Source organism: Sphingosinithalassobacter sp. CS137, assembly GCF_014334115.1.
Lineage (GTDB): Bacteria > Pseudomonadota > Alphaproteobacteria > Sphingomonadales > Sphingomonadaceae > Sphingomonas.
On the sequence record NZ_CP060494.1, the window covers coordinates 1,332,501 to 1,386,429 of the forward strand.

At 67.8% G+C, this 53,929-nt stretch carries 53 protein-coding genes and 1 tRNA gene (1 of these 54 running past the window's edge); 31 read left to right on the plus strand and 23 right to left on the minus strand.

The window, feature by feature from the left end:
• Window positions 1–78: 78 nt before the first annotated feature.
• On the plus strand, window positions 79–1,446 hold the full coding sequence (locus H7V21_RS06580) for an oligosaccharide flippase family protein (RefSeq protein ID WP_262504071.1): 1,368 nt from the start codon (window positions 79–81) through the stop codon (window positions 1,444–1,446).
• Window positions 1,447–1,449: 3 nt separating this feature from the next.
• Here the strand turns inward: H7V21_RS06580 and H7V21_RS06585 are convergent, their stop codons facing one another.
• A complete protein-coding gene (locus H7V21_RS06585) occupies window positions 1,450–1,878 on the minus strand; it encodes a CBS domain-containing protein (RefSeq protein ID WP_188056035.1) in 429 nt (142 codons plus the stop codon).
• 66 nt (window positions 1,879–1,944) lie between these two features.
• Here H7V21_RS06585 and H7V21_RS06590 point away from each other — a divergent pair, with 66 nt between their 5' ends.
• Window positions 1,945–2,244: a hypothetical protein gene (locus H7V21_RS06590; protein ID WP_188056036.1), complete on the plus strand. Its 300-nt coding sequence runs from the start codon at window positions 1,945–1,947 to the stop codon at window positions 2,242–2,244.
• 66 nt (window positions 2,245–2,310) lie between these two features.
• On the opposite strand, the gene H7V21_RS06595 is transcribed toward H7V21_RS06590, so the two are convergent.
• From H7V21_RS06595 to hisS, 5 genes are all read right to left on the minus strand, one after another.
• Window positions 2,311–3,039 (minus strand): DUF4167 domain-containing protein, encoded by a 729-nt coding sequence (locus tag H7V21_RS06595; RefSeq protein WP_188056037.1) that lies wholly within the window; start codon window positions 3,037–3,039, stop codon window positions 2,311–2,313.
• Window positions 3,040–3,295: 256 nt separating this feature from the next.
• Window positions 3,296–4,111 carry a peptide chain release factor N(5)-glutamine methyltransferase gene (prmC, locus tag H7V21_RS06600; RefSeq protein ID WP_188056038.1) on the minus strand — a complete coding sequence of 272 codons (816 nt, stop codon included), beginning with the start codon at window positions 4,109–4,111 and terminating at the stop codon, window positions 3,296–3,298.
• The gene (locus H7V21_RS06605) at window positions 4,108–4,419 is read right to left on the minus strand and encodes a hypothetical protein (protein WP_188056039.1); all 312 of its coding nucleotides are present in this window, start codon (window positions 4,417–4,419) and stop codon (window positions 4,108–4,110) included. Before H7V21_RS06605 ends, prmC begins: the two co-directional genes overlap by 4 nt.
• Window positions 4,416–5,492 (minus strand): peptide chain release factor 1, encoded by a 1,077-nt coding sequence (gene prfA, locus H7V21_RS06610; RefSeq protein ID WP_188056040.1) that lies wholly within the window; start codon window positions 5,490–5,492, stop codon window positions 4,416–4,418. The genes H7V21_RS06605 and prfA overlap by 4 nt, the downstream gene beginning before the upstream one ends.
• Complete coding sequence (hisS, locus tag H7V21_RS06615; protein WP_188056041.1) at window positions 5,489–6,835, minus strand: histidine--tRNA ligase; 1,347 nt, start codon at window positions 6,833–6,835, stop codon at window positions 5,489–5,491. The genes prfA and hisS overlap by 4 nt, the downstream gene beginning before the upstream one ends.
• A gap of 102 nt (window positions 6,836–6,937) precedes the next feature.
• Between hisS and H7V21_RS06620 the strand changes: the two genes are divergently transcribed.
• A tRNA-Gly gene (locus H7V21_RS06620) sits at window positions 6,938–7,011 on the plus strand.
• Window positions 7,012–7,030: 19 nt separating this feature from the next.
• The gene (gene hemW / locus H7V21_RS06625) at window positions 7,031–8,188 is read left to right on the plus strand and encodes a radical SAM family heme chaperone HemW (protein WP_188056042.1); all 1,158 of its coding nucleotides are present in this window, start codon (window positions 7,031–7,033) and stop codon (window positions 8,186–8,188) included.
• Between the two features lie 258 nt (window positions 8,189–8,446).
• Here hemW and H7V21_RS06630 read toward each other — a convergent pair whose 3' ends face one another.
• On the minus strand, window positions 8,447–9,652 hold the full coding sequence (locus H7V21_RS06630; protein WP_188056043.1) for a penicillin-binding protein activator: 1,206 nt from the start codon (window positions 9,650–9,652) through the stop codon (window positions 8,447–8,449).
• Between the two features lie 11 nt (window positions 9,653–9,663).
• On the opposite strand from H7V21_RS06630, the gene rsmI reads away from it, so the two are divergent.
• The 4 genes from rsmI to H7V21_RS06650 all read left to right on the plus strand — a co-directional run bounded on the left by rsmI (window position 9,664) and on the right by H7V21_RS06650 (window position 12,487).
• Window positions 9,664–10,494, plus strand: a complete 831-nt coding sequence (gene rsmI, locus H7V21_RS06635; RefSeq protein WP_188056044.1) for a 16S rRNA (cytidine(1402)-2'-O)-methyltransferase — start codon at window positions 9,664–9,666, stop codon at window positions 10,492–10,494.
• Complete coding sequence (locus H7V21_RS06640) at window positions 10,491–10,844, plus strand: YraN family protein (RefSeq protein WP_188056045.1); 354 nt, start codon at window positions 10,491–10,493, stop codon at window positions 10,842–10,844. Before rsmI ends, H7V21_RS06640 begins: the two co-directional genes overlap by 4 nt.
• Before the next feature lie 62 nt (window positions 10,845–10,906).
• Entirely contained in the window at window positions 10,907–11,863 is a 957-nt protein-coding gene (gene gshB, locus H7V21_RS06645; protein ID WP_188056046.1) for a glutathione synthase, read from the plus strand.
• A 6-nt stretch (window positions 11,864–11,869) separates the two neighbouring features.
• Complete coding sequence (locus H7V21_RS06650; RefSeq protein WP_188056047.1) at window positions 11,870–12,487, plus strand: DedA family protein; 618 nt, start codon at window positions 11,870–11,872, stop codon at window positions 12,485–12,487.
• Here H7V21_RS06650 and H7V21_RS06655 read toward each other — a convergent pair.
• On the minus strand, window positions 12,472–13,362 hold the full coding sequence (locus H7V21_RS06655; protein WP_188056048.1) for a tyrosine recombinase XerC: 891 nt from the start codon (window positions 13,360–13,362) through the stop codon (window positions 12,472–12,474). The two genes, H7V21_RS06650 and H7V21_RS06655, sit on opposite strands and share 16 nt — an antisense overlap.
• A 207-nt stretch (window positions 13,363–13,569) precedes the next feature.
• Window positions 13,570–14,223 (minus strand): fructose-6-phosphate aldolase, encoded by a 654-nt coding sequence (fsa, locus tag H7V21_RS06660; protein ID WP_188056049.1) that lies wholly within the window; start codon window positions 14,221–14,223, stop codon window positions 13,570–13,572.
• Window positions 14,224–14,334: 111 nt separating this feature from the next.
• On the opposite strand from fsa, the gene H7V21_RS06665 reads away from it, so the two are divergent.
• The 3 genes from H7V21_RS06665 (at window position 14,335) to H7V21_RS06675 (ending at window position 19,079) form a co-directional block, all read left to right on the plus strand.
• A complete protein-coding gene (locus H7V21_RS06665; protein WP_188056050.1) occupies window positions 14,335–14,988 on the plus strand; it encodes a DUF2490 domain-containing protein in 654 nt (217 codons plus the stop codon).
• A 310-nt stretch (window positions 14,989–15,298) separates the two neighbouring features.
• On the plus strand, window positions 15,299–17,470 hold the full coding sequence (locus H7V21_RS06670) for a primosomal protein N' (RefSeq protein ID WP_188056051.1): 2,172 nt from the start codon (window positions 15,299–15,301) through the stop codon (window positions 17,468–17,470).
• Window positions 17,471–17,531: 61 nt separating this feature from the next.
• Window positions 17,532–19,079, plus strand: coding sequence for a S1C family serine protease (locus H7V21_RS06675; RefSeq protein WP_262504041.1), 1,548 nt, complete (start codon window positions 17,532–17,534; stop codon window positions 19,077–19,079).
• A 3-nt stretch (window positions 19,080–19,082) separates the two neighbouring features.
• Here the strand turns inward: H7V21_RS06675 and ada are convergent, their stop codons facing one another.
• Together ada and H7V21_RS06685 are read right to left on the minus strand one after the other, a co-directional pair.
• Window positions 19,083–20,123, minus strand: coding sequence for a bifunctional DNA-binding transcriptional regulator/O6-methylguanine-DNA methyltransferase Ada (ada, locus tag H7V21_RS06680; protein WP_188056052.1), 1,041 nt, complete (start codon window positions 20,121–20,123; stop codon window positions 19,083–19,085).
• A gap of 87 nt (window positions 20,124–20,210) precedes the next feature.
• The gene (locus H7V21_RS06685) at window positions 20,211–20,645 is read right to left on the minus strand and encodes a PilZ domain-containing protein (protein WP_188056053.1); all 435 of its coding nucleotides are present in this window, start codon (window positions 20,643–20,645) and stop codon (window positions 20,211–20,213) included.
• Window positions 20,646–20,931: 286 nt separating this feature from the next.
• On the opposite strand from H7V21_RS06685, the gene H7V21_RS06690 reads away from it, so the two are divergent.
• On the plus strand, window positions 20,932–22,437 hold the full coding sequence (locus tag H7V21_RS06690; RefSeq protein WP_188056054.1) for a DEAD/DEAH box helicase: 1,506 nt from the start codon (window positions 20,932–20,934) through the stop codon (window positions 22,435–22,437).
• A 17-nt stretch (window positions 22,438–22,454) separates the two neighbouring features.
• Here the strand turns inward: H7V21_RS06690 and H7V21_RS06695 are convergent, their stop codons facing one another.
• Window positions 22,455–23,399, minus strand: coding sequence for a tetratricopeptide repeat protein (locus H7V21_RS06695; protein ID WP_188056055.1), 945 nt, complete (start codon window positions 23,397–23,399; stop codon window positions 22,455–22,457).
• A gap of 195 nt (window positions 23,400–23,594) precedes the next feature.
• Here H7V21_RS06695 and H7V21_RS06700 point away from each other — a divergent pair, with 195 nt between their 5' ends.
• The 7 genes from H7V21_RS06700 (at window position 23,595) to H7V21_RS06730 (ending at window position 29,369) form a co-directional block, all read left to right on the plus strand.
• Complete coding sequence (locus tag H7V21_RS06700) at window positions 23,595–24,164, plus strand: F0F1 ATP synthase subunit delta (protein WP_410482673.1); 570 nt, start codon at window positions 23,595–23,597, stop codon at window positions 24,162–24,164.
• 32 nt (window positions 24,165–24,196) lie between these two features.
• Window positions 24,197–25,726, plus strand: coding sequence for a F0F1 ATP synthase subunit alpha (gene atpA / locus H7V21_RS06705; protein ID WP_188056056.1), 1,530 nt, complete (start codon window positions 24,197–24,199; stop codon window positions 25,724–25,726).
• Window positions 25,727–25,733: 7 nt separating this feature from the next.
• Window positions 25,734–26,027: a putative quinol monooxygenase gene (locus tag H7V21_RS06710; protein WP_188056057.1), complete on the plus strand. Its 294-nt coding sequence runs from the start codon at window positions 25,734–25,736 to the stop codon at window positions 26,025–26,027.
• A 3-nt stretch (window positions 26,028–26,030) separates the two neighbouring features.
• Window positions 26,031–26,909, plus strand: a complete 879-nt coding sequence (locus H7V21_RS06715) for a F0F1 ATP synthase subunit gamma (RefSeq protein WP_188056058.1) — start codon at window positions 26,031–26,033, stop codon at window positions 26,907–26,909.
• Window positions 26,909–27,559 carry a DUF6030 family protein gene (locus H7V21_RS06720; RefSeq protein WP_188056059.1) on the plus strand — a complete coding sequence of 217 codons (651 nt, stop codon included), beginning with the start codon at window positions 26,909–26,911 and terminating at the stop codon, window positions 27,557–27,559. The genes H7V21_RS06715 and H7V21_RS06720 overlap by 1 nt, the downstream gene beginning before the upstream one ends.
• Window positions 27,543–29,018 (plus strand): F0F1 ATP synthase subunit beta, encoded by a 1,476-nt coding sequence (atpD, locus tag H7V21_RS06725; RefSeq protein WP_188056060.1) that lies wholly within the window; start codon window positions 27,543–27,545, stop codon window positions 29,016–29,018. The genes H7V21_RS06720 and atpD overlap by 17 nt, the downstream gene beginning before the upstream one ends.
• A 99-nt stretch (window positions 29,019–29,117) precedes the next feature.
• Complete coding sequence (locus H7V21_RS06730) at window positions 29,118–29,369, plus strand: ATP synthase F1 subunit epsilon (protein WP_188056061.1); 252 nt, start codon at window positions 29,118–29,120, stop codon at window positions 29,367–29,369.
• Between the two features lie 89 nt (window positions 29,370–29,458).
• Here the strand turns inward: H7V21_RS06730 and H7V21_RS06735 are convergent, their stop codons facing one another.
• The gene (locus tag H7V21_RS06735) at window positions 29,459–30,367 is read right to left on the minus strand and encodes a DMT family transporter (RefSeq protein WP_188056062.1); all 909 of its coding nucleotides are present in this window, start codon (window positions 30,365–30,367) and stop codon (window positions 29,459–29,461) included.
• A 110-nt stretch (window positions 30,368–30,477) separates the two neighbouring features.
• Between H7V21_RS06735 and H7V21_RS06740 the strand changes: the two genes are divergently transcribed.
• A complete protein-coding gene (locus H7V21_RS06740; RefSeq protein ID WP_188056400.1) occupies window positions 30,478–32,025 on the plus strand; it encodes a CpaF family protein in 1,548 nt (515 codons plus the stop codon).
• A 68-nt stretch (window positions 32,026–32,093) separates the two neighbouring features.
• Entirely contained in the window at window positions 32,094–33,272 is a 1,179-nt protein-coding gene (locus H7V21_RS06745) for an aspartyl protease family protein (protein WP_188056063.1), read from the plus strand.
• 11 nt (window positions 33,273–33,283) lie between these two features.
• Here the strand turns inward: H7V21_RS06745 and H7V21_RS06750 are convergent, their stop codons facing one another.
• Window positions 33,284–33,472 carry a hypothetical protein gene (locus H7V21_RS06750; RefSeq protein ID WP_188056064.1) on the minus strand — a complete coding sequence of 63 codons (189 nt, stop codon included), beginning with the start codon at window positions 33,470–33,472 and terminating at the stop codon, window positions 33,284–33,286.
• Window positions 33,473–33,524: 52 nt separating this feature from the next.
• On the opposite strand from H7V21_RS06750, the gene H7V21_RS06755 reads away from it, so the two are divergent.
• On the plus strand, window positions 33,525–34,346 hold the full coding sequence (locus H7V21_RS06755) for a class I SAM-dependent methyltransferase (protein ID WP_188056065.1): 822 nt from the start codon (window positions 33,525–33,527) through the stop codon (window positions 34,344–34,346).
• Between the two features lie 12 nt (window positions 34,347–34,358).
• Here the strand turns inward: H7V21_RS06755 and phaR are convergent, their stop codons facing one another.
• Complete coding sequence (gene phaR, locus H7V21_RS06760) at window positions 34,359–34,913, minus strand: polyhydroxyalkanoate synthesis repressor PhaR (protein ID WP_188056401.1); 555 nt, start codon at window positions 34,911–34,913, stop codon at window positions 34,359–34,361.
• Between the two features lie 108 nt (window positions 34,914–35,021).
• Here phaR and H7V21_RS06765 point away from each other — a divergent pair, with 108 nt between their 5' ends.
• Both H7V21_RS06765 and H7V21_RS06770 read left to right on the plus strand, forming a co-directional pair.
• Window positions 35,022–36,014, plus strand: coding sequence for an alpha/beta fold hydrolase (locus H7V21_RS06765; RefSeq protein WP_188056066.1), 993 nt, complete (start codon window positions 35,022–35,024; stop codon window positions 36,012–36,014).
• Between the two features lie 36 nt (window positions 36,015–36,050).
• Complete coding sequence (locus H7V21_RS06770) at window positions 36,051–37,223, plus strand: acetyl-CoA C-acetyltransferase (RefSeq protein ID WP_188056067.1); 1,173 nt, start codon at window positions 36,051–36,053, stop codon at window positions 37,221–37,223.
• Window positions 37,224–37,251: 28 nt separating this feature from the next.
• On the opposite strand, the gene H7V21_RS06775 is transcribed toward H7V21_RS06770, so the two are convergent.
• The gene (locus tag H7V21_RS06775; RefSeq protein ID WP_188056068.1) at window positions 37,252–38,280 is read right to left on the minus strand and encodes an alanine racemase; all 1,029 of its coding nucleotides are present in this window, start codon (window positions 38,278–38,280) and stop codon (window positions 37,252–37,254) included.
• Between the two features lie 59 nt (window positions 38,281–38,339).
• Window positions 38,340–39,941: an MFS transporter gene (locus H7V21_RS06780; RefSeq protein WP_188056069.1), complete on the minus strand. Its 1,602-nt coding sequence runs from the start codon at window positions 39,939–39,941 to the stop codon at window positions 38,340–38,342.
• A 492-nt stretch (window positions 39,942–40,433) separates the two neighbouring features.
• On the opposite strand from H7V21_RS06780, the gene H7V21_RS06785 reads away from it, so the two are divergent.
• The 3 genes from H7V21_RS06785 (at window position 40,434) to H7V21_RS06795 (ending at window position 43,710) form a co-directional block, all read left to right on the plus strand.
• On the plus strand, window positions 40,434–41,102 hold the full coding sequence (locus H7V21_RS06785) for a hypothetical protein (protein ID WP_188056070.1): 669 nt from the start codon (window positions 40,434–40,436) through the stop codon (window positions 41,100–41,102).
• A gap of 14 nt (window positions 41,103–41,116) precedes the next feature.
• Window positions 41,117–42,289 carry a helix-turn-helix domain-containing protein gene (locus H7V21_RS06790; RefSeq protein ID WP_188056071.1) on the plus strand — a complete coding sequence of 391 codons (1,173 nt, stop codon included), beginning with the start codon at window positions 41,117–41,119 and terminating at the stop codon, window positions 42,287–42,289.
• 239 nt (window positions 42,290–42,528) lie between these two features.
• Entirely contained in the window at window positions 42,529–43,710 is a 1,182-nt protein-coding gene (locus H7V21_RS06795) for an NAD(P)/FAD-dependent oxidoreductase (protein ID WP_188056072.1), read from the plus strand.
• 40 nt (window positions 43,711–43,750) lie between these two features.
• Here H7V21_RS06795 and metH read toward each other — a convergent pair whose 3' ends face one another.
• From metH to H7V21_RS06815, 4 genes are all read right to left on the minus strand, one after another.
• A complete protein-coding gene (gene metH / locus H7V21_RS06800) occupies window positions 43,751–46,435 on the minus strand; it encodes a methionine synthase (protein WP_188056073.1) in 2,685 nt (894 codons plus the stop codon).
• 132 nt (window positions 46,436–46,567) lie between these two features.
• Complete coding sequence (locus H7V21_RS06805) at window positions 46,568–47,614, minus strand: homocysteine S-methyltransferase family protein (protein ID WP_188056074.1); 1,047 nt, start codon at window positions 47,612–47,614, stop codon at window positions 46,568–46,570.
• A gap of 115 nt (window positions 47,615–47,729) precedes the next feature.
• Window positions 47,730–48,671, minus strand: a complete 942-nt coding sequence (gene metF / locus H7V21_RS06810) for a methylenetetrahydrofolate reductase [NAD(P)H] (protein ID WP_188056075.1) — start codon at window positions 48,669–48,671, stop codon at window positions 47,730–47,732.
• Window positions 48,668–49,657: an ArsR/SmtB family transcription factor gene (locus H7V21_RS06815; RefSeq protein ID WP_188056076.1), complete on the minus strand. Its 990-nt coding sequence runs from the start codon at window positions 49,655–49,657 to the stop codon at window positions 48,668–48,670. The genes metF and H7V21_RS06815 overlap by 4 nt, the downstream gene beginning before the upstream one ends.
• A gap of 125 nt (window positions 49,658–49,782) precedes the next feature.
• On the opposite strand from H7V21_RS06815, the gene H7V21_RS06820 reads away from it, so the two are divergent.
• The 4 genes from H7V21_RS06820 to H7V21_RS06835 are packed head-to-tail and all read left to right on the plus strand — an operon-like array spanning window position 49,783 to window position 52,007.
• Window positions 49,783–50,037 (plus strand): hypothetical protein, encoded by a 255-nt coding sequence (locus H7V21_RS06820; RefSeq protein WP_188056077.1) that lies wholly within the window; start codon window positions 49,783–49,785, stop codon window positions 50,035–50,037.
• 6 nt (window positions 50,038–50,043) lie between these two features.
• On the plus strand, window positions 50,044–50,220 hold the full coding sequence (locus tag H7V21_RS06825; RefSeq protein WP_188056078.1) for a hypothetical protein: 177 nt from the start codon (window positions 50,044–50,046) through the stop codon (window positions 50,218–50,220).
• Window positions 50,217–51,167, plus strand: a complete 951-nt coding sequence (locus H7V21_RS06830; RefSeq protein ID WP_188056079.1) for an aldo/keto reductase — start codon at window positions 50,217–50,219, stop codon at window positions 51,165–51,167. The genes H7V21_RS06825 and H7V21_RS06830 overlap by 4 nt, the downstream gene beginning before the upstream one ends.
• 12 nt (window positions 51,168–51,179) lie before the next feature.
• Window positions 51,180–52,007: a class I SAM-dependent methyltransferase gene (locus H7V21_RS06835; protein ID WP_188056080.1), complete on the plus strand. Its 828-nt coding sequence runs from the start codon at window positions 51,180–51,182 to the stop codon at window positions 52,005–52,007.
• 493 nt (window positions 52,008–52,500) lie between these two features.
• Here the strand turns inward: H7V21_RS06835 and H7V21_RS06840 are convergent, their stop codons facing one another.
• Entirely contained in the window at window positions 52,501–53,214 is a 714-nt protein-coding gene (locus H7V21_RS06840; protein ID WP_188056081.1) for an energy transducer TonB, read from the minus strand.
• Window positions 53,215–53,251: 37 nt separating this feature from the next.
• Window positions 53,252–53,929 carry the end of a short-chain fatty acyl-CoA regulator family protein gene (locus H7V21_RS06845; RefSeq protein WP_188056082.1) on the minus strand. It continues 705 nt past the right edge of the window, so 678 of the gene's 1,383 nt are visible here — the last part of the coding sequence; its start codon lies beyond the right edge, outside the window; the stop codon is at window positions 53,252–53,254.

Genomic DNA, 53,929 nt, shown 5'->3' on the forward strand with positions numbered 1-53,929 from the left:
AATCGCCCCCCCGAATCGCTGCGGAATCAGGTCCGCAGCGCCGTGATCTGGCGCTCGGGCACCCAGATTCTCGGTCAGATGATCACCTGGGCCTCCACGTTCCTCGTGATTCGAATCCTCTCGCCCAGCGATTACGGCCTCTTCGCCATGACTCAGGTCGTGCTGGTCCTGCTCAACATGCTGAACGGCTATGGCCTGGCCAGCGCGCTCATCCAGCGGCGCGAGGCGGGGCGGCACGCGCAGCGTCAGCTCTTCGGGCTGCTGCTGCTGCTCAATCTTGCGCTCGCGCTCGCCCAGGTCGCGCTCGCTCCCCTCGCCGCCGCTTATTATCGCCAGCCGATCGTCGCCGATCTGCTGCGCGTGCAGGCGCTGCTCTATCTGGCGACTCCGTTCATCGCCCTTCCCTATGCGCTGCTGGCGCGCGCGATGGACTTCAAGAAGCAGGCGCAGGTGAATCTCGTCTCGGCCGTCGCCGGCGCGGTCGCCGCGCTCGCGGGCGCGCTCGCGGGGCTGGGCGTCTGGACGCTCGTGCTCGCGCCGATCGTGCTGTTCGGGGTGCGGGCGCTGGGCATGACGATCGCGGCGCGCACGCTGATGTGGCCCAGCTTCGATTTCCGCGGCGCGGGCGACATGATTCGATTCGGCGGCATCATGGCGACCGGGCAGATCTTCTGGTTCCTCCAGAGCCAGGCCGATGTGTTCATCGCCGGGCGGGTGTTCGATCCGCACCTGCTGGGCATCTATACGACCAGCCTGTTCCTCGCGCAGATCTTCGTCGCCAAATTCGTGCCGCCGCTCAACGAAGTCGCCTTCTCGGCCTATTCCCGGATGCAGGAGGATCGCCGCGCCGCCGCCGGCGCCTTCACCACGGCGGCGCGGCTGGTGATGCTCGTCGGCATGCCCTTCTATCTCGGCCTCGCCGCCACCGCCGAGCCGCTGGTGCTCACGGTGCTGGGCGAAAAGTGGCGCGAGGCGATTCCCGTCGTCCATCTGCTGGCACTCGCGATGCCGTTCATGACGCTCCAGGTGCTGTTCGCGCCGGCCAGCGACGCCTGCGGCCGGCCGGGCGTGGCGGCGCGCAACGCGATGATCGGCGCGATCCTGCTTCCGCTCGCCTTCCTCGCTGGCCTGCATTGGGGATTGCTCGGCCTCGCCGCAGCGTGGCTCGTCGCCTATCCGGTCTTTCTGGCGATCACTGCCTGGCGCACGCTGCCGGTGATCGGCGTTCGGCCGCGGGCGCTGATCGAAGCGGTGGCGCCGCCGGTGCTCGCCGCGCTCGCGATGGCGGCGGTCGTCGTACTGCTCGATTCCGTGCTGCCGCCGATGGCGACGCCGGCGCATCTCGCGCTGCTCGCCGCCGCCGGCGCCGCCGCCTATTGCGCCGCGCTGCTGGTTTTCGCGCGCGCGATGGTGAAGGAAATGGTCGCGCTGATCCGCAACCGCTGAGGCTCAGGCCTGCTGGATATAGTCGCGCATCGCCGCCGCTTCGGACTGGATCTTCTCGATCCGGTATTTCACCAGATCGCCGATCGAGACGAAGCCGACCATCCGGCCCGAATCGACCACCGGCAGGTGGCGGATGCGCCGGCGGGTCATCAGCGAAAGTGCGTCGAGCGCGTCTTCCTGCGAAGCGACGGTAATCGCCGGGGCGGTCATCACGTCGCGGACCGGGCGATCGAGCGTCGCCGCGCCGTCGCGTTCGAGGCAATAGATCACGTCGCGTTCGGAAAAGATCCCGACGACTCCCGCGCCGTCCATCACCGGGACTGCGCCGATCCGCCGCGACGCAAGCAACGCGACGGCTTCCCTGACGGTCCGATCACCGGCGATCGAGACCACATCGTGCCCCTTCCCGCCCAGGATTGCCGCGATGGTCATCGCCCGTGCTCCTCAATCCGTGGTTAGGTGATTGAGGATTCCACGTTTCTGGCCCAATTGCAAAACATGACCGAACGCGAACCGAACCTCGACGATCCGGAGTATGCCGCTTTCGCATGGGGCCGATTTCGCCGCATTCTCCGCTGGATGGCGTTTGCCGCCGCGCTGGCGGCCGCGGTTTCCGTGGCGGCGCTGTGGTGGTCGCTGGGCGAACTCACTCTCCATACGGTGATCGCCACGATCCTCGGCGTCTTCTTCACCGTGATGCTCACCGCCGCGCTGATGGGGCTGATGTTCCTCAGCTCCGGCTCGGGCCACGACGCGCGGGTCGAGGATCCGCTTGCCGGCGAAGTCGACATCGACTGAGACCCGAATCGAAAGCGCCGCCCCGGCAGGTACCGGAGCGGCGCTGATGGTTCGATCGGCAGGCGATCAGGCGGCGGAGGTTACGTTCTCGCCATCGCCTTCCGCCTTGGGCTTGGCGGTGCGGCGGCGACGCGGCTTGGGCGCCTCCTCGCCATCCTCGGCACCCAGCGACGGCGGCAGCCGGTCGGCGTCGATGCCTGCGGGCGCTTCGGCCTCGGCGGCGTCGCGCTTCGGGCGGCCGCGGCGGCGCTTGGGCGCCTCTTCGGAGCCGGCTTCGTTGCGCTCGCTTTCGTCCGACTGGCCCTCGCGCTGTTCGGCGCCGTTGGCGTGGCCGTTGGCTCGGCCGTTGCGGCGTTCGCCACGCTCGGCGCGGTCGCCGCGCTCGTTCCGGTCTCCGCGATTGCCGCGCTCGTTGCGGTCGCCGCGCTCGTTGCGGTCGCCGCGATCCTCGTCGGCGCGCTGCTCGTCCTGGCGGCGGCCGTCGCCCTCCGCCTCATATTCCTCGTCCTCGTCGGAATCGTCGCGCTGGCGGCGGTTGTTTTCCTCGAAGCGGGCGCGGTTCTCGTTGAGCACGCGGAAATAATGGTCGGCGAACTGGAGATAATATTCCGAGTTCACGCGATCGCCCTGCATCTGCGCGTCGCGCGCGAGATTCTTGTACTTCTCGAGAAGCTGGGCGGCATTGCCGCGGGCGCGGTTGTCGATGCGATTGCCGTCTGCACCCCGGTTCGGGCTGTTCGGCGAGCGCTGCCCGCCACGACCGCGCCGGCGGCCGGCCTGACGATTGTTCATCAAGGTCTCGGTATCCTGTCTTTAATAGTCGGTCCGTCGGTGCATCAGCGATCCCGGATGCGAGTACTCCCGGCGGCGCGCGCAGCCTTGCTCCGCGCGATCCGCGTGCCATGGCCACCGGACTGCAGCGGCTCGCATGACATGGATTGGGCCAGCGCCCTGATTTCAACAACTTGGTTGAAGGTGCCTGCCCCGAGGCCATCCTTAGCCCGCGCCGCACCAATCTCCAAGCGGAAATATGTGACCTTTTCCTTGCGGTTCAAGTCAGGATCACGGCGCGCGGCCGCCCGCCAAGGTCGAGGCGCACCTCGGCCGACAGCCCGGCCGTCCTGGCCAGCGCGCGCACCGCCTCGGCCTGGCCCGCGCCGATCTCGACCGCCGCAACTCCGCCCGCCGCCAGCAATCGCGGGATCTGCGGCACCAGAACGCGATAGGCGTCGAGGCCGTCCGCCCCGGCGAACAGCGCCTCGTGCGGCTCGTGCAGCCGGACGTTCTCGTCCAGCGCCTCGTCCGTCCCGATATAGGGCGGGTTGGCGAGCACCAGGTCGAACCGTGCGTCGATTCCCGCGGCCCAGTCGCCGCGGGCGAACCGCGCCCGCTCCGTCATGCCCAGCCGCGCCGCGTTGCGCCGCGCATAGGCGAGCACCGTGTCCGAGCGGTCGATGCCCAGCCCCTGCGCGCCCGGCCATTGATCGAGCGCGGCGAGCAGCAGCGTTCCCGGCCCGGTCCCCAGGTCGAGCACGCGCGCCGGCGCCTGCTCGCCGAAATGCGCCACTGCCGCCTCGAGCAGCGTCTCGCTGTCGGGCCGCGGCACCAGCGCTCCGGGGCCCACTTCGACGTCGATCGTCCAGAAGGCGCGGCGGCCCAGGATATAAGCGATCGGTTCGCGCGCCAGCCGCCGAGCGACCAGCGGCTCGAACGCTGCCGGTGCCGGATCGCCCAGCCGGCCGAGCAGCAGCGCCTCGCGCTCCACGCCCAGCGCATGCGCCATCAGCAATTCGGCATCGAGCCGCGGCGTCCGGCTCACCGGCTCCAGCCGCCGCGCCGCTTCCGCAAGCGCGGCGCGCGCGGTCATTTCCACCCGTAGCTCGCGGCCCAGACGATCGCCGCATAGGCGCGCGCATCGAGTTCGGGCCAGCGCTCCTGCAATTCGGCCGCCGCCCAGTGCGCGGCTTCGTCGAGAGTCATCCGGTCCCAGTTCGGCTGCAACCGCGCCAGCTGGTCGAGCACCCGATCGAGCTGCGGCCGCACCTTCTCGGCGCGCTTCTTGCCCAGCTTGGCCTCGACGCGCGCGAAATCCTCCTGCGGAGTCGGCGTCAGGTCGAAGCCCAGGTGCAGCACCAGCGCGCGTGCCAGGTCGCTCTGTTTCTTTGCGAAGATCATGCCGTGTCGAGCTGCGCCAGCCGCTCGGCCTCGTCCTCCGCGGTCAGAGCGCCGATCAGTTCGTCGAGTTCGCCCTCCAATATCTCGGGCAGCCGGTGCAGCGTCAGGTTGATGCGATGATCGGTCACGCGTCCCTGCGGGAAATTATAGGTGCGGATGCGCTCCGAACGGTCGCCGGAGCCGACCATCGACTTGCGCGCGCCCGCGCGTTCGTTCGCCTTGCGCTCGCGCTCGGTCTCGTAGAGCCGCGTGCGCAGCACCTTCATCGCCTTCTCGCGATTCTTGTGCTGCGAGCGCTGGTCCTGCTGCGTCACGACGATGCCGGTCGGCAGATGGGTGATGCGGATCGCGCTGTCGGTGGTGTTCACATGCTGGCCGCCCGCGCCCGACGAGCGATAGATGTCGATCCGCAGGTCCTTCTCCTCGATCTGCACGTCGACGTCCTCGGCTTCGGGGAGCACCGCCACCGTCGCCGCCGAGGTATGGATGCGCCCGCCCGATTCGGTCGCGGGCACGCGCTGCACGCGATGCACGCCGCTTTCGAACTTCAGCCGCGCGAACACCCCGCGTCCCTCGACCGATGCGATCACTTCCTTGAACCCGCCCGCTTCGGACGGCGATGCGGAGATCAGCTCTACCTTCCACCCCCGGCTGTCGGCATAGCGCTGATACATGCGCAGCAGGTCGCCCGCGAACAGCGCCGCCTCGTCGCCGCCGGTCCCGGCGCGGATCTCGAGCATCGCCGGCCGCTCGTCGGCGGCGTCGCGCGGCAGCAGCGCCAGCGCCAGCCGGCGCTCGGCCTCGCCGAGCTGCGAGTCGTTCGCGTGCAATTCCTCCGAAGCCAGTGCCCGCAGCTCGGCGTCGCCGTCGCGCGTCATTGCCTTCAGGCTCTCCGCCTCGGCGCGCAGCCGCCGCACCTCGCCCGCCGCCTGCGCGACCGGCTCCAGCTCGGCATATTCCTTCGAAACCTCGACAAAGCGGTCGCCCGGCAAGTCGCCGGTCGCCATCATCGCCTGCAATTCGTCGCGCCGCGCCTCGATGGCGGCGATGCGATCGGCCGGAATGCGAATCATCGCGGCTGCGCCTCGTCCCCCCGGCGCACCAGCCCGGCCTCGATCAGCCGCTCGCTCGCGTCGTCGCCCTCGGCGCGCAGCTCGGCTTCGATGACCATGTCGGCAACCACCACCGCCAATCGGTCGAGCGGCACGCTCATCTGCTCGCCCGAGGCGAGGTCCTTCACTGCCGCCTCGCCGCGTTCCAGCTCGTCGTCGCCCAGGATCACGGCAAAGCGCGCGCCCTGCGCATTGGCCTTCGCCATCCGCTTCTTCATGTTGCCGCGAAAGCCCATGTCGGCCGAGACCCCGGCGCGACGCAGCCCGGCGATCACCTCCTGCGCGCGCACCGCCGCCGCCTCGCCCATCGGCACCACCGCCGCGTCGATTTGCTCGGGCGCCGGTTCGCTCACCAGCATCGCCAGCCGCTCGATACCCGCCGCCCAGCCGATACCGGGCGTCGGCGGTCCACCGAGCTGTTCGATCAGCCCGTCATAGCGCCCGCCGGCCAGCACCGTGCCCTGCGCGCCCAGCCGATCGGTGACGAACTCGAACGCGGTATGGCGATAATAGTCGAGCCCGCGCACCAGCCGCGGATTGCGCGTCCATGCCACTCCCGCCGCGTCGAGCCCCGCCGTCACCGCCGCGAAGAAGCCGCGCGCCTCCGCGGTCAGAAACGCGTCGATGTCCGGCGCGCTGTCCGCCGCAGGCCGGTCGCGGGGATCCTTCGAATCGAGGATGCGCAGCGGATTCTTCTCCAGCCGCGCCAGGCTGTCCTCGGAAAGCTCGTCCTTGCGGCTCTCGAAATGCGCCACCAGCGCCGCCCGCCAGGCGTCGCGCGTCTCCACATCGCCCAGCGTGTTGAGCTGCAGCGTCACTTCGTCGCCGATGCCCAGCTCGTCGAGCAGCTGGCTCGCGAAGGTCAGCAGTTCGATCTCCGCCGCCGGCTCGCCTGCGCCCAGGATCTCGGCGTCAAGCTGGTGGAACTGGCGGAACCGGCCCTTCTGCGGCCGCTCGTAGCGAAACGCCGGCCCGCTCGTCACCAGCTTCATCGGCGCATGCTGCTGCCAGCCTTCGGTCAGATAGGCGCGCGCGATGCCCGCCGTGAACTCGGGCCGCAGCGTCAGCGAATCGCCGCCGCGGTCCTCGAAGCTGTACATCTCCTTCGAAACCACGTCGGTGGTCTCGCCCAGCGAGCGCGCGAAAACGGCGGTCGCCTCGAAGACGGGGACGTCGACTCGCTGGAAGGCGAACAGGCGCCGCACGCGCTCGAACGTCTCGAGCACGGCTGCGAAGCGCCGCTGCTCGTCTCCGAAAATATCCTGCGTGCCGCGAATGCGGTTGGGGGTTTCGATGCGTGCCATGAAGCCGCACCATCTAGGCGAGTGTCGCGCGAAGCGCCAGAACCTGCGTTGCCGTCTTGAACAGCGGGCCGCGTGCCGCTACTTCCCGGTCTCCGCGCTTGGGCGGGTATAGCACAATGGTAGTGCAGCAGCCTTCCAAGCTGAATACGCGGGTTCGATTCCCGCTACCCGCTCCAGCGCGGCCTTCCGCATCCCATGGCGACGCACCCTTCCCCCGCTCCCGAGCCGCTGGCGCTCTACGTCCACTGGCCGTTCTGCGTCTCGAAATGCCCCTATTGCGACTTCAACAGCCATGTCCGCGAGCGTGTGGATCAGGCCGCGTGGCGCGAATCGCTGCTCGCCGATCTCGCGCATGAGGCGGCGCTGCTGCCCGGGCGGCGGCTCGGCTCGATCTTCTTCGGCGGCGGCACGCCGTCGCTGATGCCGCCCGAAACGGTCGCGGCGCTGATCGCCGCGGCGCAGCGTCACTGGAGCGTCGATTCGGGCATCGAGATCACGCTCGAAGCCAATCCCTCCTCGGTCGAGGCGGCGCGCTTCGCCGATCTCGCCGCCGCGGGGGTCAATCGGGTCTCGCTCGGGCTCCAGGCGCTCGACGATGATGCGCTCGCTTTCCTCGGCCGTGCGCACGGCGTGGCGGAGGGGCTCGCCGCGCTCGAAACCGCGCAGTCGGTGTTCGCCCGCACCAGCTTCGATCTGATCTACGCCCGCCCCGGCCAGTCGCTCGGCGCGTGGGAGGCGGAGCTCGCCCGCGCGCTCGCCTTCGGCACCGAGCATCTGTCGCTCTATCAGCTCACCATCGAACCCGGCACGCGCTTCGCCACCCTCGCGGCACGGGGCGATCTGACCATTCCCGATCCCGATGCCGCGGCCGATCTGTTCGAAGCGACTCGCGCGATCACTGCCTCGGCGGGGCTCCCCGCCTATGAGATTTCGAACCACGCGCGCCCCGGCGCCGAAAGCCGGCACAATCTCACTTATTGGCGCTATGGTGACTATGCAGGCGTTGGCCCGGGGGCGCACGGTCGCCGCACCGGGCTCGCCACCTTCCGGCGCAAGAAGCCCGAAAACTGGATGGCGGCGCTCGCCCGCAACGGACACGGCATCGAAACGGAAGAGCCGCTCGCTCCCCGCGACCGGGCGGTCGAGGCGCTGCTGATGGGGCTGCGGCTTGCTGAAGGCGTCGATCTCGCGCGGATCGCCGCGCTTGCGGGCGGCGCGGCTCCGATCGACGACGCCGCAGTGAACCGGCTCGTCGCGCAGCGCCTGCTCGCGCGCTCGGGCACGCGCCTCGCCGCTACCGATGCGGGAATGCCCGTGCTCGAAGCGATCCTCCGCGCGGTCGTCGACGGCTGACGGCCCGGCGGTGTGTTGCCGCGATTCGACGGCTGGCGAAAATCCGCTGTCCTACACCACCTGTTCCTGATACGTTCCGTTATCCTGCCGCCTCTCGCGCAGGCGCGCGCAGGCGCGCGCGGGCGGGCGCGCACCCGCGCGGAGGTGCGACCTTAGTGTGACCTTCGGGAGAAATGCGTGGGTTCGCGAGCGGCAGGCACGAAACGGGGCGCGCCGATGGCCCGCCCCGAATCATCGTTGCTTCGGCGAAGGCGGCGCTCAGCGGCCTTCGAAATTCGCCGGCGCGGGGGATACGGTCACGGTCTGGCCATCCCGGATTTCCTGCACTTCGAGCATCCGCTCCGCCACTCCGTCACGGCCGAAGCGGAACGCGCCGTCCAGCCCGGCGAAACCGGTACGGTCGAGCAGCCGTTGCTCGGGAAAGGCCTGGCCCACGCGCCAGTCGCGCGCCAGCCGCACGGTCAGCAGCACCGCGTCATAGCCGAGCGTCGACAGGCGATAGGGCGCCGAGCCGAAGCGGGTACGATATTTGGTGGCATATTGCCGATAGTAATTGTCGGGCACGCTCGCGAACCAGGCGCCGTCCAGCACGTCGTTCGATCCGATCGACGAATCGGTGTTCCACAATTCGGTGCCCAGCAGGCGCGCGTCGCTGCCCCCTTCGGTACGCCGGATCAGCGGCGCGGCGGCGATGGCGCTGTTGCCGGTGCCGGCGATCAGCACCGCGGCGAACGGATTGCGCCCCAGCCGAGTGACGGCCGACGTGATCGATCCGGGGCGCGAGTCATAGGTTTCCATGGCGGTCACTTCGCCGCCGGCGTCCTCCACTGCCCGAACGAACGCAGTCGAGGCGCGCTCGCCATAAAGGCCGCCGGGGATCAGCCCGGCATATTGCGTCACGCCGTTCTGCCGCGCGTAATTCACCACCCGCTCGATCGACTGGGTGGGAACATAGCCGAGCAGATAGGTGCCGTCTCCGGCGACGCTGGTATCGTTCGAAAAGCTCAGCACCGGCACGTCCGCGGCGCGTGCGATCGGCGCCACTTCGCGCACGTCCTCGGAAAGCAGCGGCCCCAGGATCAGGCCGTTGCCGTCGGCGATCGCGCGGCGGGCGGCTTCGGCGGCCCCGGTCGCGGTGTCGTAGCTGGTGATTCGCACTCGATCGCTGTTGGTGTCGAGCAGCGCGAGCATGGTCGCATTGGCGATCGACTGGCCGACACCGGCATTCGTCCCGGAAAGCGGCACCAGCAGCGCCACGCGGTGACGTTCCTCGTCCTGCGGCAGTCCCGGCTGCACCGGCGGCGGCGCCGCTCGCTCGGCGGGGCGCTCGATCGTCGGCGGCGGCCCCTCGGGAATCACGCGCGGCCCGGAGGCGCAACCCGCCACCAACGCGGCGAATCCCAGCGCCGTCCAGCGCAACGCGCCCAGAACTCCCCGTTGCGGCTTCGATGCGGCTTCTGCCATGACTCTCTCCGATGAACGCCGTACTTGCGCCTGGTCTCTATATCGTCGCCACGCCGATCGGCAATCTCGGCGACCTGTCTCCGCGCGCGGCGGAGATACTTCGGAATGCCGATCTAGTCGCGGTGGAAGACAGCCGCGTGACCGCCGGGCTGCTCCGCCACATCGGCACGAGGCGCCCGATGACCCCCTATCACGATCATAATGCCGAATCGGTTCGCCCCGGCCTGATCGCCCGAATGGCGAGCGAGGCAGTCGCGCTCGTGTCGGACGCAGGCACGCCGCTCATCTCCGATCCCGGCTACAAGCTCGTCCGCGACGCCCGCGCCGCCGGCCATCTCGTCGTCACCATCCCCGGCCCCTGCGCCGGGATCGCGGCGCTCACGCTCGCCGGGCTACCGACCGACCGTTTCTTCTTCCTCGGCTTCCTTCCCGCAAAGCAGCAGGCGCGCGCCGAGGCGATCGCCGAAGTCGCCTCGGTGCGCGCGACTCTCGTCTTCTACGAATCGGGCCCGCGGCTCGCCGCCGCGCTCGCCGCGCTTGTCCAGGGCCTGGGCGATCGCGAGGCGGCGGTGGCGCGCGAAATCACCAAGAAGTTCGAGGAATGCGTCACCGGCAGCCTGTCCGAACTGGCCGCGCGCTATGCCGATGCGCCGCCCAGGGGCGAGATCGTGATCGTCGTCGGCCCGCCCGGCGAAGCGCCCGCCGCCAGCGCCGCGGATGCCGATGCCGCGCTCGCCGAGGCGCTCACACGCCTTCCCGCGTCGAAGGCCGCGGGCGAAGTGGCGAAGCGGCTCGGCCTCGATCGCCGGACGCTCTACGCCCGCGCGCTCGAGCTCAAATGAGCGATCGGCGCGCCGCCGAGGCGCGGGGCCGCGACGGCGAACGCCGCGCGGCCTGGTATCTGTGGCTCAAGGGCTGGCGGATTCTCGATCGCCGCGTCCGCACGTCGTCGGGCGAAATCGATCTGGTCGCGCGCAAGGGCGATCTGATCGCCTTCGTCGAAGTGAAGACCCGCGCCACCGGCGCCGAGCTCGACCATGCGATCGACGAACGGCGCCTCGCCCGCGTCGCGGCGGCGGCGGAAATCCTGATGCCGCGCTACGCCACCGCGGGAGAGGATGTGCGGATCGACGTGGTGCTGGTCGCCCCCGGCCAGCTGCCGCGCCACATCGAAAATGCCTGGATCGGATGACGAACCGCGCTCCCGATCCTATCTGCCGTTCGGCCACTCCGGCGGGGCAAGAGGAAGAATCGATGCAACTCACCGTCGCGGTCCAGATGGACCCGCTCGAATCGATCAACATCGCCGGAGATTCCAGCTTCGCGCTGATGCTCGCGGCGCAGGAGCGCGGCCACCGGCTGTTCCACTATGCGCCCGAAGCACTGAATTATTCGAACGGTCGGGTCTGGACCGACGCACATCCGGTGACGGTGCAGCGGGTGGAGGGGGATCATTTCGCGCGGGGCGAACGGGTGAAGCTCGATCTCGGCGACGAAGCCGACGTCGTGCTCATGCGCCAGGATCCGCCGTTCGATCTCGGCTATATCACCGCCACCCATCTGCTCGAGCGCATCGCCGACCGGACGCTGGTGGTGAACGATCCCTTCCACGTCCGCAACGCGCCCGAAAAGATCTTCGTGCTCGATTACGCGCGGTTCATGCCGCCGACGCTCGTCACGCGCAGTCTCGAAGAGGCGCGTGCGTTCCTGGCCGAACATGGCGAGATCGTCGTGAAGCCGCTCCACGGCAACGGCGGCAAGGCGATCTTCAAGATCGGGCCCGACGGCGCGAATCTCTCCTCGCTGATCGAAGTGTTCAACACCGCCTATCGCGAGCCGCACATGGTGCAGGCGTTCCTGCCCGGCGTCGCCAAGGGCGACAAGCGGATCGTGCTGGTCGACGGCGCCGTCGCCGGCGCGGTCAACCGCATCCCGGGCGAAGGCGAGATCCGCTCGAATCTGGCGGTCGGCGGCAAGGCGGCGAAGACCGAGCTTACCGCCCGCGAACGCGAGATCTGCGACGCGCTCGCTCCCGAGCTGCGCCGGCGCGGGCTGCTGTTCGTCGGGATCGACGTGATCGGCGGCGAGTGGCTGACCGAGATCAACGTCACTTCGCCGACCGGAATCGTCGCGATCGACCGGTTCAACGGGACCGACACCGCGGCGATGATCTGGGAAGCGATCGAACGAAAGGTCGCCGAACGGCGTTGAGCCGCCATGACTCAGTTCACGATCAGCATCGTCGTCGCGGGGGGCTATTGGGGCATCCTGTTCCTGATGGCGCTCGAGAACATCTTTCCGCCCATCCCCTCCGAAGTCATCATGGGCCTTGGCGGGATCGCGGTGGCGCAGGGCGACATGAACTTCTGGCTGGTGCTCGGTTTCGGCACCGTCGGCACGGTGCTCGGCAACCTCGGCTGGTACGAAGTGGGCCGCCGCCTCGGCTACCAGCGGCTCAAGCCGCTGGTCGATCGGCACGGCCGCTGGTTCACCATGGAGTGGGAGGATGTCGAGAAGCTCCACGGCCACTTCCGCCGCCGCGGCGGCGTCACTGTGTTCCTGTTCCGCTTCATGCCGTTCGGCCGCACCGTGATTTCGATCCCGGCGGGCATGCTGAAAATGCCGTTCGGCCGCTTCCTGCTCTTCACGGCGGCGGGCAGCGCGATCTGGAATACCATCCTGCTGGGCGCGGGCTATTTCCTTGGCACCCAATATGATCGCATCCAGAGCTACATCGGCCCCGCGGCGATCGCGATCTTCGCGGCGATGATCCTCTGGTACATCTATCGCGTCGTCACCTGGAAGCCGCGTTCCGAGCGTCAAGCCCGCGGGTGAGCGTTGCGATAGACGTCGAGCAGATGTGCGGCATCAACGGCGGTGTAGATCTGAGTCGAGCTGAGGCTGGCATGCCCCAGCAGTTCCTGCAGCGCCCGCAGGTCCGCCCCGCGGCCGAGCAGATGAGTCGCGAAGCTGTGGCGGAGCGCATGCGGTGTGGTACGCTCCGAAAGCCCCAGCCGCACCCGAGCCCTGCGCACTGCCTTGCGAATCGCGCCGGGCGGCAGCGGCCCGCCCTTCGCCCCGCGAAACAGTGGCGCTTCGCCCGCGACACCATAAGGGCAGATGCGGGCATATTCCTCCACCGCGGCGCGCACCTGCGGCAGCAGCGGCACGATCCGCGTCTTGTCGCGCTTGCCGGTGACCCGCAGCGTCTCGCCCAGCGGCAGCGCGGCGCCGGTGAGCCGCACCGCCTCGCCGATCCGGAGCCCCGCGCCATAGAGCAGCAGCAGCACGGCAAGGTCACGCGCCGCGATCCAGGGTTCGGCGGCGTCCTCCGATACTTCCTCGGTCAGCGCCACTGCCTCCTCTGGCGAGATCGGGCGCGGCACGCCCTTCTTCACTTTCGGCCCGCGAAGCCGCGGCAGCTCGGCACGTTCGCCGGCAACGAAGCGCAGGAACCCGCGCACCGCCGAAAGCTCGCGTGCCGCCGAAGCGTTGCCGAGTCCTTCGCTGCGGCGATGCGCGAGATAGGCGCGCAGGTCGGCCGCGCCGACCGCCGCCAGCGCCGCGGCATCGGGCTCGCCGCCCCAGTGATCGCGCAAAAAGGCGAGCAGCCGCTCGGCGGTCGCACGATAGGCACGAACGGTATGCGCCGAGCGGCGCCGGTCGCGGGCAAGATGCTCTGCATAGCGCAAGGGGAGCGGCGCGTTCATGCGGGCGCCGGCATGGTTTTCCGCGGGTCGCCCCGGATCAGTGCGGAAGAGGCCACAAACCTAGCCATGCACGCGATCCTGACACGCGCCCCCTCTGCGCGACAGCAATTTCTACGGCTGTTCGCGACCGGCCGAAGGGTGCGGCAATGTCCTGCTGCCACGAGTCCGGCCGCGTGCCTTCCCCTCGCGGAGAAGCGCACGCCTGGCTCAGCCGATCGTCTGACCGGTCTTCGCCCAGTCGGCGAGAAAGCTCTCGATGCCCTTGTCGGTCAGCGGGTGCTTGACGAGCTGGCGGATCACTGCGGGCGGCGCGGTCATCACGTCGGCGCCGATCTTGGCCGCTTCGAGGATGTGCACCGGGTGGCGGACGGAGGCGACCAGAATCTCGGTTTCGAACAGGTAGTTGTCGTAGATGAGGCGAATGTCCTCAATCAGCTTCATTCCGTCGAAGCCGGCATCGTCGTGCCGGCCGACGAACGGCGAGATGAACGTCGCGCCCGCCTTGGCCGCGAGCAGCGCCTGATTGGCCGAGAAACAGAGCGTGACGTTCACCATCGTGCCGTCGTCGGTCAGGCTCTTGCACGCCTTCAGCCCGTCGATCGTCAGCGGCACCTTCACTGTGACATTGTCGGCGATCTTCCGCACGATCTCCGCTTCGCGCATCATCTCGTCATAGTCGGTCGCGACGACCTCGGCCGAGACCGGCCCGTCGGTGATGCCGCAGATTTCCTTCACCACCTCCAGGAAGTCGCGCCCCGCCTTGTGAATCAGGCTGGGGTTGGTGGTGACGCCATCAACCAGCCCCGAAGCGGCAAGGTCGCGAATTTCGGCAGTGTCGGCAGTGTCGACGAAGAATTTCATGACATCTCTCTTGCAGATATGTGACGATTGCGTGACGCGCTGCTTGGCCCCGCATGCTCGTCGCCTCTATAGCCGAGCGCAGGCACGCGCACACCCGGAGAAGGAGAGAGAATGCGATCGCTCGCCATTCTGACGTTGTTGGTCCTGGCAGCGACCCCGGCGAAGGCGCAGGAGACCGAGGCGCTTCTGTGGCTCTCGGCCGACGCCGACGTGGCGCTGGGAAGCGCCACCGAGCTCGGGCTCGAGAGCGAATTCCGGTTCGACGATTCCGGGCTCGACGAATCGATCCTCGGCTTCATGCTCAGCCACGAGGTCGGCGGCGTCTCAGTGGGCGCGGGGTATCAGCACAGCCGCAGCGTTGGTGGCCCCGCGATTCGCGAACACCGGCTGCGCCAGCAGGTGGCGTTTCCGATCACACGCGTGGCGGGGGGAACGCTGCGCGGGCAACTGCGGCTGGAGGAGCGATTCCGCAACGACGGCGATGACGTGCATTTTCGTCTCCGCCCCCAGATCGCCTACAGTCTCCCGCTGAATCGCGATGGCACGCGGCTGTCGGTTGCGCACGAAAGCTTCATCGGGACATCCGCCGACTGGAACCGGCAGCGGGGGCTGTTCCGCATGCGCAACTCGATCGCGGTCGCTGCGCCGCTGGTCGGGCGGATGCGCGGCAGCGTGGGATATCTCAACCAGTACGGGTTCGGCCGCGACGGAGCGCGCGACCGAATGGCACATGTGGTGACGGCAGGGATTGCGCTCGGCTTCTGATCCGGGGCGCTTGAAAAAAACGCTGTCCTACACCCCCCGAAACGGCATATCTGACGAGTCCCCGGCCCGGCGCGAGGAGAGGACATCGATGCTGCACAGCCCTGCGCGTTCACCGCGGCTCCTGCGCCGTTCGACGACTCGATCGAGCGGGGAGCCGAGGAGACGGATCGCCTGCCGGGCGCCGCGGGCCATGGGGGACGTACCGTTGCATTCAGTGCGTTCGGGTATCCCCATACCGCGGCATTCGTGCCGGTTGGGGCCGCGGAACTGATCCGTTCCCCTTCCCGCACGCATCCCCTACATCGCCCCCATGCCCGGCCCGCGCGCTCGCGTTCTCGTCCTCAATTCCGCACTGGGTCCGCTCGACTATCGCGTGCCGCAGGGAATGCACGTCGAGCCCGGGTCGATCGTCGTCTGCCCTCTCGGGCCGCGGCAGCTGGCGGGCGTGGTGTGGGAACCGGATCGGCTGCCAGCCGAGGAAGTCGGCGACAACCGCCTGCGCAACCTGGTCGCGGTCAGCGATGCGCCGCCGATCCCTGCGCCGCTGCGCCGCCTCGTCGAATGGACCGCCGACTATTATCTCGCGCCCCCGGCCGCGGTGCTGGCGATGGCGCTGCGCACCTCGGCAGCGTTCGAGGGACCGCCCACCATCGTCGAATACCGCGCGACGGGCAGCGTGCCCGAGCGGATGACGACGCAACGCGAGCAGGCGCTCGAGCGGATCGGCGACCGGCAGGGGCTGGTGCGCGAGCTCGCCACGATCGCGGGCGTTTCCGACGGCGTGATTCGCGGCCTGGTGAAAGCAGGTGCGATCGAGGCCGTGACAGTGGAAACCGACACGCCCTATCCGCGCCCCGACCCGCAGTTCGCCCCGCCGGACCTCAGCTCCGAACAGAGCGATGTCGCGAGCATCCTGCGCCAGGCGGTGGGGGCAGCGGATTTCCAGCCGTTCCTGCTCGACGGCGTCACCGGCTCGGGCAAGACCGAGGTCTATTTCGAAGCGGTCGCGGCAGCGCTTGCTGCGGGAAAGCAGACATTGGTGCTGCTGCCCGAGATCGCGTTGACCGAGCCGTTCCTGACGCGCTTCGAAAGGCGCTTCGGCTGCGCGCCGGTCGCTTGGCACTCGGACCTGCGCCAGTCGCAGCGCCGCCGCGCATGGCGCGCGATCGCGAGCGGCGAGGCGCTCGTGACGGTGGGCGCGCGCTCTGCATTGTTCCTGCCCTACGCCGATCTCGGCCTGATCGTCGTCGACGAGGCGCACGAGACGAGCTTCAAGCAGGAGGACGGCGTCCATTATCACGCGCGCGACGTGGCGGTGATGCGCGGCCTGTTCGAGAAATGCCCCATCGTCCTCGCGACCGCGACTCCGGCGATCGAGATGCGCCGCCAGGTCGAGCTCGGCCGCTATGAGGAGTTGAAGCTGCCCGGCCGCTATGGCGCGGCCGAACTGCCGCACATCGAAGCCATCGATCTGATCGAGGAGCCACCCGAGCGGGGGCGGTGGCTCGCGCCCCGGCTGGTGAAGGGAATGGCGGCGACATTGGAGCGCGGCGAGCAGGTGCTGCTGTTCCTGAACCGCCGTGGCTATGCGCCGCTTACCTTGTGCCGCCACTGCGGCCACCGGTTCCAGTGCCCGAACTGCACCGCATGGATGGTCGAGCATCGGCTGACCGGCCGGCTGGCCTGCCACCATTGCGGCCACAACACGCCGACGCCCAAGCTCTGTCCGGAATGCAAAAGCGAGGACACGCTGGTTGCCTGCGGGCCGGGCGTCGAGCGGATCGCCGACGAAGTACGCGACCTGTTCCCGGACAAGCGCACTGCGATCGTCACGTCGGACACACTCTGGTCCCCCGCCAAGGCCGCCGAATTCGTGCGGCGAATGGAAGCGCGCGAGATCGACATCGTGGTGGGCACCCAGCTCGTCACAAAGGGATATCATTTCCCCAATCTGACGCTGGTGGGCGTCGTTGACGCCGACCTGGGGCTCGACGGCGGCGACCTGCGCGCGAGCGAACGCACGTTCCAGCAAATCATGCAGGTGTCCGGGCGGGCCGGACGCGGCGAGAAGCCCGGTACGGTCCTCATTCAGACGCACCAGCCCAGCGCGCAGGTGATGCGGGCGCTGGTGACCGGCGACGGCGAAGCCTTCTACGCCGCCGAAACCGAGGCGCGGCGAGAAGCGTCCGCCCCGCCGTTCGGCCGCTATGCCGCGATCGTCGTCAGCTCGGAAGATCGCGCCGCTGCCGAGGAAACCGCGCGGATGCTCGGTCGCAGCGCGCCGCAGCTGGACGAAATGATGGTGTTCGGGCCGGCGCCCGCCCCGCTGGCGATGCTGCGTGGCCGCCACCGGTTTCGGCTGCTCGTCCATGCAAAGCGCACGTTCGACGTGCAGGATGTGATCCGCACCTGGCTCGACGGCGTCGGCCGGAACGCGAAAGTTCGCGTAACGGTGGACGTCGATCCGTACAGCTTTCTGTGATCGCGTCGTGGAAAGTCCTCGGGTTGAACCGGCAGCCGATTTGATCCTAAGCCCGGCGTGGATGAATTCGAGCGCGGGGTTGGGAATGGTGCGGCGGTTGCTCCTGCTGGTGACGCTGATGCTCGCCGGAATCCAGCCGGCGCGGGCAGACGATATCGCCGCCGCCGGGCGCGGCGTGGTGCGGATCGTCACCATCGCGGTCGTCGGCGACGAAGTGGTCGGGTTCGGCCATGGCAGCGGCTTTGCCGTGGCGCCCAATCGCGTGGTCACAAACGCGCACGTCGTCGAACTCGCTGCGCGCTATCCCGACAATGTGGTGATCGGCGTGGTGCCCTCCGAAGGGCAGAAATCCTTTCAAGGCCGGTTGATCGCCTTCGATCCCGACCGCGATCTGGCGCTGATCGAATTCAGCGGCGTGCGGCTGCCGCCGCTGACCTTGTTCACGGGACCGTTGCAGGAAGGCGAGCCAATGGTGGCACTCGGCTATCCCGGCAACGTCGATCTCGCCACCGCCCAGTCGGCAGCCGCCTATATCACTCCACAATCGCCGGTGCGCAGCCAAGGCAATTTCGCGGGCCGTCGCACTCTCATCGGCACCAGCGTACTGCTCCATACCGCCAGCATCGCGCGCGGCAATTCGGGCGGGCCACTGCTCGATCGGTGCGGGCGCGTGCTGGGCGTCAATTCGGCGATCACGCGGGCCGAGGAAGGCGACTCGAGCTTCGGCTTCGCCATCGCGGGCAGCGAGCTGACCGCTTTCCTGCGCGAGGCACAGCAAGACATCGCGACAGTGAATGTCGAGTGTGTCAGCATCGAGGAACGGCTGGCGCAGGATCGCAGCGCCGCCGAACAAGCGGCCGAAGAGCGCGCGGCTCGCGAGCGCGCCGAAGCCGAGCGCACAGCTGCGGCACGCGCCGAGGCAATCGCCCAGGCGCGCGCACAGAACGAAGCCGCACGTGAGAATTACATGGCCGCGGCCGCCCTGCTGCTGGTGCTGGGTGCATTGGCGGTGGGCGGCGCAGGGCTGCTGCTCTCCCGCGGACGCAGCCGCGAGGCGTTGTGGGTCGCGATCGGCGGCGTGGTGTTGATGCTGGGCGCAGTCGCATTGTTCTTCAGCCGTCCCAGCTTCGACGAGAGCACCATCGAGGCAATTCCCGAACCTGCGGAGAGCACTGCCGCCGCCGCGATCGTGGCCGGCCGAATGCTGTGCACGCTTGTGCCCGAGCGAAGCCGCGTGACCGTCTCGAGCACGAACGATGTGCCGCTGGAGGTCACTGCCGAGGGCTGTGTCAACGGCCGGACCCAATATGCCGAAGCGAACGGAAGCTGGGAGCGAATCCTGGTGCCGTCCGAGGAACAGACCGTCTCCGTCCTCACTTTCGACGCTGCGACGCGGACATATACCAACACCCGGTACCTGCTTTCGGCCGAGCAGATGAGCCGGGCGCGCGAGCTTCGCTCGCAGGTCGAGCTCAAGCAATGTTCCGCCGATCAGGACGCGCGCGCCCAGCTCGCCACCCGCCAGCAGGCGATCCGGGCGGCGCTTCCGGAGGTGTTCAACGAGAAGCTTGTCTATCGCTGCGATCCGGCGGTCGCCGCGGCGGAATAGCCGCTAGTCCTCCACGCCTTCGCGGCGGCGCAGAACACGCTTGCGCTCGACGCCATAGGCGTAGCCGCCCATGCTGCCGTCGGAACGCTGAACCCGATGGCAGGGGATGAGCACGGCGACATTGTTGGCGCCGCAAGCGCTGCCAGCCGCGCGGACGGCACCGGGCTTTCCGATCTCGGCGGCGAGCTGAGCATAGCTGCGCGTCTCGCCGGGCGGAATCGCGCGCAGCGCCTGCCACACCGCCTCCTGAAATGCCGTTCCCTGCACATCGAGCGGCAAATCGGCGTTGCGGCCCGGCGTCTCCACTTCGGCAACGACGCGGGCGGCAAGTTCCTCCAGAGCGGCGCCGCCTGCGGCGATCTCGGCATTGGGAAAGCGCTGCACGAGCGCCGCCGAATCTTCGTCGAAGGAGACTCGGCACAACCCCTTCTCGGTGGCCGCGATCAGCAACGGCCCGAGGCTGGTCGCGGCAATGGTCCAGCGAATTGTCACGCCCGCCCCGCCCTGCTTCCACGCCGACGGCGTCATGCCCAGCCGTGCACCCGCAGTCTCATAGAATCGGCTGGGTGCCGAATAGCCCGCCTCGTAGATGGCATCGGTCACGGTTGCCTCCTGGTTGAGCGCTGCGGCAGCGCGACGGGCGCGAAGCCCCCGCGCATAGGCTGCGGGCGTCACTCCCGTGGCGCGCTTGAACAGCCGGTGGAAGTGGTGCGGAGCGTAGCCGACCCGCCGGGCGAGCTCATCGAGCGGCAGTGGCGCCTCGGCGGCTTCGATCAGCGCGACCGCCTGTGCCACCGCGATCCGATCGCGCGCCACCTCATCCGGCTTGCAGCGCAGGCAGGCGCGAAATCCCGCGGCGCGCGCGGCCGCGGGATCGGCATAGAAGACCACATGTTCCCGCTTCGGCCGCCGGGCGGGACAGCTCGGCTTGCAATAGATCCGCGTCGTCGTGACGGCGCCGATCACGCGCCCGTCATAGGAACGATCGCGGCGCTCGAAAGCGGCATACGCCTCGTCTTCGCACAGAGCCGGGAGAGCCATCATGCGAGCGGTATAGGCGCCCGCCTGCCACAGCGCATCCCGCCGCTTGCGATCAAAGCGGTGTGCGGACGTCGCGCCCAATCTTCCCGTTCATCGCCGCAGCAGCCGCACAATCCCCGACCATCGTCCCGGACGTAGCCTTTGCGGCGGCTCCGGATCGACCGCCGCCGGCGCGGTAGCGCGCGCCAGCGCAGCCTCGAGTGCTGCAACAACTTCCTCCTGGCCGCGAAACGCCTTCTTCATAACGCTTTGCGGCAACGGCACCAGGAACTCGCAGCCATGGTGCGGGCCATCCCTGCGAATGACCTTCGCCTCGCGCGCGCCGGCACCGGCGAGTCCGATTGAAACGAGTGTCCCCACGGGGAAGTCCACGTCGCCGACGAACCGGAAGCCCGTCCGCGAATAATCCTCGACGATCACGTCCACCGGGGTCCCGTCCATACCCCGGGCAGTCGTCTCGCCGTCCACGACGAAGCGGATCGCGCCGCGGCGATCAACTTCACCTAGCACTTCCAGTCGCGCCACCAGCACGCCGCCTTCTCCCGCCGTCCGGCCATCTCGCCGGGGAGCGGGAGCGTAGGTGCGGCGCAGTTAACGATCCGCCTGCATCCCGGCGCATTGACAATTCCATGCCGCACCGCCACATGGCGGACATCGAGGCATCATGCAGCGTGATCTGGCGGGTTTCCGCCATGGCTCTGCCTCGGTCCATTTTCTGATCGGCTTCCCCCAATCACGCGGGTCGTCATTTTTTTGACCCGCCGCGCACGCGACATTTGCGTCGTGCGCCCGGCCGACATGCGAGTTTTCCATGACCGACTTCAATACCCTCGGCCTTGCCGAGACGACTCTCGCCGCCCTCGCGGCTAAGGGCTACAGCCAGGCCACCCCGATCCAGGCGCAGGCGATTCCGCCGCTGCTGGAGGGGCGCGATCTGCTGGGCATCGCCCAGACCGGCACCGGCAAGACCGCCGCATTCATGCTGCCGTCGATCGAGCGGCTGATGGCGTCGGGACGACGCGCCCAGCCGCGTGGCTGCCGAATGCTCGTGCTGGCGCCGACGCGTGAACTGGCGGCTCAGATCGCCGACAGCGCCCGCGATTACGCCAAGGGCACCCCGCTGCGCGTCGCCACCGTATTCGGCGGCACTTCCGTGAACAAGAACCGCCAGGAGCTTTCGCGCGGCGTCGACATCCTCGTCGCCACGCCCGGCCGCCTCGTCGACCTGATGGACGAATGCTACTGCATTCTCGCCAGCCTCGAGATCTTCGTGCTCGACGAAGCCGACCAGATGATGGACCTCGGCTTCATCCACGCGCTGCGCCGGATTGTGAAGGAGCTTCCGGCGAAGCGGCAGTCGCTGTTCTTCTCGGCGACCATGCCCAAGACGATCCGCGAACTGGCGGGCCAGTTCCTCCGGTCCGACCCGGTCGAAGTGAAAGTGACGCCGGTTGCCACCACCGCCGAGCGCGTCGATCAATATGTCACTTTCGTCCGCCAGACCGAAAAACAGGCGCTGCTCACGATGGCGCTTCACGATCCGGCGATCGACCGCGCGCTCGTTTTCACGCGCACCAAGCATGGCGCGGATCGGGTAGTCCGCCTGCTCGCCGGCAACGGGATTCAGGCGAACGCCATTCACGGCAACAAGAGCCAGCCGCAGCGCGAGCGTGCGCTCGGCGAATTCCGCTCGGGCAAAGTGAAGGTGCTCGTCGCGACCGACATCGCCGCGCGTGGCATCGATGTCTCAGGCGTAAGTCACGTGTTCAATTTCGAGCTGCCCAATGTTCCCGAGCAATATGTGCACCGCATCGGCCGCACTGCGCGCGCCGGCAATGACGGCATCGCGATCAGCTACTGCGCGGACGACGAGCGCACCTATCTGCGGGACATCGAGAAGCTTACCCGCCAGAAGCTCACTGTAGCACCGCTGCCGCAGGACTTCGTCGCACGTGCCGAAGCGCTGGTGGCGAGTCGCGTGGCGGTGAAGCCCACTCGGGACGAAAGCAACGGCCGCCGCGGTCGCGAAATGCAGCGCGAAGGTCGTCGACCGCCGCAGGGCCAGCGCAAACCGCGTCCGGCGCATAGCGCGCGGCCCGCAGGCGAGCGCGCAGATCGCGGCGAGCGTCCGCAGCGGAACGAAGCGCGGCCGGCAGGCGAGCGTCCTGCACGGCCGCAGGGCGGCGAGCGTCGGCACGACGCGCAGCCGCGCGGCGACCGGCCTAACCGCGGCGCCGGCGGCAATGCGGGCAACGGCGGCTATCGCGCCCGGTCCGGCGGCAGCCCGCGTCGTCATGGCGGCCCGGCCCAAGGCTGATCCCGCGCCGGAGCGCGTCAGCGTGTCGCGACGCGCTCCAATGCATCCTCGCGGCCCTGGATGAGGGCGAATACGCGCTCGGCAGCTTCAGCCGCCATGCCGTCGTTGCTCAACTGGGCGCCACGTAGATACCAGTCGAGCGCCTGCTCATAATCGCCGCGAGCCTCGGCACACAGGCCGAGATCGTAGACGATCGAAGGATGATCGGGCGCAAGCGCGTTCATCTCTTCCCATGCGGCGCAGGCGGCGCCCAGATCGCGCTGCGTCAGCCGCACCACGTCGCGCTGGCGCTGCCGCAGCTCACGCGGCAGTCCGCTGCTGCTCTCGCGGAAGCGGGCGCTGTAGCGCTCGGTGCGGGGCACGAGATCGAAGCGCACGGAGCTCGCGAAGCCTTCGACCGCGCCGGCGATCGTTTCCTCGACCGTCCGCGCCGGCTGTTCGCCGGGGCACCAGCTGATTTCGTCCCGGAACGGCTTGGATTCCGAATAGAGAATCCTGCCATCATGCTCGCGCGAGAGGCGCAAATCGGCACGCACGTTCACGATGCGCCGCGTGCAATTCACATCGACGTCCTCCTCGCGCGTGCAGTCCCCGTCACCATCACGCTCGACGCAGCGCTTGCGCTTCAGCCGCACGCGCCCTTCTTCGACTCCGCTGGTCACCACTCCGGACAGCAGGCCGTCGGCCCTCGCTGCGCCGCGACGCCGCCGATCAGCCACGATGTCGAAGTGAGTCGCTCCGGAAAGATCGGGCGTGAGCAACGCGCGTTCGACCGCAAGCTGAAGCTGGCGCCCGTCTTCACCGCCGAAACGCTCGATCGCCATCGAGTGCAGCATCGCCGCCTCCCGGAACGGCGCCGGGAATGTCCCGACCAATTCCACCGATTCGGCGTGCGCTGCACTGGCCCCGCCCAGCGCCAGCAGCGCGGCGATGCCGCGGCACATGCTCCAGATTGCCGTCATGACGATTCCCCCGGCTCGTTAACGGTGCGTTCCAATCGCACTCGTGGGGCATTGCCGCAAGGCTGCGGCACCCGACTTGCATCCCCCGCGGCCCGCTGCTAGCAGCCCGCGCAACCCATCGGGGGCACGAGGCGGGAGCCGGTGCAGCCCCCTTTTCGTGTGGGGCCAATTTTCCCGAGTGAGGAATTGAATCGCGTGGAGACATCCAGCGGTAACATCGGCAGCAGCATCCAGGCGAGCCTCAGCGGCCGTTACGCGACTGCGCTGTTCGATCTGGCGGCCGAATCGAAGACGATCGACGCAGTCGAGTCGAGTCTCGGCACTCTCCGTGCGGCGCTTGCCGAATCGGACGAGTTTCGCCGGCTGACCACCAGCCCGCTGGTGGCACGCGAAGAAGCGATGAAGGCAGTCGCCGCGGTAGCCGAGACGCTGAAGCTCGATCCGACGACGGCGAAGTTTCTCGGCGTGCTCGCGGAGAACCGGCGGCTCGCGCAGCTCCCCGCAGTGATCCGGGCCTATCGTGCGCTCGCGGCGCAACACCGCGGCGAGACGACTGCCGAAGTGGTGTCGGCGCATCCGCTCAGCGACGATCAGGTGCGTACGCTCGAACAGCAGCTGCGCCAGCGGGTTGGTCGCGACGTCAAGCTCGACCTTTCGGTCGATCCCTCACTCCTCGGCGGCCTTGTCGTGAAGATCGGCAGCCAGATGGTCGACACCTCGATCCAAACTCGTTTGAACGCACTCGCGCACGCAATGAAAGGATGACGGCGGTACCGCTGTCGGGGAAAGGCTAAGTCATGGATATTCGCGCCGCAGAAATCTCGAAGGTCATCAAGGACCAGATCGCCAGCTTCGGCACCGAAGCACAGGTTTCCGAAACCGGGCAGGTGCTGTCGGTCGGCGATGGCATCGCGCGCATCCACGGCCTCGACAATGTCCAGGCGGGTGAGATGGTCGAGTTCGCCAACGGCGTGCAGGGCATGGCGCTCAACCTCGAGGCCGACAATGTCGGCGTCGTGATCTTCGGCTCGGACGCCGAGATCAAGGAAGGCGACATCGTCAAGCGCACCGGCACCATCGTGGACGTGCCCGTCGGCAAGGGTCTGCTCGGCCGCGTGGTCGATGGCCTCGGCAATCCGATCGACGGCAAGGGCCCGATCGAATCGACCGAGCGCCGCCGCGTGGAAGTGAAGGCGCCGGGCATCATCCCGCGCAAGTCGGTGCACGAGCCGGTGCAGACCGGCCTCAAGGCGATTGACGCGCTCGTCCCGGTTGGCCGCGGCCAGCGCGAGCTGATCATCGGCGACCGCCAGACCGGCAAGTCGGCCGTCGCGATCGATACCTTCATCAACCAGCGCGAAGTCAACAAGGGCGACGACGAGAGCAAGAAGCTCTACTGCATCTACGTCGCGGTGGGCCAGAAGCGTTCGACCGTGGCGCAGATCGTCCGCCAGCTCGAAGAGAATGGCGCGATGGAGTATTCCATCGTCGTCGCCGCGACTGCGTCTGAGCCCGCGCCGCTCCAGTTCCTCGCGCCCTACACCGGCTGCACGATGGGCGAGTTCTTCCGCGACAACGGCATGCATGCCGTGATCGTGTATGACGATCTTTCGAAGCAGGCGGTCGCCTATCGCCAGATGTCGCTGCTGCTGCGCCGCCCGCCGGGCCGCGAGGCCTATCCCGGCGATGTCTTCTATCTGCACAGCCGCCTGCTCGAGCGCGCGGCGAAGATGAACGAGGACCACGGCGCCGGTTCGCTCACCGCGCTGCCGATCATCGAGACGCAGGCGGGCGACGTTTCGGCGTACATCCCGACGAACGTGATCTCGATCACCGACGGCCAGATCTTCCTCGAAACCGACCTGTTCTTCGCCGGCATCCGCCCCGCAATCAACGTTGGCCTGTCGGTGAGCCGCGTCGGCGGCGCCGCGCAGACGAAGGCGATGAAAAAAGTCGCTGGCTCGATCAAGCTCGAGCTGGCCCAGTATCGCGAGATGGCTGCGTTCGCGCAGTTCGGATCGGACCTCGACGCCTCGACGCAAAGGCTGCTCAATCGCGGCGCGCGGCTGACCGAATTGCTGAAGCAGCCGCAGTTCAGCCCGATGCCGTTCGAGGAGCAGGTCGTCTCGATCTTTGCGGGCACCAACGGCTATCTCGACAGCGTGCCGGTTGACGCGGTCACCCGCTATGAAGCGGCCATGCTCGCCGACATGCGCGCCAATCACCAGGACGTGCTCGACTCGATCCGTGAGACCAAGGCGCTGTCCGATGAGACGCGCGACAAGATGAAGGCGGCACTCGACGCTTTCGGCAAGACCTTCGCCTGATCGTCTGATGCCGTACACCGTGTTCGCCACGATCACCGTTAAGCCGGAGCATATCGACGCCGCCTGCGCAGCAGTGGCCGAGATCGTCCCGGCGACGCGTGGCGAAGCGGGATGCGTCGCGTTCGAGCCGCGCCGCGCCGTCGACGGATCGGCGCGTATCTTCATTTTCGAGGAATGGACGGATCGGGCAGCGTTCGATTTCCACCATTCGCAGGATTATACCAAGAACGTCTTCGCCAAGTATGAGGGCTGGCTGCAGCAGGCGCCGGAACTCGTCGAAGTGAAGCCGCTGGAAGGCTGAGGGATGGCTAGCCTCAAGGCTCTCAAGATGCGCATCGGCTCCGTGAAGTCGACGCAGAAGATCACCAAGGCGATGAAGATGGTCGCCGCCGCAAAGCTGCGTCGCGCACAGGAGGCGGCGGAGGCCGGACGCCCCTATGCCGAGCGGCTGGAGAGCGTGGTGGCGAGCCTCGCCTCGCGCGTGTCGCGCAGCGAATCCTCGCCGAAGCTGCTCGCCGGCACGGGCAAGGAACAGGTGCACCTGTTCGTCGTCGCCACGTCTGACAAGGGCCTGGCCGGTGCGTTCAACACCAACATCGCACGCCTTGCCCGGCGCCGCGCCGAAGAACTGCGCAAGCAGGGCAAGACGGTAAAATTCTATACAATCGGCCGCAAGGGCCGCGCAGTGCTGCGCCGCCTGTACCCTGACGATCAGGTGCACGCAGTGGAGCCGGGCGACCTCGGCAAGCTGAACTTCGCCGACGCGCAGGGCTATGCACAGGATCTGATCGATCGCTTCGAGGCGGGAGACTTTGACGTCGCCCATCTGTTCTACTCGACCTTCAAATCGGTGCTGACGCAGGAACCTACCGAGCAGCAGCTGATTCCGGTCGCGATTCCTGAGGCCGACGCGGTCTCGAGCGATTCCGCGACCGTCGAGTATGAACCCGGCGAAGAGGAGATCCTCGCCGATCTGCTGCCGCGCAATGTGGCCGTTCAGGTTTATCGTGCGATGCGCGAGAACGCCGCGTCCGAGCAGGGGTCCAAGATGACCGCGATGGACAACGCCACGCGAAACGCAGGCGATCTCATCAAGCGGCTCAACATCGAGTACAACCGTACGCGCCAGGCGGCGATCACCACCGAGCTCGTCGAGATCATCTCGGGTGCCGAGGCGCTCTGATGCGAAACCGCGCCTTCGTCACGACGGCTTTGTGCCTGGCGCTCGCCGGGTGCGGCGGCGCGTCCGACGAAACGGCACTGACGGTGCTGGAGAAGGAAGCGCGCCGTGCCGAGCAAGTAGCGGCGATGGACGACTGGCAACGGCTGTTCGCCGCGCCGGAGCGCACGATCGCCTATGCCAATCAATTTGGTTATAATGCGCGGCCCTACGCTGCCATTGATGGTGGCGCCGGGTTCGGCTCGACCGGCATCGACTCGCCGCTGTCCGACACTGGGGCCGAAGCGCCGAACAGTACCGGATTCGCGGCGTCGGGCGCGCAGGCCGATCAGATCGACCAACTGCGTTTCACGCTGGCGATCACCGATCCGGGCGATGCCGCGGTGGCGAAGCAGCGCTTCGCCGACATCGTCGCCGGCTTCCTGAGCTACTATGGCTATGAAGACGCTGCGGCAGTGCGCCGAAACATCGCCGCCGAGGCGTCCGCCCGCGACGAACTCGGCCAGGCCGTGCTGGCATATGACAAGGAACCGATCGCAGGCGAAGCCGTCGAGGCTCGCCGCCTGATCGTGACAATTTCGCGCAACGGGGCTACGGCCCCGGCAACTCAAGAACCGGAAGCCCAAGGAACCGAAGATGGCAACCGCCGCTGAACTCGACCGCCCGACGACGGGCAGCAACAATGTGGGCCGCATCGCTCAGGTGATCGGCGCCGTCGTCGACGTGCAGTTCGACGAAGGCAATCTGCCCGCCATTCTTTCGGCGCTGGAGACCGACAACAACGGCAATCGGCTGGTGCTGGAAGTCGCGCAGCATCTTGGCGAGAACAGCGTCCGCTGCATCGCGATGGACGGCACCGACGGCCTCACCCGCGGGCAGGCGGTGACCGATACCGGCAGCCAGATTCGCATGCCCGTCGGTCCCAAGACGCTGGGCCGCATCATGAACGTCGTCGGCGAGCCGATCGACGAGCGCGGCCCCATCGGCGCGGAGCAGACCGCCCCGATCCACGCCAAGGCTCCCGAGTTCGTCGATCAGTCGACCGAGAGCGCGATCCTGGTCACTGGCATCAAGGTGATCGACCTGCTCGCCCCCTATGCGAAGGGCGGCAAGATCGGCCTGTTCGGCGGCGCGGGCGTGGGCAAGACCGTGCTCATCCAGGAGCTGATCAACAACATCGCGAAGGGCCATGGCGGCACCTCGGTGTTCGCGGGCGTCGGCGAACGCACCCGCGAGGGCAACGACCTGTATCACGAGTTTCTCGACGCGGGCGTGATCGCCAAGGACGCTGACGGCAATGCGATCAGCGAAGGCTCGAAGGTGGCCCTGGTCTATGGCCAGATGAACGAGCCGCCGGGCGCCCGCGCCCGTGTCGCGCTCTCCGGTCTGACGATCGCGGAATATTTCCGCGACGTCGAAGGCCAGGACGTGCTGTTCTTCGTGGACAACATCTTCCGCTTCACCCAGGCGGGCGCGGAAGTGTCGGCGCTGCTCGGCCGCATCCCCTCGGCGGTGGGCTATCAGCCGACGCTGTCGACCGACATGGGCGCGCTGCAGGAGCGCATCACCTCGACCAACAAGGGGTCGATCACCTCGGTGCAGGCAGTGTACGTGCCTGCGGACGACCTTACCGACCCGGCGCCGGCGACTTCGTTCGCCCACCTCGACGCCACGACCGTGCTCAACCGCGCGATCTCGGAGCTCGGCATCTATCCGGCGGTGGATCCGCTCGATTCCACCAGTCGCGTGCTCGAGCCGCGCATCGTCGGCCAGGAGCATTACGAGACCGCCCGCGCGGTGCAGTCGACGCTGCAGAAGTACAAGTCGCTGCAGGACATCATCGCGATTCTGGGCATGGACGAGCTTTCCGAGGAGGATAAGCTGACCGTCGCCCGCGCACGCAAGATCCAGCGTTTCCTGTCTCAGCCGTTCCATGTCGCCGAGGTGTTCACCAACATCCCCGGCAAGTTCGTCGAGCTGGAGGACACGATCCGCAGCTTCAAGGCCGTGGTGAACGGCGAATACGACCACCTGCCGGAGAGCGCCTTCTACATGGTGGGCGGCATCGACGATGCGGTCGCCAAGGCCGCCAAAATGGCGGAAGAAGCGTAAGAAGACCTGTCCTCTCCCGCTGCTCGGGAGAGGATCGCTCGCCCTAGGCGAGCTCACCCCCAGCCCCTTCCGCGCGCGGGAGGGGAGTGAGATCCGAGAATGCTGCACTTCGAACTCGTCACGCCTGAGAAGCTCGTCCGGTCCGAGGACGTGCACATGGTCGTCGTTCCCGGCACCGAAGGCGACTTTGGCGTCCTGGAAGGCCATGCGCCGTTGATGTCGACCGTGCGCGACGGCACGCTTTCGATCTATCGCACCGAGAAGGGCGAGCCCGAGACGCTGCGCATCGAAGGCGGCTTTGCCGAAGTGAACGACAAGGGCCTAACGGTCCTTGCCGAAAAGGCCGGCTGACACCCGCGGTCACTGCGGCAGGTATTCGAGGCGGAGGCGCGCGGCACATGCCGCCGCCTCCGTTTTGCTATCGGCCTCCGGCACTTTGCTCACTCGCCTACCGACACGGCCTTCGGGCGACGCTGCGAACGCCACAGGAACAGCCCGGCCACCACGATCAACGATGCTCCCCCCAGCGTCGCTTCGTCCGGTACATCGCCGAAGAAGGTCCAGCCGAGCGCGATCGCCACCAGCAACTGCACATAGGTCATCGGCGCGATCACCGCCGCGTTCGCGCGCGTGGTCGCCATGTAGATCAGGAAGTGACCGCATGTGGCAGTGAACGCCACCAGCGCACAGCGCAGCACCACACTGATCGGCGGCCAGTCGGCGTGAAAGGCGGGAACGCCGCTGAGGTGCATCGTCACCGCCATCGCGACGAGGATCGGGGCGGCGAACAGCGCGACCAGAAGCTGCATCGCAAGCGGCGAGGCCAGCCCGGAAACCGTTCGGTTTCCCACCATCAGCACCGCCATGCCGACCGCCGCCAGCAGCGGCAATCCCGCCGCGATACCGAGCCGAGCGACTTCCGGGCGCAACACGATCAGCACGCCAGCAAAAGCAATTGCGGTCGCGATCCACACCGGACGGCCTGCCCGCTCGTTCAGGAACCAGGCAGACAAGAGCGCCGTAAGCATTGGGCTAGTGAAGGTGATCGAGGTGGCGTCGGCGAGCGGCATCAGATGCACCGCCATGAAGAAGCCGAAGGTCGCTGTCGCGACTGCGCCGCCGCGTAGCAGCTGAAGCTTTGGTCGCGGAAGCCTGAAGCCGCGCCGTCCTTCGACGAGTCCGACCGCTGCCGCGAGCCCCAGAAGGCCGAAGCTGTACCGCAGGGCGCCGACGGCGCTGCCCGGCCAGTGCCCAGCCATCGATTTCACCACCGCGTCGCCGAACGACAGCAGCGCGAAACCCGCCAGCGCGAAGCCGAGCCCGCGCACCACATCGTTCCTTGCGTCCATTCATCCCCCGGGTGATCGAGAGCGCGCTTCGAACGTGGTTAGGCAATTGTCAAACCTTGGCCCCTAACGCTGCACAACCGGGGTTTGGGCCGGCACAACCAGGGTTTCAGATGAGCGCTTTCGGACGACGCAACGGATTGGGTAGCGGTGGTGGCCGTCCTGCCTTCGGCGTTGCCAAGCCGATGCAGGGCGGCGCTCCGGCACGGGCTTCCGAGCCTTTGCCGGCGGGAGGTGAACAATTCCCGCCGCTCCAGAATGTGCCTCTTCCGGGCGCGGAAGCGCCCGAGCTCGAATCACGGGATCTGGCGCCAAGCGCCGCAAGTTCCGATGCGATGCAGCGCCTCGCCGATCGCCAGGCGCTGACCGGCGAACAGGGCAGCTCGCGCGTCGAGGGGTTCGAAGCGTCGATCCATCGTATCAAGGAACAGGTGCTGCCGCGCCTGCTCGAGCGGGTGGATCCGGAGGCCGCCGCGACCCTCAGCAAGGATGAGCTCGCCGAGGAGTTCCGACCGATCATCGGCGAAGTGCTCGCCGAGCTGAAACTGACGCTCAACCGGCGCGAGCAGTTCGCACTGGAAAAGGTGCTCGTCGACGAGTTGCTGGGCCTCGGTCCCCTTGAGGAGCTGCTCGCCGATACTGCCATCACCGACATCATGGTGAACGGCCCTGAACAGACCTATGTCGAGCGCAAGGGCAAGCTGGAGCTCGCCAACATCAATTTCCGCGACGAGGAGCATTTGTTCCAGATCGCGCAACGCATCTGCAACTCGGTCGGCCGCCGCGTCGATCAGACCACGCCGCTGGCCGACGCCCGGCTCAAGGACGGCAGCCGCGTCAACGTGATCGTGCCGCCGCTGTCGCTGCGCGGCACTGCCATCTCGATCCGTAAGTTCTCCGCCAAGCCGATCACGCTGGACATGATGGCGCAGGGCGGCTCGATGAGCCAGAAGATGGCGACTGCGCTGAAGATCGCGGGGGCCAGCCGATTTAATGTCGTGGTGTCGGGCGGCACCGGCTCGGGCAAGACGACCATGCTCAACGCATTGTCCAAGCTGATCGACCCCGGCGAGCGCGTGCTGACGATCGAGGACGCGGCCGAGCTTCGCCTCCAGCAGCCGCACTGGCTCCCGCTCGAGACACGGCCGCCCAACCTGGAAGGTCAGGGCGAGATCACCATCCGCGACCTTGTGAAGAACGCACTACGCATGCGGCCGGACCGCATCATTCTGGGCGAGATTCGCGGCGCTGAATGCTTCGACATGTTGAGCGCGATGAATACCGGCCACGACGGGTCGATGTGCACGCTTCACTCCAACAGCCCGCGCGAGGCGCTGGCGCGGATGGAGAACATGGTGATGATGTCGGACATCAAGGTGCCGAAAGAGGCGATCAGTCGTCAGATCGCCGACTCGGTCGATCTCATCATTCAGGTGAAGCGCCTGCGCGACGGCAGCCGCCGCGTGACCAACATCACCGAAGTCATCGGCATGGAAGGCCCGGTGATCGTCACCCAAGAGCTTTTCAAGTTCGAGTATCTGGACGAAAGCGCCGACGGAAAGATCATCGGCGAATATCGCTCGATGGGACTGCGCCCCTATACGCTCGACAAGGCGCGCCAATTCGGATTCGACCAGGCGCTGCTCGAGGCCTGCCTCTGAGCGCAGTCGCAGCGCGGCCAGTCGTTCGCCGATCGCAGTGCGCTCTGCATTGCGCTATTCTTGCCGGCATGGCTGTGCTCGCCGCCCTGTTAGCGATTCTGATGCCGGTGGCACAGGCGACGTCGCCGGCATCTGCTTCGCCGGAAACCGTCCTGGCGCCCGATGCGGAGGCACACTGGGTTCCCTTCGAACTGACGCCGCACAATCAGATCCGTTTTGCAATGACGCTCAACGGCCACGCCGCAAGCGCACTGCTCGACACTGGGTTGAGCGATACGGTCGCGTCGATCGAGTTCGGCGAAGTCGCCGGCCTGCGTCCCACGGTTGCGAGTCAAGCCGAAGCGATCGGCGGACCTGTCGCAATCCGCTGGGCGGCAAGCGGCCAAGTCGAGATCGGCGGCCTGAAGCGGCTCGGTGGCCGACTGGCGCTCGCCGACCTGTCGGCGCTCGGCGGCGGCACGCGCAGTGTCGATATGCTGGTAGGCAGCGACATCCTCTCCTGCTGCGCACTGGAGATCGACTATGACTCGCGACGCTTCCGCATCTTGCCTACGGGCCGCCTTCCGTTTCGAGGCGAAGCCGCACCCCTGCGTCTCGCGCGCGAGACGAGCACCTATGTAACTGAGCTGACGCTCGGCGGCCAACGGCTGAGGCCCCTGCTGGTCGACACCGGTGACGGATCGGCCGTAACCTTGCGGCGCGCGGCGTGGAGCACCACTGGCCTCCACGCTGCGGAGCTCACCTCGACCATCGCCTTTGGTCTGGGCGGAGCCATCGAAACCGATGTCTCGATCGTGCCTGCACTGCGCGTCGGCGGGATCGACGTAGGCGAAGTCGAGGTGCGGATCGAAAGCGACGACGGCTTTTCGGCTCGGATTGGTGCTGCCGGACGGATCGGCAGCGGCCTTCTCCTGCGGTACCGCGTACTGCTCGATCCGCGCGCGGGAAGGATGGTGTTCGCTCCCGGCGCGCTCGTCGACGCGCCGCCCCTGCGCTCCACCAGCGGGCTGCTGCTCGCCTATGAGCATGGGCGGCTGAGAGTGCTGCACGTGATGCGAAACTCTCCCGCGGCGGCGAGCGGCTGGACTGGAGGCGAGCTGATCTGTGAAGCCGATGGGCGCGCGATCCGCGAAGCGGTCACTTCCGAAGGGCTGGTCGATTGGGCGGTCGGCACGCCCGGCCGGCAGCTGACGCTTCGGCTCTGCGATGGCAGCGAACGGAGATTGACGCTTCAGCGCTTCTATTGATCGCTGTGCGTTCAGAAGAAGCCCAGCGCCAAGCCGCCGAGGATCACCGCAGCGATCAGCGACAGGAACTGAACCGTCGGCCAAGGGACCAGGCTTACGCGGTCGATGTCGCGCCGCCGCGTCCGCCGATGCTCCGCGACGCCGGCAATTGCCGCAAGCACTACCGCTGCAACGACTCCGATCCACAGTCGTTCTTGCATCGTACCGATTCGCCCCCGATCTATCGCTCGTCCCATCTCCCAAGGAGCCGCCATGCGCCAGTCTCTCGTTGCCGTCGCGTTCGCGACGACTGCCGTTGCCGTCACCAGCGTTGCAGTCGGCGCGCCGAGCTTCCAGCGCCATGAGCTCCATGCGGCCGCCAGCGCCGAAACGCGCACTCCGGCCAACAAGGCGCGCGACCGCTATCGCCATCCCGTCGAGACGCTCTCCTTCTTCGGAGTTGAGCCCGACGACACTGTGGTAGAAATCTGGCCGGGCGGCGGATGGTATACGGAGATTCTCGCGCCCTATCTGGCGGGCGGCAACGGCACGCTCTGGGCCGCAGCACCTTGGCCGAACGGCCTCAACCGCATCCGTGCGATGCAGGAGCGGGCACCGGAAACCTATGGAGCAGTGCGGCTCGCCGCCTTCCCGGCGGCCGAGGGAACGCCTGCCGTTCCCGAGGGGACTGCGGATGTCGTCCTCACATTCCGCAACGTTCACAACTGGCGGATGGGCTATCAGCGCGACGGCCAGGACTATGCCGCCGAAGCCTTTTCGCAGATGTACGCGATGCTGAAGCCCGGCGGCACGCTGGGCGTGGTCGATCACCGTCTGCCCGAAGACGCGAGCGCCGAGCGCGAGATTTCGAGCGGCTATATCAAGGTCTCGACTGTGCGTCGTCTTGCGGAAGAGGCGGGGTTCGAGTTCGTCGGCGCCTCCGAAGTCAACGCAAATCCGCAGGACAGCGCCGACTGGGAAGCGGGAGTCTGGACGCTGCCGCCGTCGCTGCGCCACGGCGAGACCGACCGCGCGCGCTATGAAGCGATCGGCGAGAGCGACCGGATGACGTTGCGGTTCCGCAAGCCGGCCTGAGCCGGCACGGCCTCAGCTGCCGAGCTTTTCGACCTTGTCCTGCAGCCGGGCGAGTTCGGCGCGCAGGGCGGCGATCTCGTCGTCTTTGCTGGCGGTGGTCTCGGCGGCGCCCTCACCTCCGGCACCCGGCTTGAACGCCGCGGTTGCCGCTTCGAACATCGCCATGTTGCGCTTGGCGAGTTCGGCGAAGGGAGAGTTGGCGAACGCCCCTTCGACCGCGCTCTTGAACTGCTCCTGATTGCGGCGGAAGCTGTCCATCGACGCTTCGAGATATCCGGGGACCATCGCCTGCATGCTATCGCCGTACAGCGCGATCAGCTGCCGCAGGAAGCTTACCGGCAGCATCGTCTGGCCGCGCGATTCCTCTTCCATGATGATCTGCGTCAGCACATTGTGGGTGATGTCGTCTTCGCTCTTGGCATCTATCACCTTGAAGTCGCGCCCTTCGCGCGTCATCGCCGCGAGGTGGTCAAGCGTGATGTAGGAAGATGTTTCGGTATTGTAGAGACGCCGGTTCGCGTACTTCTTGATGATGACCGGCCCGCTCCCACTTTGATTCTTCTTCATGAGAGACCCCTGCGATTGTATGATCCGCATGTAGCACCGGAAGATGATGCGCCGCAACAAGGGGATGCGCCGCATCAGCGCCCGCGCCCGCTGCCGCTGTTCCTCGAGATGCTGCGCAGCGAAACCGCAACGTCGCCGGAACGAAGAGCGGCGGCGTTGGCCGGGCTGCGCGCCTATCAGGAAGCGCCGCGTGCGGCGCTGCGGCAGGAAAAGCCGATCGTCGCCAGCGCGGGACGGGCAGTGCTGCGCGACTATGGCGGCTGGGGGCCGCCGGTCGTGTTCGTGCCGTCGCTGATCAATCCGCCCCAAATCCTCGACCTTGCCCGCGGCAATTCGCTGTTGCGCTGGCTCGCTCGGCAGGGTGTGCGGCCGATGCTGGTCGACTGGGGCACGCCGGGGCCGGAAGCGCGCGAGCAGGACGTGACCGCGCATATCGAAACGATGCTGTTGCCGCTTATCGCCGCACTGCCGCGGCCGCCGATCCTGGTCGGCTATTGCCTGGGCGGCACCATGGCGCTGATGGCGGCGTGCGCTATGAAAGTGGCCGGGCTCGCGCTGATCGCAAGCCCCTGGCACTTCAGCGGCTATGGAGAAGAACGCCCCGCCATCGATTCCATCTGGCACCACGCCGAATCGGGGTGCGCACGGCTCGGCCTGGTGCCGATGGAAGTGCTGCAGGCGGGTTTCTGGCAGCTCGATCCGGAGCGCACCATCGCCAAATTCGAGCGGTTCGCCACGCTGCCGCCCGGCAGTGCGGCGGCACGCGCCTTCGTAGCACTGGAGGATTGGGCGAACGATGGAGCGCCGCTCACCTATGCCGCCGGACGACAGATGTTCGACGACTTCTTCGATGCGGATCTGCCCGGCCGCGGCGACTGGCGGATCGGCGGCGTGGCGGCATCTCCCAAGATGCTCGACTGCCCCGCGGCCGAATTCGTGGCGACCGGCGACCGAATCGTTCCCGCCGCGACTGCCGCAAATCTGACGGTTCAACGTCAGGTGGGTGCCGGTCACGTCGGCATGGTGATCGGCAGCCGGGCGCGTACCGAACTGTGGGAGCCGCTCGCCGGCTGGCTAAGGGAATGCTCCGCGACTAGATAGCGCGCAACCAGAACCGAAGCGCAGGAGTCGCCCGCAATGTCCGAAATCGTCATCGTCGCCGCCAAACGTACCCCCGTGGGAAGCTTTCTCGGCGCCTTCGCCGGAACGCCCGCCCATGAGCTTGGGCGCGCAGCGATCGAGGCCGCGCTGGCACAGGCCGGCGTCTCCGGCGAAGACGTGTCCGAAGTGATCCTCGGCCAGGTACTCACGGCCGCTCAAGGGCAGAACCCTGCCCGGCAGGCATCGATGGCGGCGGGTATCCCCAAGGAGATCCCGGCCTGGGGCGTCAATCAGGTGTGCGGATCGGGGCTGCGCGCAGTCGCGCTCGCCTATCAGGCGGTCAAGACCGGCGACGCGCGGATCGTCGTTGCCGGGGGGCAGGAGAATATGTCGATGAGCCCGCATGCCCAGGCGCTGCGCGCCGGCGCCAAGATGGGCGACGTCAGCCTGATCGACACGATGATCAAGGACGGGCTGACCGACGTGTTCAACGGCTATCACATGGGCATCACCGCCGAGAATCTGGCGGCGCAGTTCGACGTGAGCCGCGAGGCGCAGGACACGTTCGCCGTCCGGTCGCAGAACCTGGCCGAGAAGGCGCGCGCCGAGGGGCGCTTCAAGGACGAGATCGTGCCGGTGACGGTGAAAGGCCGCAAGGGCGACACGATCGTCGCGGACGACGAGTATATCCGGGCCGGCGCGACGATCGAGGGCGTTGCTGGGCTGCGGCCGGCGTTCAAGAAGGACGGCACCGTCACTGCGGCCAATGCCAGCGGCATCAACGACGGCGCCGCCGCGCTGGTGGTGATGACGGCCGAGGAAGCGAACCGCCGCGGGCTGACGCCGCTGGCGCGGATCGCCAGCTGGGCGAGCGCGGGCGTCGATCCGTCGATCATGGGGATCGGGCCCGTCCCCGCCACCCGGCGGGCGCTGGAGAAGGCGGGCTGGTCGATCGGCGAGCTCGACCTGATCGAAGCGAACGAGGCGTTCGCGGCGCAGGCGCTGTCGGTCGGCAAGGAATTGGGCTGGGACGCCGACAAGGTGAACGTCAATGGCGGCGCGATCGCCATCGGCCACCCGATCGGCGCGAGCGGGGCGCGGGTGCTGACCACCCTGCTTTACGAAATGGGCAAGCGCGACGCCAAGAAGGGCCTCGCCACGCTGTGCATCGGCGGCGGCATGGGCATCGCCATGTGCGTCGAGCGCTGATCGACGCAGTCGCTTCGCCTCGGCCGGGTCAGCTCCAGACCCGGTCGAAGCGGGCGCCGAGGCCGGTCAGCAGCTCATATTGCGACAGGCCGCTCACCGCCGCGGTTTTGGGCAGGCGATAGTCGAGCGCGACCCAATCGCCCTCGCCCAGTGACGGCGCCGCACCGACGTCGACCGCCAGCAGATCCATCGACACGCGGCCGAGGACCGGCAGCGCCGCATCGCCCGCCCGCGCCATCCCCTTGCCCGAAAAGCAGCGCAGATAGCCGTCGGCATAGCCGATGTTGAGGATCGCCACTTCCATCGCGGCAGGCGCGGTGAAAGTGGCGTTGTAGCCGACGCTCTCTCCTGCACCGACGCGGCGGCGCTGGAGGATCTGCGCCTCGGGCGTGACCACCTGGCGGATCGCGGCATGCTCCGGCCGCTGGCGGCCGCCGTAGAGCGCGATGCCCGGCCGGGTCAGCCCGAAGCCATAGTCCGGCCCCAGCCCGATCCCCGCCGAATTGGCGAGGCTGAGCCGCCGCGCCGACGTCCTCCCCTCCAGCGCCGCCAGCGCGTCGCGCTGCCGGGCGTTGCGCGGCACATCCTCGTCGGCGCAGGCGAGATGGCTCATCAGCGTCTCGATCCGCAGCCCCTCGAGCAGCCCGTCGGCAACGTCCCGCGGCGCGATGCCGAGCCGGTTCATCCCGGTATCGACCATTACGTCGCACCCCCCCCCGCCCGCGTCGCGCCAGCGGCGGACCTGCGCCGCGGTGCAGAGCACCGGCCGGGCGTAGGCGGGACGATCGGCCACCATATCCTCGGCCCGGACGCCGTGCAGCACCGACACCGCGACGCCGAGATCGGCGAGCTGGGCGGCTTCGGCCCAGGTCGACACGAAAAAGTCGCGGCATCCCGCCGCCGCCAGCCGCGCCACCACCTCGCGCGCGCCGAGGCCATAGCCGTTCGCCTTCACCGCGGCACCGCAGGCGGCGGGCCCGCTCATCGCATCCAGCGTGCGCCAGTTGGCGACGAGCGCGGACGAGTCGAGACGCAGGCGAAGCGGAGACGCGGTCATGCCCGCCCGGTTAGCGGCGCCACCGCTGCCGCGCCAGTGGCTGCGGTCAGTGCCAGCGCTCAGGCGCGCGCCGCCGGCCGGTGGGTTTCCTTCAACCCGAAGAAGGTGACGATCAGCGCCAGCGCGACCACCCCCATGGTGTACCACAGCCCGGCATAGGGATCGCCCGTGGTGGCGACGATATACTGGCTGATGAACGGCAGGAATCCGCCGAAATAGCCGGTGCCGACATGATAGGGGATCGACATCGAGCTGTAGCGGATGCGCGGCGGAAACATCTCGGCCAGCAGCGCCGCCACCGGGCCGAAGGTGGCGCCCGACAGCGCGCTGAGCGCGACGATCGCGGCGAGAATCACCAGGATGTTGCCGACCGGCGGGACCACCGGCGAGAGATCGTAGCCCGCGGCGGCGAGCGCGGTATCGAGCGCCTCGGGCCGGGTATCGGCGATCGGCCTGCCGCCGATCGTCACATCGACGTCGGACGCGCCGGCCGTGGTGTAGGCGATCCCCTTTTTCGAGAAATAGTCGAGCAGCCGCCCGCATTCGCCGGCCTGTACCGAAGCGAAGGGATCATAGCCGCATTGCGGACCCGAGACGACCACCGGGGCGCGCTGCGCGGCGGCGGCGAGCCCCGGATTGGCGACGCTGCCGATCAGCCAGAAGAGCGGGAAGAGCAGCAGCAGCGTAAGCGCATAGCCGATCACGATCGGCCGTTTGCGGCCGACCCGATCCGAGAACCAGCCGAACAGGATGAACCAGAACAGCCCGGCGAGCGCCCCGCCGCCGGTGACGAGCTGGGCCGTCGTCGCATCAACGCGCATCGGCCCCTGAAGGAACGAGAGGACCGAGAACATCGCGGTGTACCAGATCACCGTCAGCCCCGCGGCGATGCCGAACAGCGCGACGAGCAGCCGCTTCCAGTTGCCCGGATAGGTGAAGCTTTCGACGAAGGGATTGGCCGCGGTTTCTCCGGCGGCGCGCATCTGCCGGAACACCGGGCTTTCGGAAAGCTTGAGCCGCATCCACAGCGAGATCGCGAGCAGCAGGATCGAGAAGAGGAACGGCACCCGCCAGCCCCAATCGAGCCAGACATCGGCGAACAGCGCGCGCGCGATCAGCACCACCGCGAGGCTGAGCACGAAGCCGCCCGCGACGCTCGCCTGGATGAAGCTGGTGTGGAACCCGGCCCTTCCCGGCGGCGAATGTTCGGCGACATAGATGGCCGCGCCGCCATATTCGCCGCCCAGCGCCAGCCCCTGCGCGATGCGCAGCAGGATGATGAGCACCGGCGCCAGCGCGCCGATCGCGGCGTAGCCGGGAATGAGGCCGATCCCCGCCGTCGCCACGCCCATCAGCGTGATCGTGACGAGGAAGGTGTATTTGCGCCCCATCCGATCGCCGAGATAGCCGAACAGGATCGCGCCGAGCGGCCGGAAGGCGAAGCCCACCGCAAAGGTGGCCCAGGCGAGCAACGTCGCCAGCACGTCGTTGCCCGAGGGGAAGAAGCTGGCCTGAAGAATGCCCGAGGCAGTGAGCGTGCCCCAGATGAAGAAATCATACCATTCGAAGATGGTGCCGAGCGACGAAGCGCCGATCACCAGCTTCACGTCGTGCCGGGTCGGCTCGCCTTCCGGCACTGCGTCCGCCGCTGTCGTCCCCATCGCTCCCCCGCCCCGTCTTCCGTCGCCCCCGTTTGCCGCGGCCCCGCCGTTCGATCAGAAACGGCGGATTCGCGTCGAAGGTCGCACAAAGGTCGTACCTCCGCGCGCGTGCGCCCGCCTGCACGCCCGCGCGTGCGCATGCGCGAGGGGGGCAGGATACAAGCGTGGCACAGGCCGGGGCCTGTAGGACAGCGATTTCTTCGCGGCGGGGCGGCGATTGTTGCGGAGGAGAGCGAGCGCGAAGTTCGGCAGCTTCGCGCCCCATTTTCGGTCGTTGAGCAAGACCACCGCTGATCCTGAAAGCCGACGTGCTGCGGATATTTGGCGAACCTACTCGGCGAGGCCGGAATGCGCTAACGCGCTCGCAATGACCGGACAGACCCGCACCGCTTATTCGCCGTTTCCCGTCATCGATCGCCAATCTGAGAAATCACTTGACGCGAGATGCCAGATTCGGGAATTTGCTTGCGACCGCATAATAAAGGGCAGGCAATGGTTCCGTTTCAGCAGCTTCTCGACGAAGCGTTTCCCCCCAGCACCGACTTGGCGCTGGTGCGGTCAGTGGCTCAGGCGATCGCGCTGGCTGGCGACGTGATGGAGAACGAGCCATTCCTCAAGTCGCTGATCGGTGCGGACATAAGGGGTCATATCCGCCGCGCCGCCGTCCTGTTCAGTGTGCACGAGGGCTGCAAAGCTGGCGACCTGCCGTTCGCATCGGCGATGACGCGGATGCCGTTGGGCGGCGGTCACTGGGTCGAGCTGCGGTCGGGACCGTTCCGGGCCCACGTATGCCGGACGGATGGCCCGGTGGCATTCCCCGAGGAGACGCCCACCCGCCAGGATCAGCGTCTGAGTAACCAACTGGAACTGTTCGATCCGGATCCCGTCGTCGTGCCGTTTCGCGCCCCGTCTCCGCAAGAGATGTATGCCTGGTTAACCTTCGGCGCCAACGGATCCGATCTTGCACACCTATGCTGGGGTATGCCCGAAGCTGGGCGCAACAGCTGGCTTGCGCGCACGAACGTGCTGAGCCGCCTGCGACCGATCGAGGCCGTTCCGGTCGAGGTGCCTGCGCCCGCCGTCGTGCTTCGTTTCCGTGACCATATTGAGGAAGCGCTGCGCAAGGACGAAGACGAGTCGACTTCCGACGCCGAATCCTGACTGCAGGTAACGTAATGAGCAACAATCGCGGTGCTCCGGTCTCGGCCGGAGCCAAACCGATTCCGGAACGGATCAGGGAAGCCCGGGAAGCCCGCGGGTTCACCGGCGAAGCCTTCGCCGATGCCATCGGCGTCAGCCGGCAGGCAGTTGCGCAGTTCGAGACCGGACAAGCGTCGCCCAGCGGCGAGACGATGAGCAGGATTATCGCCGAGACCGGTCAGCCGATCTCGTTCTTTACCAGCCTACCGCCGCGTGCGGGCGAGCCGCGTGCGCCGTTCTTCCGCAGCTTGAAGCGAATGGAGCAGCATCATCGCCGTCGTATCGTCCGGCGCATGCAGTGGGTGGGGGACATCGGCACTCTGCTCGAACGCTTCATCGCCTTGCCAGCCGTGAACTTCCCCAGCCTAGAGTTCGACGCCGAGCACGGCGACGACGATGACATCGAGTGCGCGGCCGAGCGGCTTCGCGACCATTGGGGTTTGGGCCGTGGCCCTATTCGCAACCTTGGCGCCACCATGGAGGCGAATGGTGTTCTGCTGGTGCGCGAACCGGTGCGGTGCCAAGACATGGATGCGGTGAGCTGCTGGATTGGCGGTCGTCCGATCGTCCTGATGTCCGAGGAGGTGCTCGGGGGACCGCGTGACCTGTTCAACCTCGCTCACGAACTCGCTCACCTGGTGCTTCACCCCGACGTCGAGGTTAGCAGCTCGAACCTCGATATGATTGAGAAGCAGGCCAACCGCTTTGCTAGCGCGTTCCTGCTTCCGCGCGAAACGTTCAGCCGCGAGGTGCTCGGCAGCTCGATCGCCTACTTCAAGACGCTGAAGGCGCGCTGGGGTGTGTCGATCGCATCGATGGCCTATCGCAGCCGGGATCTGGGAATCCTTTCCGAGAACCAGTATTCCTACCTGTTCCGACAGATGAACAGCCTGCGCATCCGCAAGGTCGAGCCGCTCGACGACGCGTTTCCGGTCAACCGGCCGACGATGCTCGCCGAAGGCCTGCGGATGCTGGTCGAGCATGGGGTCTACACGCGCGCGCAGATTGAGGCATCTCTTGGGCTGAACCTGCGCGATGTTGAGGGGCTGGCGAGCCTGCCGGCGGGCTATTTGGACCAGCGAGTGGTGCCTATCCGGCTGAAGGCCGCCTTCGCGCCGGACGTTTGCATGGACCATGAATTGGGCTAGCGTGCTGAGGCGCCCGGTCAGGGCAGGAGGTAACCGAACGTCCGCTAACGCGCACTTCAGCCGAGGAACTGCTAGTCCGCTCCCAGCCCACCTCCGGCCGCTCGATCAACAGCCGTGAACCTCTCCATCGGATGACAGCTTTCCGCGATCGCCTCTCGATCATCCGTTCACTCCCCCTCCCCAAAGCCAATCACCAACCGCCGCTTTGCCTGCCGCTCCCCAGCGGCTAGGCGGTGGCGATGACGACGCCGCCCTCCTTCGACGCGGTCGTGCTCGGTGCGGGCGCAGCAGGGCTGCTGTGCGCGGCGAGCGCGGGGCAACGCGGGCGGCGGGTGCTGCTGGTCGATCATAATCGCGCGGCCGGCGCCAAGATCCTGATTTCGGGCGGCGGGCGGTGCAATTTCACCAATCTGGGCACTGCGCCCGACCGGTTCCTGTCGGCCAACCGCCATTTCGCCAAATCGGCGCTCAGCCGCTACACTCCCGCCGATTTCCTGGCGCTGGTCGAGCGGCACGGCATCGCCTGGCACGAGAAGACGCTGGGCCAGCTGTTCTGCGACGGATCGGCGCGGCAGATCGTCGCCATGCTGCACGACGAATGCGCGCGCGGCGGCGTGGAACTGGCGCTGGGCACGCCCATCGGCGCGGTCGAGCATGGCGACGGACTGTTCCGCGTGACGCTGGACGGCCGCACGGTTGCCGCGCCGTCGCTGGTGATCGCGACCGGCGGCCCTTCGATCCCGAAGCTCGGCGCGAGCGGCTTCGCCTATGATCTCGCCCGCCGCTTCGGGCTGAAAGTGATCGAGCCGCGCCCGGCGCTGGTGCCGCTGACGCTGGGCGCCGACGAAACGCTGTTCCGCACGCTTTCGGGCGTTGCCGCGCCGGTGATCGCATCGGCGGGCAAGGCGCGGTTCGCCGAGGCCGCGCTGTTCACCCATCGCGGGCTTTCGGGCCCGGCGATCCTGCAGGTCTCGTCCTATTGGCGGCATGGCGAGCGCATCGGCGTGGATTTCGTGCCGGGGCGCGCGCCGGGCTGGCTGCGCGGGGCGAAACGCGCGAACCCGCGCGCGACGCTGCGCAGCACGCTGGCCCGCGAGCTGCCCGAGCGGCTGGCGGAGACGTTGGCGGACCGGCTGGCGCTGGGCGGCGAGCTCGCCAACCTCCGCGATCAGGCGCTGGCGGAGGCCGAAGCGGCGCTTGCCGACTGGCATTTCCACCCGAACGGCACCGAAGGCTTCGCCAAGGCCGAAGTGACGGTGGGCGGGATCAGCACCGCCGAGCTTTCATCGCAGACGATGGCGGCGAAGCGGGTGCCGGGGCTGTATGCGATCGGCGAGGCAGTGGACGTCACCGGCTGGCTGGGCGGCTATAATTTCCAATGGGCCTGGGCGAGCGGATGGGCGGCCGCGCAGGCGCTGTGACTCGGCGGCGGCGCGGACGGCTGGCCCGGCTCCGAGTGACTCAGTCGAGGTTCGGCCGCAGCCAGCGCTTTGCCTGCTCGAGATCCACTGCGCGCCGGCGGGCATAATCCTCGACCTGATCCTCGCCGACGCGGGCGACGCCGAAATATTCGCTCTGCGGATGGCCGAAGTAGAAGCCGGAGACGGCCGCCGTCGGCAGCATCGCGAAGCTTTCGGTGAGGGTGATGCCGGTGTGCTCGGTGGCGTTCAGCAGCTCGAACAGCATCGGCTTCTCGCTGTGATCGGGACACGCCGGATAGCCGGGCGCGGGGCGGATGCCGCGATACTGCTCCTTGATGAGCGCATCGTTGGTGAGCTGCTCGCCCTGCGCATAGCCCCACAACGTGGTGCGGACATGCTGGTGGAGCCGCTCGGCGAACGCCTCGGCCAGACGGTCGGCGAGCGCCTTCAGCAGGATGTCGCGATAATCGTCGTTCTCGGCACGGAAACGCGCGCTGTGCGAATCGATGCCGTGGATGCCGACCGCGAAGCCGCCGATCCAGTCGTCCTCGGGCGCGATGAAATCGGCGAGGCACATGTTGGCGCGCCCCTCGCGCTTGGCGACCTGCTGGCGCAGGAACGGCATGCGCATGCTGGCTTCGTTGGTGCGGTCGAGATCGGGGATGTCGCCGTGCGCGAAGGTGCCGCCGTCCTTGCTGACGCGATCCTGCACATGGCCGTGGTGGATCACCACGTCGTCGCCGTCGCGGTGGCACGGCCAGAGGGCGGCGACGCCGCGCGCGGTGAGCCATTTCTCGGCGACCACGCGGTCGAGCATCTCCTGCGCATCGCCGAACAGGTTGCGCGCGCTTTCGCCGACGATCTCGTCGTCGAGGATCGCGGGATAATTGCCCGCCAGTTCCCAGGCGCGGAAGAAGGGCGTCCAGTCGATATAGTCGCGCAGTTCGGCCAGATCCCAGCCGTCGAACACGTGGAGGCCCGGCTGCTTGGGCGCGGGCGGCTTGAGCGCTGGGTCGATCACGAAGCCGTTCGCGCGCGCCTCCGCAAGCGTCACGAGCTTGCTCTGGCCCTTGTTGGCGCGGCTCTGGCGGACCGTCTCATATTCGTCGGCGATCTTCGCGACATAGGCGTCGCGCCCGGTGGTGCTGACGAGCGTGGTCGCCACGCCCACCGCGCGGCTGGCGTCGAGCACATGGACGACCGGCCCCGTGTAGGCAGGCGCGATGCGCAGCGCGGTGTGCACCTTAGACGTGGTCGCGCCGCCGATCAGCAGCGGCATCGTCATTTCGGCGGCCTGCATCTCCTCGGCCACCGTCACCATCTCGTCGAGGCTGGGGGTGATGAGGCCGGACAAGCCGATCATGTCGGCATCATTCTCGTTCGCGGCCTTGAGGATGTCGGTCCACGGCACCATCACGCCGAGGTCGACCACCTCGAAGCCGTTGCACTGCAAGACCACGCCGACGATGTTCTTGCCGATGTCGTGCACATCGCCCTTCACCGTCGCCATGATGATCTTGCCCTTGCCCTTGGCGCCGGGCTCCTTCTCCGCCTCGATATAGGGGAGCAGGTGGGCGACCGCCTTCTTCATCACGCGCGCCGACTTCACCACCTGCGGCAGGAACATCTTGCCCGATCCGAACAGGTCGCCGACCACGTTCATCCCGTCCATCAGCGGACCTTCGATCACTTCGATCGGACGGCCGCCGCGATTGGCGACTTCCTGCCGCGCTTCCTCGGTATCGTCGACGACATGCGCGTCGATGCCCTTCACCAGCGCATGTTCCAGCCGCTTGGTGACGGTCCAGCTGCGCCATTCCGCGGCCTGCTTTTCCGCCACCGCATCGGTGCCGCGATATTTCTCGGCAAGCGCCACCAGACGCTCGCCCGCGTCGGGATCCTTGTTCAGGATCACATCCTCGCACGCCTGGCGCAGCTCGGGCTCGATCGCGTCATAAACGTCGAGCTGCCCGGCGTTGACGATCGCCATGTCCAGCCCGGCGGGGATTGCGTAGTAGAGGAACACCGAATGCATCGCGCGACGCACCGGCTCGTTGCCGCGAAAGCTGAACGACAGGTTCGAAAGCCCGCCCGAGAAATGGACGTGCGGGCAGCGTTTCCGGATTTCCTTCACGGCCTCGATAAAGTCGACCGCATAGTTGTTATGCTCCTCGATGCCGGTCGCGACGGCGAACACATTGGCGTCGAAGATGATGTCCTCGGGCGGGAAATCGATCGTCATGAGCAGCTTGTACGCGCGCTCGCAGATCTCGATCTTGCGCGCCTGCGTGTCGGCCTGTCCTACTTCGTCGAACGCCATCACGACGACGGCGGCGCCATATTCCATGCACTTGCGCGCTTCGGCGAGGAATTTCTCCTCGCCTTCCTTCATGCTGATCGAATTGACGATCGGCTTGCCCGAAACGCACTTCAGCCCCGCCTCGATCACTTCCCATTTCGAGCTGTCGATCATGATGGGCACGCGCGCGATATCGGGCTCGGCCTGGATCAGCTTCAGGAAGGTGGTCATCGCCTCGACCGCGTCGAGCAGGCCCTCGTCCATGTTGACGTCGATCACCTGCGCGCCGTTCTCCACCTGCTGGAGCGCGACTTCGACCGCGGCGGCATAGTCGCCCGCCATGATCAGCTTCTTGAAGCGCGCCGAACCGGTGACGTTGGTGCGCTCGCCGATGTTGACGAAATTGGTGGAGGAGGTGGTGGTCATTTCATTCCTCAATTCCCCCTCCCGCCTGCCGGAGGGGGTAAGGGGGTGGGCGCCCGGCCCATTACAATCGGTATCGCTTGTGGAGAGCGCGTGCCCACTCCCCGCCCCCCCCCGCGCGCGGGAGGGGGAGAATCACGCTGCCATGGTGAACGGCTCCAGCCCCGCCAGCCGCGTCCGCACCGGCACCTGGGGCAGCGTGCGCGGCGGCAGGCCCTTAACTGCCGCTGCGATCGCCGCGATGTGATCCGGGGTCGATCCGCAACAGCCGCCGAGGATGTTGACCTGCCCCGCATCGGCCCAGCGCCTGACCAGCCCGGCGGTCGTGTCGGGCGCCTCGTCATAGGCGCCGAGCTCGTTGGGCAGTCCCGCGTTGGGATAGACCATGATCAGCGTGTCGCACGTCTTCGCCAGCGTCGCCACGTGCGGGCGCAGCTGCTCGGCGCCGAACGAGCAGTTGAGGCCGATCGTCAGCGGCCGTGCGTGCCGCACCGCGTGCCAGAACGCCTCGACCGTGTGGCCCGAGAGATTGCGCCCCGACAGATCGGTGAGCGTCATCGACATCATGATCGGCACGTCGCGGCCCAGTGCCTGTTCGGCTTCGAGCACCGCCTTGATGCCGGCCTTGGCATTGAGCGTATCGAACACCGTCTCGATCAGGATGAAGTCGGCACCGCCCTCGAGCAACGCATCGGTCTGCTCGCGATACACCTCCTTGAGATGGTCGAAATCGATCTCGCGATAGCCGGGATCGTTCACGTCCGGCGAGAGCGACAACGTCTTGTTGGTCGGCCCGATCGCACCGGCGACGAAACGGGGGCGCCCGTCGCGCGCCTGGAATGCGTCCGCCGCGGCGCGGGCGATGCGGGCGGATTCGACGTTGATCTCGCGGACGAGATGCTCGGCGCCGTAATCGGCCTGGCTGATGCGATTGGCCGAGAAGGTGTTGGTCGAGACGATATCCGATCCGGCATCGAGATAGGCGCGCGTGATCGTGTCCGGCACCTCGGGCTTCGTGATCGCGAGGATATCGTTGTTGCCCTTCTGATCGTGGCCGAGGCCGAGGTCGCCGGCGTAATCGGCTTCCTTGAGGCCCCAGTTCTGGATCTCGGTGCCAAAGGCGCCGTCGGTGAGCAGGATGCGCTGCGCGGCCTGTTCGAGGAGGGTTTCGCGTGGAGTCATCGTCTTTCGTTCCTTCTCCCCTCCCGCATGCGGGAGGGGTCGGGGGAGGGCTTGTCGGTCGGCGGGCGCGGGAGGACAGGCCCTCCGCTAACCCTTTCCGCAAGCGGGAGGGGGACTAAGCCGCCGCGGCTTCCGTCCCCGCCTTCGGCCGCAGGCCGAGCAGGTGGCAAATGGCGTAGCTGAGCTCGGCGCGATTGAGCGTGTAGAAGTGCAGCGTCCGCACGCCGCCGGCATAGAGCTTGCGGCACAGCTCGGCAGCGATCGTCGCCGAAACGAGCTGGCGCGCGGCGGGATGATCGTCGAGCCCCTCGAACAGCCGATCCATCCACGGCGGGATCTGAGCGCCGCAGAGACCCGCGAACTTGCGCGTCTGGGCGACGCTGGAGACCGGCAATATCCCCGGCACGATCTCCGCACCGATTCCTGCCGCAGCCACATCGTCGCGGAAGCGGAAGAAACATTCCGGCGTGAAGAAGAACTGGCTGATCGCGCGGGTCGCGCCGGCATCCAGCTTGCGCTTCAGATTGTCGATATCGGCGGCGCGATTGGCCGAATCCGGATGCACTTCGGGATAGGCGGCGACCGAGATCTCGAACGGATGCAGCTTCTTCAGCCCCGCGACCAGCTCGGCGGCATTGGCATAGCCCTGGGGATGCGCCTCGAACTTCGCACCCAGCACCGGCGGGTCGCCGCGCAGCGCGACGATGTGGCGGATGCCCGCGGCCCAATATTCCTCGGCGACCTGATCGATCTCGTCCCGCGTCGCTTCGACACAGGTGAGATGCGCGGCGGCGGAGAGCGGCGTTTCGCGCTGGATGCGCGCGACCGTGGCGTGCGTGCGCTCGCGCGTCGAGCCGCCCGCGCCATAGGTGACCGAGACGAAACGGGGAGCGAGCGGCGCCAGCGTCTGCACCGATTCCCACAGCGTCGCTTCCATCTTCTCGTTCTTCGGCGGGAAGAATTCGAACGAAACCTCCAGATCGCCGGCAACATCGGCGAAAAGCGGTGCATCGAGCGCACGACGCGCCTCTTCGAGCTGATTCACCGTGATACTCATGCCGCCTTCACCTCCTTGATACCCTCGGCGTCGCGCACTCCCGGTTTGCGCCCCAGCCAGAGCTTCACCGTCAGTTCGCCGCCTTCGAGCGTCTCGATCACTGCCGGAGCAAGGCCGTTCGCCCTGAACCAGCCCAGAATCTGTTCATCCGAAAAGCCGAGCCGCGCATGCGCGTCGCGCGCGCGCAATTCCTCGCGCTCGTGCGGCGCGAAATCGGCGATCAGCAGCCGCCCGCCCGGCGCGAGCACGCGCGTCGCCTCGGCGATCGCCGCGCCGGGCTGCTGCGCGAAATGGAGCACATGGTGCAGGATCGCGACGTCCGCGCCGCCGTCGCCGAGCGGCAGCGCGTAGAGATCGGCCTGGCGCAGCTCGGTGTTGTCGAGCCCGCGTTCGGAGAGCTTGGCGCGCGCGAGCCGCAGCATTTCCGACGAGCGATCGATCCCCAGCGCATGTTCGGCACGCGGACCGAACAGCTCGAGCATCCGCCCGGTGCCGGTGCCGATGTCGATCAACCGGCCGAGCGAGACATTCCCCTCCGGCGCGTCGAGCCCGAGCGTGCGGCCCATGGTCGCTTCGACTTCGCTCTCGGCGACGTGGAGCGACCGGATCGCATCCCAGTCACCGGCATGTTCCTCGAACCATTGCGCCGCCGCTGCCGCGCGATCCGCGCGCACGGCGGCGAGACGGGCATTATCGGCAACCGCCCAATGATCGGGCTCCTGCTCGGCCCAGCAATCGAGCGCCGCGAGCATCGGCGCAACTCGATCGCGATCGCCGAGCGCGACGAACACCCAGCTTCCTTCCTTGCGCCGTTCGGCGAGGCCGGCATCGACGAGGATCTTCACATGGCGCGAGACGCGCGGCTGGCTCTGCCCCAGCACCTGGGCCAGCTCGCCGACCGACAGCTCCATCGATCGCAACAGCGCGAGAATGCGCAGCCGCGTCGAATCGGCCAGGGCACGGAAGATTTCGAGAGCTGTCGTCATTGGCTTAGAGATATAAAGATGTCTTTATATCGGGTCAACGAGCAGCGCGGCTTGCGCGGCGGCGGCGGCTTGGTTAGCGCTGGCACGTGCAGCTTCGCCTGCACCACCAAGGAGGATTTCAAGGCATGCGCAAGGCACTTCTGCTCCCCGTGGCGACCGCGGCCGCGCTGGCACTCGCCGCCTGCGGCGAAAGCGCCCAGAACGAAACCGCCGAGGCATCCGAGGCGATCGCCGGCGACAGCGGCACGATGGGCGAAGCTGTCAACGACCTCGAAGCGGCGCAGGAAGCCGCGTTCGGCGCCGCCGAAAACGCCTATGCCGAGCCCGCCAACCTGACCGCGAACAGCGCCGAGCCGGCAGCCGACGCGACGGCCGAGTAAGCGGCGATGCGGCGCTTCGCACTGCTGCTGCTGCCGGCCGCGCTGGCGGCGTGCGGCGGCGACGAGGCCGCGCCCGGCGGCGTGAGCGCCGAAGAGGCGCAGGCGCTCAACGAAGCGGCCGAGGCACTCGACCTGAACGGCGCGACGGTATCCGAAGCGCCCCAGCCCGCGGAGGCCGAATGACCGAATTGCGCACGCTCGGCACCTCCGGGCTCGAGACGCCGCCGCTGGTGCTGGGCGGCAATGTGTTCGGCTGGACCGCCGACGAAGCGACCAGCTTCCGTATCCTCGACCGGTTCGTCGAACGCGGCGGCACGATGATCGACACCGCCGACGTTTATTCCGACTGGGCGCCCGGCCATTCGGGCGGCGAATCCGAAGCGGTGATCGGCAAGTGGCTCAAGCAATCGGGCAAGCGCGACCGTGTGCTGATCGCGACCAAGGTGGGCATGCTGGACGGCGAAGGCGGCCACGGCCTCGCCCCCGCGCGAATCGCGGCGGCATGCGAGGCATCGCTGCGGCGGCTGGGCACCGACCGGATCGACCTGTATTTCGCGCATCGCGACGATCCCGACGTGCCGCAGGAGGATGCGCTCGGCGCGTTCGGAAAGCTGATCGAGGCGGGCAAGGTGCGTGCGATCGGCGCGTCGAACTTCACGGCGGCGCGGCTGAAATCCGCGCTCGACCTGGGGCTGCGCACCAGCCTGCCGCAGTATCAGGTGCTGCAGCCCGAATATAATCTGGTCGCCCGCAGCAGCTTCGAAGGCGAGCTGCAGGATCTGTGCATCGCGCACAACATCGGCGCGGTCCCCTATTTCGCGCTCGCCTCGGGATTTCTGACCGGCAAGTATCGCAGCGAAGCCGATCTTTCGAAAAGCGTGCGCGGAGGGCGGATGAAGGCGCTGCTCGACGGACGCGGCGCCGAGGTGCTGGCGGCGATGGATGCCGTGGCCGACGAGACCGGGGCCAGCCTGGCGCAGATCGCGCTCGCGTGGCTGGCGGGGCAACCCGGCGTGAGCGCGCCGATCGCCAGCGCGACGAGCGTCGCGCAGCTCGACGAGCTGATCGGCAACTGGGACGTGGCGCTGACCGACGACCAGCGCGAACGGCTGACGGCGGCAGGGGCCTAGGCCGGGGCGGCGATGCTTTCCCGCCGCGCCCGCATCGCCGCACTCGCCCTGACGCTTCTGGCGATCGGCGCGGGCGGCGTGGGCGCGCGGTGCCTGTCGGTAGGTCAGGCGCGCTGCTCGCTCGACACGCTGTTGCACGGGGCACCCGACCTCGACGTACCCTATGCCGTCACGCGGCCCGAGGCAGTGGCTGCGATGCTCGATCTGGCCGAAGTGGGACCGGGCGATCATGTGATCGACCTGGGCACCGGCGACGGGCGCATCGCGATCGCCGCGGCGGAACGCGGCGCGACCGCGCTGGGGATCGACATCGACCCGGTGCTCGTCGCCGAGGCGCGCGGCAAGGCGCGGGAGGCCGGAGTGGCGGCGCGCACCCACTTTCTTGCGCAGGACCTGTTCGAGACGCCGCTCGGCGACGCCGATGTGGTGACGATGTTCCTGCTGCCCGAAGTCAATCAGAGGTTGCGCCCGCGGCTGCTCGCCGAACTGCGGCCGGGCGCGCATGTGGTGAGCCATGCCTTCGCCATGGGCGCGTGGCAGCCCGATGGCGAGGCGCGCGTCGGCGGATCGCGGCTCTATCATTGGGTCGTGCCGGCGCAGGTGGCGGGCCGCTGGACGCTGCGCGACGCGGCAGGCGAGCGCGCGCTGGTGCTGCGGCAGGCGTTCCAGCAGCTCGAAGGATCGCTGGACGGCGAGCCCATTGCGGGCGGGCGGCTCGACGGCGCGCGCATCGTCTTCTCGGTGGGCGAGCGGCGCTATTCGGGGACGGTCTCCGGGGGAGCGATCAGCGGCGCGGGATGGGCCGCAGCGCGCGAGCGGGAGCCGGTGGCGGGCTTGTGAAGTTGATTGCCCCGTTTCAACCCCAATTCGCGGACATACGGACCCGATGAGGCTAGCTCTCCTTCCGAGTGCGGTCGTTGCGCTCACCGGATGCAGCACGAACACGGCGTGTTACGGCTTAACTGACAGCGAGCTCCTGCAGTCCATACAGCGCGCCTACGCGGAAAGCCCGATGGCTCCTGAAATGGCGAGGAACTTTCACCTTGATGAACGACGGGTAGTTGCTGTCGAGCGGTTCGGTTCGAAGGGAGAAGACGCCCATTCAGGTATGATATTCCGTCAAGATGACGGCAATCTCGTTAGCGTTCGCCTCTTCGAGGACTGCACCTACCAAACGAGCCCCGGCTTCAAAACTGAGGATCTGAAGTACTGGGCCTATCCACTTGCGGCACCGAGCTTCTAAACTGTCTCGCATAGAGCCCTCGAACGTCCGCTTTCCACCCATCTCCACCGTTCAGCCCACTTCCCGGCAGCAGCCGCTCGCGGCGCCACGCTACTCGCCCGCATCCTCGCTCCACCAGCGCTGACGCCAGCCGGCGACGTCCGGCACGGCCCGGCCGCTGGCGTCGCGGGCCGGCTCGTACCGGAAGCGGCTGCGTGCGAGCTGGCAGGTGCGCGCATCGAGCGCCGGGCGGCCGCTAGGCTGCGCCACCGTGCAGTCCGTCACTCGGCCTTCGGCGCTGATCGAGAGGTGCAGGACGAGCGGGCGAAGCGCGGGCGAAGCGGCGTCGGCATCGAAGTCGCGAATGTTGATGCCGCCACGGACGCGGCGCGCGCGGCTGGCGAGGCCGCCGCCCGTCCCCGCCCCGCCCGCGCCGCTGCCCAGGCCGGTGCCTTCGCCACCGGCGCCCATGCCGGGGCCGGGCCGTTCGGCGGCGCCGGCGGAAGCATCGACTCCCTCGCCCGCGACCGGCGGCACGGGCCGTGGCGAGGGGACCGGCACCGGCACCTCGGGCGCAGACACCGGCGCGGGATCGGCACGCAGCGCGGGCGGCGCAGCGGCCCCTTCGAGCTGATCGGCAGGCTGTGGATCGGGAATGGCGGGCGGCGGTGGCGGCGGCGCGATATCATAGGTGGCGAGCGCAGCCTGCTCGCCCGATCCGCCCGATACGGCAAGCCCCAGCCAGATCGCGCCGAGTATCGCGGCGCCCGCCGCGCCCGCCGCAGCCGAGGCCAGGCTCCGGTCGCTTCGCGTGAGTCGCGTCATGCCTGCCCAACCCGCGAACCGTCGCGCGAGTGCCGCATCAGTCTCCGGCAAAGCCCCAGGGTGTCAGCCCCATCTCGCGCTCGTTGAGGATCACCGCACGTCCGGCGGGCGGGGCGCTGCGCTGCGGGCAATCGAGGCGGGTGCAGGCGCGGCAACCCAGGCCGACCGGAGTGGCATTGCCGCCCAGATCGACACCGCGCGCAGCCGCGAGCGTCCCCGCCTCGCCCGCTGCCAGTCCGAGCCCGACCGCGAAGCGCGCGCGGACGCCGCCGGCGCGCGTGCCCTGCGGCTGGACGCTGCGCGCGAGCGTGAACCAGCGGCTGCCGTCTTCCAGGCCGAGCAACTGAGTCACCAGTTCGGAGGGCCGGGCGAACGCTTCGAACAGATTCCATAGGGGACACAGGCCCAGCCCCTCGACGAGCGGCGAGGCGCTGGCGCCTGCATAGCGTTTCGAAACCTGGCCGGCGCGATCGGTGCGGATCATGAAGAAAGGCAGGCCGCGCGCGCCGACCCGCTGAAGCGTGGTAAGGCGATGTGCGACTTGCTCGAACCCCGCGCCGAACCGCCGCTGGAGCAGTTCGGTATCATAGCCCGTGCCTTCGCATGCGCGCAGGAAACGGGCGTAGGGCATCATCACCGCGGCAGCGAAATAGCCGGTGAGATGGCGGCGGAAGAGCCGCTCGGCAGTGCGATCGGCATGCGCGGCACCGCGCAC

What these genes read in the sequence shown, in the direction of transcription:
- rsmI (WP_188056044.1), top strand. Translation starts at nt 9,664, where the DNA reads ATGAACGCCGTACTTGCGCCTGGTCTCTATATCGTCGCCACGCCGATC.
- H7V21_RS06765 (WP_188056066.1), top strand. Translation starts at nt 35,022, where the DNA reads ATGCTGCGCAGCGAAACCGCAACGTCGCCGGAACGAAGAGCGGCGGCG.
- ada (WP_188056052.1), bottom strand. Translation starts at nt 20,123, where the DNA reads ATGATGGCTCTCCCGGCTCTGTGCGAAGACGAGGCGTATGCCGCTTTC.
- H7V21_RS06655 (WP_188056048.1), bottom strand. Translation starts at nt 13,362, where the DNA reads ATGAACGCGCCGCTCCCCTTGCGCTATGCAGAGCATCTTGCCCGCGAC.
- prfA (WP_188056040.1), bottom strand. Translation starts at nt 5,492, where the DNA reads ATGATTCGCATTCCGGCCGATCGCATCGCCGCCATCGAGGCGCGGCGC.
- H7V21_RS06675 (WP_262504041.1), top strand. Translation starts at nt 17,532, where the DNA reads ATGAATTCGAGCGCGGGGTTGGGAATGGTGCGGCGGTTGCTCCTGCTG.
- H7V21_RS06825 (WP_188056078.1), top strand. Translation starts at nt 50,044, where the DNA reads ATGCGGCGCTTCGCACTGCTGCTGCTGCCGGCCGCGCTGGCGGCGTGC.
- H7V21_RS06840 (WP_188056081.1), bottom strand. Translation starts at nt 53,214, where the DNA reads ATGACGCGACTCACGCGAAGCGACCGGAGCCTGGCCTCGGCTGCGGCG.
- atpD (WP_188056060.1), top strand. Translation starts at nt 27,543, where the DNA reads ATGGCAACCGCCGCTGAACTCGACCGCCCGACGACGGGCAGCAACAAT.
- H7V21_RS06785 (WP_188056070.1), top strand. Translation starts at nt 40,434, where the DNA reads ATGGTTCCGTTTCAGCAGCTTCTCGACGAAGCGTTTCCCCCCAGCACC.
- prmC (WP_188056038.1), bottom strand. Translation starts at nt 4,111, where the DNA reads ATGACCGCGCGCGCCGCGCTTGCGGAAGCGGCGCGGCGGCTGGAGCCG.
- H7V21_RS06770 (WP_188056067.1), top strand. Translation starts at nt 36,051, where the DNA reads ATGTCCGAAATCGTCATCGTCGCCGCCAAACGTACCCCCGTGGGAAGC.
- H7V21_RS06745 (WP_188056063.1), top strand. Translation starts at nt 32,094, where the DNA reads ATGGCTGTGCTCGCCGCCCTGTTAGCGATTCTGATGCCGGTGGCACAG.
- H7V21_RS06835 (WP_188056080.1), top strand. Translation starts at nt 51,180, where the DNA reads ATGCTTTCCCGCCGCGCCCGCATCGCCGCACTCGCCCTGACGCTTCTG.
- H7V21_RS06650 (WP_188056047.1), top strand. Translation starts at nt 11,870, where the DNA reads ATGACTCAGTTCACGATCAGCATCGTCGTCGCGGGGGGCTATTGGGGC.
- H7V21_RS06740 (WP_188056400.1), top strand. Translation starts at nt 30,478, where the DNA reads ATGAGCGCTTTCGGACGACGCAACGGATTGGGTAGCGGTGGTGGCCGT.
- H7V21_RS06780 (WP_188056069.1), bottom strand. Translation starts at nt 39,941, where the DNA reads ATGGGGACGACAGCGGCGGACGCAGTGCCGGAAGGCGAGCCGACCCGG.
- H7V21_RS06790 (WP_188056071.1), top strand. Translation starts at nt 41,117, where the DNA reads ATGAGCAACAATCGCGGTGCTCCGGTCTCGGCCGGAGCCAAACCGATT.
- H7V21_RS06670 (WP_188056051.1), top strand. Translation starts at nt 15,299, where the DNA reads ATGCCCGGCCCGCGCGCTCGCGTTCTCGTCCTCAATTCCGCACTGGGT.
- H7V21_RS06690 (WP_188056054.1), top strand. Translation starts at nt 20,932, where the DNA reads ATGACCGACTTCAATACCCTCGGCCTTGCCGAGACGACTCTCGCCGCC.
- H7V21_RS06820 (WP_188056077.1), top strand. Translation starts at nt 49,783, where the DNA reads ATGCGCAAGGCACTTCTGCTCCCCGTGGCGACCGCGGCCGCGCTGGCA.
- H7V21_RS06590 (WP_188056036.1), top strand. Translation starts at nt 1,945, where the DNA reads ATGACCGAACGCGAACCGAACCTCGACGATCCGGAGTATGCCGCTTTC.
- gshB (WP_188056046.1), top strand. Translation starts at nt 10,907, where the DNA reads ATGCAACTCACCGTCGCGGTCCAGATGGACCCGCTCGAATCGATCAAC.
- H7V21_RS06730 (WP_188056061.1), top strand. Translation starts at nt 29,118, where the DNA reads ATGCTGCACTTCGAACTCGTCACGCCTGAGAAGCTCGTCCGGTCCGAG.
- H7V21_RS06795 (WP_188056072.1), top strand. Translation starts at nt 42,529, where the DNA reads ATGACGACGCCGCCCTCCTTCGACGCGGTCGTGCTCGGTGCGGGCGCA.
- phaR (WP_188056401.1), bottom strand. Translation starts at nt 34,913, where the DNA reads ATGAAGAAGAATCAAAGTGGGAGCGGGCCGGTCATCATCAAGAAGTAC.
- H7V21_RS06640 (WP_188056045.1), top strand. Translation starts at nt 10,491, where the DNA reads ATGAGCGATCGGCGCGCCGCCGAGGCGCGGGGCCGCGACGGCGAACGC.
- fsa (WP_188056049.1), bottom strand. Translation starts at nt 14,223, where the DNA reads ATGAAATTCTTCGTCGACACTGCCGACACTGCCGAAATTCGCGACCTT.
- H7V21_RS06585 (WP_188056035.1), bottom strand. Translation starts at nt 1,878, where the DNA reads ATGACCATCGCGGCAATCCTGGGCGGGAAGGGGCACGATGTGGTCTCG.
- H7V21_RS06665 (WP_188056050.1), top strand. Translation starts at nt 14,335, where the DNA reads ATGCGATCGCTCGCCATTCTGACGTTGTTGGTCCTGGCAGCGACCCCG.
- H7V21_RS06630 (WP_188056043.1), bottom strand. Translation starts at nt 9,652, where the DNA reads ATGGCAGAAGCCGCATCGAAGCCGCAACGGGGAGTTCTGGGCGCGTTG.
- hemW (WP_188056042.1), top strand. Translation starts at nt 7,031, where the DNA reads ATGGCGACGCACCCTTCCCCCGCTCCCGAGCCGCTGGCGCTCTACGTC.
- H7V21_RS06735 (WP_188056062.1), bottom strand. Translation starts at nt 30,367, where the DNA reads ATGGACGCAAGGAACGATGTGGTGCGCGGGCTCGGCTTCGCGCTGGCG.
- H7V21_RS06830 (WP_188056079.1), top strand. Translation starts at nt 50,217, where the DNA reads ATGACCGAATTGCGCACGCTCGGCACCTCCGGGCTCGAGACGCCGCCG.
- metH (WP_188056073.1), bottom strand. Translation starts at nt 46,435, where the DNA reads ATGACCACCACCTCCTCCACCAATTTCGTCAACATCGGCGAGCGCACC.
- H7V21_RS06755 (WP_188056065.1), top strand. Translation starts at nt 33,525, where the DNA reads ATGCGCCAGTCTCTCGTTGCCGTCGCGTTCGCGACGACTGCCGTTGCC.
- H7V21_RS06715 (WP_188056058.1), top strand. Translation starts at nt 26,031, where the DNA reads ATGGCTAGCCTCAAGGCTCTCAAGATGCGCATCGGCTCCGTGAAGTCG.
- H7V21_RS06775 (WP_188056068.1), bottom strand. Translation starts at nt 38,280, where the DNA reads ATGACCGCGTCTCCGCTTCGCCTGCGTCTCGACTCGTCCGCGCTCGTC.
- H7V21_RS06815 (WP_188056076.1), bottom strand. Translation starts at nt 49,657, where the DNA reads ATGACGACAGCTCTCGAAATCTTCCGTGCCCTGGCCGATTCGACGCGG.
- H7V21_RS06605 (WP_188056039.1), bottom strand. Translation starts at nt 4,419, where the DNA reads ATGATCTTCGCAAAGAAACAGAGCGACCTGGCACGCGCGCTGGTGCTG.
- H7V21_RS06710 (WP_188056057.1), top strand. Translation starts at nt 25,734, where the DNA reads ATGCCGTACACCGTGTTCGCCACGATCACCGTTAAGCCGGAGCATATC.
- H7V21_RS06805 (WP_188056074.1), bottom strand. Translation starts at nt 47,614, where the DNA reads ATGACTCCACGCGAAACCCTCCTCGAACAGGCCGCGCAGCGCATCCTG.
- H7V21_RS06580 (WP_262504071.1), top strand. Translation starts at nt 79, where the DNA reads ATGATCACCTGGGCCTCCACGTTCCTCGTGATTCGAATCCTCTCGCCC.
- metF (WP_188056075.1), bottom strand. Translation starts at nt 48,671, where the DNA reads ATGAGTATCACGGTGAATCAGCTCGAAGAGGCGCGTCGTGCGCTCGAT.
- H7V21_RS06695 (WP_188056055.1), bottom strand. Translation starts at nt 23,399, where the DNA reads ATGACGGCAATCTGGAGCATGTGCCGCGGCATCGCCGCGCTGCTGGCG.
- H7V21_RS06720 (WP_188056059.1), top strand. Translation starts at nt 26,909, where the DNA reads ATGCGAAACCGCGCCTTCGTCACGACGGCTTTGTGCCTGGCGCTCGCC.
- H7V21_RS06750 (WP_188056064.1), bottom strand. Translation starts at nt 33,472, where the DNA reads ATGCAAGAACGACTGTGGATCGGAGTCGTTGCAGCGGTAGTGCTTGCG.
- atpA (WP_188056056.1), top strand. Translation starts at nt 24,197, where the DNA reads ATGGATATTCGCGCCGCAGAAATCTCGAAGGTCATCAAGGACCAGATC.
- hisS (WP_188056041.1), bottom strand. Translation starts at nt 6,835, where the DNA reads ATGGCACGCATCGAAACCCCCAACCGCATTCGCGGCACGCAGGATATT.